Genomic DNA, 57,671 nt, shown 5'->3' with positions numbered 1-57,671 from the left:
TACTTTTTGTTCTTCTGAATCAATAGAACCATCGCCTCTAAGTGGTACACTCAGCATCAAATTACCATTTTTACTTACCACATCAATCAAGGTATGTACAACAGTTTTGGCTGATTTATAACGTTTTTCTTGATAAATACGACGGTCGTAATGCCAACTACCAATGCAAGTATCTGTCTGCCAAGGCAAAGGTTCAATGCTATTGCTTTGTCCTCTTTCAATGTCCCAAACCATCGTTTTACGCTGTGCTTCATCCAAAATTTTACCATTGATTACCGCTTCAAGTTTTCCTTTGGTTTTGATATTTCGATTGTAAAAATGAGCAGCAAATCGCAAGCCTGCATCACTAATTGGCCAAAGCGGTAAAGCAGTGTCATCAAAATACACCAAGTCTGGGTCGTATTGATTGACCAAATCAACCGTGCGGTTATAAAAATTATCACAATAGGCTTTAGTGGGTACTGCTACGCCATTTCCCCAATTCCATTGTTTGTGAATCCCGTTGATGTTATCGCTTCCAGTACTTAATTCATGGTTTTGTGCGTATAATTCTTGTGGGTCGTAGCCTTCCCAAAAAGTACCTTTTCCGTCTTTTTTGGTAAGTTTACCATCATAAGGAACGCCTGCTAAATCACCTGTTTTATCAGCTTGCTGACTTCCTTCGTACCAAGACCAAGCATGAGAGGCGTGAACGCTTACACCAAAACGTAAACCTTGTTTCTTGGTAGCTTTTGCCCAAGCACCTATCAAATCTTTCTTAGGCCCAAGATTTACCGAATTCCAAGCATGATATTTACTGTTGTAATTATCAAAATTATCATGGTGATTCGCCAAAGCCATAAAGTACTTTGCTCCAGCACGCTTATAAAGCTCAAGTAATTGTTCAGGATTAAATTGCTCTGCTTTCCATTCATTAATTACATCTTTAAAACCAAATTTAGAGGGATGTCCGTATTTGGCTACATGATAATTGTAGGTTTTACTTCCCTGATAATACATTTCACGGGCATACCAATCGCCAAATTCGGGCTGACATTGCGGCCCCCAGTGAGCCCAAATACCAAATTTTGCATCTCTGAACCACTCAGGCGTTTGATATTGCTGCAAGGATTCCCAATTGGGTTTAAATGGGCCTTTTGCCATTGGTTCAAGTCCTTCTTTGGATGATAAAGATAAAATCTCTTGTCCGAAAGTTTGGCTCAAAGATAAAGCAGGTACAGCCGTCAAAACCCCCTTGAGTAATGTTCTTCTTTTCATGATTGTCAAGCTTGTTTAAATAGATAAGGTTTACTTTTGTATTGTGTAGATAAAACACAATTTATCTTATTTATACTCTTGTCAATAACAAATAAATAATAATGAATCCAAGTAAATTACAATTATAAAAGAAAGATGAAGTAAAAATCAATAAAAAAAGGCGGTTGAAAAGCTAATTTCAACCGCCTTTATACTTCAAAATCTTTAATTTTCCTTAAATTTTCATGCCTAAACTATCGGCTCTTTTTTGGAACTGGGCTTTAATTTTTCCATACTCCTCAGGAAATCTTTTCTCAATATATTCGGCAACAAAACCATAAAAGATAAAACTTCCTTCTTTCAAATACTGCAATAAAGCCTCTTTACTTTCGTTGCCCTTGCTGGCAGTTTGGTAGCCTTCCCAAGCAATTTCATTCATCGGATTTGGCTTCTCGCTCTGTGCTTCTGCTTTTAATTGGGCTAAAATATCAGCAAACAATTGCTTTTCATTTTGAACTACATCCAGAATAAAATTCTTCTGTACTTCGCTCAATTCATTCAATAATTTATCTTGCTCTTGTCTCAAATAAGCTTGGTCTTTTTTCTTTTGTTTTACTTCTTGCTGATTTTTCTTGGCTAATTGTACTTTGGCTTCTGCTTCAATTTGTTCATTGAGGTTAAACAAATTCACCGTTGTCACCATTTGATTCAAATAACCACCGATATTTTTAATCGTTTTTCCAGATTTCAAAATAGCCAAAACATGGTTTACACCCGACTCAATTTGCTCTTTTGGAATCTCTCTCACCCATTTTTCAACCGTACTTTGTGTGATTTTATAATTTTTTACCTGTTCATAAATTCGCTCAATAAATACTTCATCTGGATTCTTCACTACGGGCAATTCTTCAAAATTAGCATCTTCTATTTCGGCATTAGCATCTTCAATGAGTGTTTTCTCTGTGCCATCGCCAGTTTTCAAAACTCTCTTTGCATTGGCTTTTGTCTTCTGAATTTCCAAGTGCTTTTGCTGTTCTTTGGCTTCTATATGGAAATTTATCATTCCTACGGCTCTTCCTACCTTTATCTCCTCTATCTTGAGTATCGTTAGGTCGGTATGCTTTTCGATGTCGCCAACAGCCTTTAAAATCACTTTTTGTTTAAAGTTTCCATACATCGGATATTCGTCATCTTCAACCGCCAACATTTGTCTCAATCTTTCAACGGTATATTTTACTTTCTGATTGCCCAAATTTTGCTGGTGCTTCAAAATCATGTACAGTTTAATAGAGTAGGGGCTTTGAATGTGAATCAAATTTCTGACATCAATCGTCAAATATTCCCTTTTCAATTGCAAAAGATAGGGCTTTAACTTCGGATTGAACTTCAAACGGATGTGATTTTGGTTATTTTCGTCTGTCGGAACACTGGTTTCATCAATCAAATGTATCGTAGTACGATACTCTTTTCCTCCTTTATCTTCATAAATGACAAACTTTCTGTCCATCATTCTTTGTGAAGCATCCCGAATAATTTCATAATATCGCCCATCTTTGTTCAAGCCAAAAAGTTTAATAATGTCTTGAACTCTGATTTCATATTCTGTAAAGTCCTCATCATCAGGCAATACCATTGTTAGCATCGTGGCAAAAACCCGAAACTCTTGTATATCCATTTTGGAAGTTGCTTCTACAAGTCCTTCTTTGCCACCTTGCAAATGGATTTTGTAGCGGTCAGGATAATCCTGTTTCCTTCGGGTAGTTGCTTTCTGTTTTGCCATGCTCAGGACTAAAAAAATAGATTTTCAACTATTAATAAGTCAAAATATTCATCAATAAATGATAAAATCTAATAATATTTCAATAAAATAGTGTTTCAATACAAAGTTAAAATATAACTTCTGAAAAAAAAATTTATACTTTAAAGCCCATTGTGATATTGGTTATAGTTCGTTGTGAAATCAGTTATAGTTCATTGTGAAATCGGTTATACTAAAGTGTGACTTTAGTTATACTTCGTGTGAAATCGGTTATATTTAGGCTTGTAATTAATTGATTTTTAGATAGTTATGAAGGGTAAAAAGAATAAAAAGAAATAAAAAAATAAAAAACAACAAAAAGAAATTGCTTACGCTGTTGTTGTTTTTTCTATTTTTTTCTATTTTTTTTTAAAAAAGTATTAAAAAAATGCTTTTCAGCTTTATTTTAAAAAAGTGTGAAATTGGTTATAGTTCGATGAATTAAGGCTTTTTATCAAAAAAAAGGTATTTATATAGATTGTGAAATTGGTTATAGTTCGATAAAAGTGTGTGCTGATAGATATTGGCTTTTTAAAAAGTAAATTTCCGAGAGTGTGAAATTGGTTATAGTTCAAGAATAACTTTAGGGTACTTATAAAGAATTACTTGAGATTGATTAAGATATTTTTTCAATATATTTGGATTTATACAATTAATTAATAAACTTTATCCATAGAATTAATAGACTTTATTTATTGAATATATGTCAACACAATTTTTAACCGTTCCGGGTTTGGGGAGTTCAGGCCCAAGTCATTGGCAAACTATTTGGGAACAAGAACATCCTGAGCGTTTTACACGAGTTGAACAAAACAATTGGTATCAACCCATTGCCAAAGAGTGGATTCAAAAATTAGAAGATTCAATTCGTCAATTAAGCGAACCTACGATTGTGGTAGCTCACAGTTTGGGTTGCCTAACACTTGTGCATTGGGCAAAATCTTTTTCTTCCGACAAAATTGTGGGTATTGTATTAGTTGCACCTGCGGATGCCGAAAGAGAAGGTTTTCCAAAAGAAATTGAAGGTTTTTCGCCAATCCCGCTTGATACTCTTCCATACAAAAGTGTTGTAATAGCCAGTACAAACGACGAATATGCTACCATTGAAAGAGCGAAGTTTTGGGCTGAACATTGGGGAAGTGAATTTGTCAACATTGGTGCTTTGGGTCATATCAACGCCAATTCAAATCTTGCTGATTGGAAAGCAGGGAAAGAGATTGTTAATCAAATTTTTGGTACAAATCTTTCAGTTTAGTCATGAATTAATTTATCAATAAACTACTATCATTTATCAAAATGCAAGAAAAAGCCGTCAACAAAGTAGCCAATACTGCTTTGAATAAAGTACGCCCTCAAGCTCTTCAAGCCAGTACTTTTGCTCCAGATTTTACTTTGAGTAAAGCAAATGGACTTTGGAAGACTTTGCCACGGAATTTAGAAAACCAAAATAGTTTTACGCTAAGTCAACTCATGTTGTTTCGTCCTTTAGTGCTTAGTTTTTATTCGCCATCTTGGAACAGCTATGGCGATATTCATCTTGAATTATTACAAAAGGCACACAAGCGTATTAAAAATGTAGGAGGAGAAATCTTTGTTTTGACGGATGTTTTACCCGAAAATTTAGAACAATTAGCCGCTCAGTTCAAGCTCAATTTTAATATTTACTATGATGCTGAAAATACTATTGCTGAACTTTTAGGCGTATTCTCAAAAAATTACCCCATTTGGCAAAGAGTAACAGGAATTTCAAAAGAAGTGGCTCTACCAAGTACTTTTATTATTGTAGCCAATCGGCTTATTATTTACAGTTTTGTTGATGAGGATTTTGAAAGTATTATTTCAATTAAAGAGCTTGAGACGTTTATCAAAATTTATCGTAACAAATAGTGCTTTTTCTTCATTCATAAAAATATTTATTATTAATCTATCAATCTTATAGGATATATAGTTTTTGTATTTTAATTTTGAATCGTCGAACAACAAAAACATCATACTACGTACAAACAAGGATTAGCAGCATGAAGTCATACAGCCACACAAACGCAATTATTTGGGATAGTACTTTTCCTGTAAACATATTCAAAGGCAATTCGCCAAAATTATCACCGCTGAAAGTTGGCTCACGCTTACCTTCATTGTCTATTTCTCAAGCTTCTGGTCATTGGCAAAGTATGAATGAGGCGGCTACAAAATCGCATAAATTGAGTCTTGCAGAAATTCAGCAGAACAAACCTTTAACCTTGAGTTTTCTTTCTGGAGGCTGGAACGAGTACGGTTTTAAGCATCTTCAAGTATTAAAAGCATCTTACCAAGAAATTGTGGCTTTGGGTGGTGATTTATTAGTGATTGTACAAGGAACGCACGCACAAGTACTTGAGATGGTTGAATACTTTGATTTACCTTTCAACGTAGTAGCTGACCCTAATCATCAAATGGCAAAATTGTTTGGCGTTTACTCACAAGAGTTCGCTGTTTGGGACAGAATCGCTGGGATTTCAGAAGACGTTCCTGTGCCTGCTACTTATGTGATTAGTCAGCAGGGAAGAATTGTGTATGATGCTATCGACGAAAATTTTAGTAAGCCTTTTTCTCCTTCTGAAATGTTAGGAGCTGTATTTAGTGCAGTACACAACATTCCATATACGATTAAATACCGTGCAGCGGCATAACCCCAAAACATAAAAAACGATGAGTTTTAATTATTTAGCTTTCGCAGTTCCTTTCTTTTTATTTTTGATTGGTTTGGAATACTGGGTATCTAAAAAGAAAGGTAAACATTTTTATAATTTCAATGATACCATTTCCAACTTGAGTGTCGGGATTGCTGAAAGACTTTTGGATGGGCTTACACTCGGACTTTTTTATTTTGTTTACGATTATTTATACAAGCATTTTGCTTTTTTCCATATTCAGCCAAGTGTACTTTCTTGGATTGGTTTGTTGTTGATTACAGATTTTCTTTGGTACTGGTATCACCGTTTTGGACATGAAGTAAACTTGCTTTGGAGTGTTCACGTAGTGCATCACCAAAGTGAAGAATTTAATTTTACTGTTTCGGCACGTATTACTTTGTTTCAGGCGGTGGCTCGTACTTTCTTTTGGTCATTATTGCCAATTGTTGGCTTTTCGGCTGAGATGATTACAACGATTTTGCTAATTCATGGTCTATATCCATTTTTTACCCATACTCGTACCGTCGGGAAGTTAGGTTTCTTAGAATATATTTTCGTAACGCCTTCGCATCACCGAGTGCATCATGCTAGTAACGAACAGTATTTAGATAAAAATTATAGCGACGTTTTTATTTTTTGGGATAAGATTTTTGGCACTTTCGCTGAAGAAAACGAAGAACCTACTTACGGACTCACTAAACCTTTAGATAGTAACAGTTTTCTATGGCAACATTTTCATTTCATGCTCGAAATGGCTTATGCTTTTAAATACGCAGAAGGTTGGAGGAACAAATTAAAAACGATTTTTGGACGACCAGATAATATCAATCCAACTTATAGAAGAGTATTAGAACAAAAATTTGTAATTCATAAAACCAATAAAGTACCCAGCACAAGATTCAGAAATTATGTGGTAATTCAGATGGTTTTGGTACTGATAGGTCTCTTCGGTTTTTTATTGATAGAAGAGCAAATGGATTTGATTTCACAAATAAGTATAGCCCTGATTATACTCGTAAGCTTGGTAAACTGTGGAGCTATTTTAGAACAGCGTCGTTGGATTTTTTACTTAGAATACAGCCGATGTTTTCTTACCTTTTTTATATCATATTACCATTTCAAAGAATTTTTCAATCCGTATATTATTAGTGCGTTAGCGGTGTTAATCACGGTATATTTCAAAACACTCAACCGACAATATTTACGATTAATTTACGGATTCCAATAAAATACATAGCGATAAAACCCTTTTTACAATCATGGAAAACAATCAATTCTCTAATAAAATTGCTCTAAAACTCAGAGTGAGCCGTCAAGTTGAACAATCTTTAATGTGGTTTATCGCTATTGCTATTTATCTGCTTTGTTTTGTGCTTTTTGTCGGAAAAGCTCCAATAGTGAATTTTGCCAATCAAGCTCAAAATTGGTTAGGACCTAATTTCTTTTCTTATGTTGGCGTTGGTTTGGCTGCCCAGTTGGTTGATGGAACTTTAGGAATGGCTTATGGTATTACTTCTACTTCCTTTTTGTTGGGTATTGGCGTGCCACCAGCTTTGAGTAGTACAAGTGTTCACGTTTCTGAAATGTTTACTACAGGTGCTTCTGCTGTTTCGCATTATCAGTTTAAAAATATCAATAAAAAACTATTCAGAGCTTTGCTTTGGGGCGTAGTTGGTTCGGTAGCTGGAGCTTATTTACTTTCAGAAATTATTGATGGCGACGCTATCAAACCTTATATTTCTTTGTATATGCTTATTTTAGGGGGCGTAATTATCAAAAAAGCATTTCAGAAAAGTATTGCTAAACGCAAAACTAAAAAGGTAGGAATTTTAGCCATTTTTGGCGGATTTATGGATGCCATTGGCGGTGGTGGTTGGGGGCCAATCGTTACTTCCACTTTATTAGGACAAGGCAGAAATCCACGTTATGCCATTGGTTCAGTAAATGCCGCAGAGTTTTTAATTACTCTTTCGAGTGGACTTACTTTCTTGTTTTTTGAAGGTGTAAATTCTTGGCAAATCATTTTAGGTTTGGTTGTAGGGGGAATAATTGCCGCACCATTCGGAGCAATCTTGATTAATAAAGTACCTCGTCGTCCTTTGATGTTTATTGTTGGTTCAGTGGTTATTTTGTTGAGCATTAGAACTTTATGGAAAGTTGCTCCAGAAGTAATTCATAGTATTAGTCAATTATTGCATTTTTAAAAGTTTTTTCAGAAGTTTCAGGATTAATTCAATCATTTGTAGCGACAAGAAGACCTTGTCACTACAAATGATATATAACACTTAGAGATTTTTTTCTAAATCATCCATTTACTCCGAAATTTTTATAAATATTTCTTGTCAAATATTTGGAAAATTTATTTTTAAAATAGAACTTTGCCTATCGAATAAATAGATTTATAAAGAACGAAGGGAGAGATTAGGCTCAATGAACTTCTGGCAACCTGTAAACCACCCACAAGGTGCCCCAACCTTATTCTAATGATAAATCTTTAAAATCCCGTTTTAAAATATATTTTTTTAGTCAATTAATCTATATAGTCTATATAATTAATATTCTAATAGCATGAATTCACCAAGACATATTCTAAAAATTATCTGCCTGTTGGCATAAAATAAATTTTGGTTTGCTAAGTGCCAACCCACACAAGTATTAACAACACAAGCTATAATTTTTAAATTGAAAATTTTATGAAACGTATAAGTTTAGTCGTTTTGCTACTTTTTACATTTACTTGCGTAAAAGCACAGCAAATTGAGCAAATTACTAATTGGAAATTCAATTTTGCTGACCCTAAATTTAAGGTCGGCGATGAAGTAGAACTGGTTTTTACAGCCAATATTGAGAATGGATGGACACTCTATTCATCTGATTTTAAAGCTGATATTGGTCCACAACCAACAACTTTTTGGTTTGCCGAAAATGGTTCTTTTGAAGTGGAAGGAAAAATTACACCGATAGCACCATTGAAAAAAATAGATAAAAACTGGGGATTTGAAGTATCGTATTTTGCTAAAAAAGCCGAATTCAGAACCAAGGTCAGAATTGTAGAACATACCTTAGATATTTTTGGGGCGATAAAAGGGCAAGTTTGCCATGATAAAAAAGGCATTTGTATTCCCTTTGAACAGAAGTTTCAGTTTTAGCCAATCTGATTCAACAGAAATAATTCCTGATAAAAGACATTTCATTTTAGTGATTTCTCACTTGAAAAAAAGAATGATTAAAAGTTAAATGCTTTTAGTGATTACAGTGGAAGGAAGACCTCAATAACCTATTTGACTTTAGAAAATACATTCATTAATAACCTAAAAACTTAAATACAATGGAGATTTATTGTGATAATGCCGCAACAACAGCCTTAGACCTTGAAGTATTGGATGCGATGATTCCATACTTGACAAACCACTTTGGAAATCCTTCTTCAAGCCATCAAGTTGGTAGAAAAGCCCGTGAAGCCGTAGAGGTATCTCGAAAAACGATTGCAAATTTGTTGAACGCCTCTGCAAGTGATATTTTCTTCACTTCAGGAGCAACAGAAGCCAATAACTTGGCTTTGACTGGAGCAATTAAAACTTACGAATTGCGTCAGGTGGTAACGAGTAGGATAGAGCATAAAGCTGTTTTGCAGACATTAGGACAATTTAATCAGCCCAATGAAGTAGAAGTAAATTTTGTAAAATTGGATGCCAAAGGAAATATCAATTATGAGCAATTGGAAAAACGCTTATCGATAAATCCACAAACTTTAGTGAGTTTGATGCACGCCAATAATGAAATTGGAAATTTGAACGACATCGAAAGAATTGGTGAAATTTGTAAAAAGTACGATGCCATTTTCCATAGCGATACTACACAAACAATCGGAAAGTATCAATTTGATTTACAGCAACTTAAAGTAGATTATTTGGTAGGTTCATCACATAAATTTCATGGGCCAAAAGGCGTAGGTTTTATTTATATCAACAAGTACAAAAAGATAAAACCCCATATTTATGGAGGAGCTCAGGAAAAGGGTACTCGTGGGGGTACAGAAAATGTTGCTGGGATTGTAGGAATGGCAAAAGCTTTAGAAATCGCTTACAGAGATTTGAAAGAACATCAAAACTATATTGCTTTTTTGAAATCTAAAATGGTGAGTAATTTAAAAGCATTGTTTCAAGATGAGATTTCGTTTAATGGCGAAAGTGAATCCTCACAAAACAGTATCAGTAATATCTTGAACGTAGCTTTTCCGAGATTGCACAAAGGTGGAGTATTGGTAAATCGCTTAGATGCACTTGGTATTGCTGTTTCGGGCGGAAGTGCTTGTTCAAATTTGACAAATGTTGGCTCGCACGTACTGAAAGTTTTAGATAGAAATTTAGATAAAGATAGTGTGCGTTTTTCCTTTAGTAAATACACTACTCCTCAAGAAATTGACGCTATTTTGAAAGCCACTGTTGAGATTTACGAGCAAGATTTATTTGCTAAAAAAACAGAAAACACAAAACTTCAATCGTTGGTATATGCTTAAAAAAATGATATTATTTGTTGTTTTTTCTTGCTTGAATAAATGAAAATAAGTAACTTTGTCTATCGAATAAATAGATTAAAAATCTAAATTTTAAGCGACAGCTTTGTCAATTCGGAGTTCGTCGGTGGTTGACTTATCTTTCGTTTTGACGGGCTGTCGCTTAAAATGGGGCTTGGACTGAAAAGTTCAAGCCTTTTTTATTGCTAAAAAACAAGATTCAAATTTATCAATTTTCTATTACAATCTACAATATGATTCAAGAAAATGTATCTAAAATTCTTTTTCTTGAAATACCAATCTTTACCCTTCGTAACAAGAGTTATTTCTTTCTAATTGTACTTTTCTCTTTTTTATTTGTTCTGTTAGGATAGTGTTATGCTAAATTCTATATTTGTGTCAAAATAACACATTTTAGAAAATAACTTATTTAACTATTTAGAAAACGCTATACAAAGCACAACAATCCATGTTTTTAAGAACAACACTTTCACTAATATTGCTTTTTGGCACATTTGTCAAAAGCTTTACGCAGGTAGCAAGTACAAAATTGCAAAGTTTTCCACTTCAAGCGGTTCGTTTAAAAGCTGGGCCATTTCTGAATGCCCAACAGGTTGATTTAAAGTACATTCTTGCCTTGAATCCTGACCGATTATTAGCTCCGTACTTGATTGATGCTGGTTTGCCATTGAAAGCTGAACGCTACGGAAACTGGGAAAATTCTGGTTTAGACGGACACATCGGCGGACATTATTTATCGGCATTGGCATTGATGTATGCTTCAACGGATAATGTTGAAGTGAAAAAAAGACTGGATTATATGGTGTCGGAATTGGCAAAATGTCAGCAAAAAAATGGCGATGGTTACGTCGGTGGGATTCCGCAAGGAAAAGTATTTTGGAGTAGAATCGCCAAAGGAGATTTGGATGGAAGTGGCTTTGGCTTGAACAATACTTGGGTGCCTTTGTACAACATTCATAAATTATTTGCGGGTTTAGAAGACGCTTATTTGGTGGCAGGAAACAAGCAAGCTTTGAGTGTTTTGGTAAAATTAGCCGATTGGTTTGCTGTGACCATTCAAAATTTGAATGATGAACAAATCCAAAAAATGCTACGAACCGAACACGGCGGTATGAACGAAGCCTTTGCTAATCTTTATGAAATTACACATGAAAAAAAGTACTTGGCTATTGCTCAAAAAATATCACATCGTGCCATACTTGACCCACTGTTAGCTCAAAAAGATGCTCTCACAGGTTTACACGCCAATACGCAAATTCCAAAAGTAATTGGTTTTCAGAAAATTGCAGATTTGACACAGAATTATGATTGGGCAAATGCTGCTAATTTTTTCTGGGAAAACGTAAGTACCAAACGTAGCGTTTCGTTTGGGGGAAATAGTTTTAGAGAACATTTTAACCCCATCAATGATTTTACACCAATGTTGGAATCGAACCAAGGCCCAGAAACTTGCAACTCCTACAATATGTTGAAACTGACGAAATCATTGTTTTTGTCTGAACCCAAAGCCAATTATATCGACTTTTTTGAACGTACACTTTTCAACCATATTTTGTCTTCACAACACCCGACAAAAGGCGGATTTGTCTATTTTACGCCCATTCGTCCACGTCATTATCGGGTCTATTCTCAGCCACAAGAAGGTTTTTGGTGTTGCGTAGGTTCGGGAATTGAAAATCATGGGAAGTACGGCGAAATGATTTATGCACATACCGACAAAGATTTGTACGTAAATCTATTTATGGCTTCTACGTTGAATTGGAAGGAAAAAGGCTTGACATTGACGCAAAACACACAATTTCCGAATGCTTCAAACTCAGAAATTACCTTAAAACTGACTCAACCACAAACTTTTACGCTTTATGTTCGCTATCCGAAATGGGTAAAAGAAAAGGTTTTTCAAGTAAAAGTAAACGGTAAAACTTTTACGGTAAATGAAAAACCAAGTTCATTCATTGCGATTAACAGAACTTGGAAATCGGGCGATAAAGTATCGCTTAATTTCCCGATGGAAACCACAGCCGAAACACTCCCTGACGGCTCGCCTTGGGTTTCGTTTGTGCATGGCCCAATTGTGCTGGCAGCCAAAACCGACACAACCGACTTAAAAGGACTTTTTGCTGATAATAGTAGAATGGGACACGAAGCCTCTGGGAAATTATATCCTTTAGATGAAGCTCCAATTTTGGTAAGTAATTCCAATGAATTTTTATCAAAAATTCAGCCGATTAAAAACCAGCCATTAGCCTTCTCGATGGGCGATGCCCTTTATCCAGCCAAGTATCAATCACTTACTTTGATACCTTTTTACCAATTGCACGATGCTCGTTATATGCTATATTTTCCAGTGATGAATCAGGAGAAACTGGCGAGTAAAATACAAGAAATGAAGGAGAAAGAACAAGTAAAATTGGCTTTAGAACAACAAACAGTTGACCAAATTGCTTTGGGCGAACAACAACCCGAAGCCGATCATCATTTTCAAGGAAATCAATCGAATGTTGGCGGAGAACTTGGGGCATTTTGGAGAAGTACAACAGATTGGATAAGCTATGATTTGCGAAATAATGAATTAAAAGCCAATACTTTAAGAATAAGTTTTGGAGCAGAAAAACGAACAAGAAGTTTTGACATTTTAATCAATAATCAATTAGTAAAGACCGAAAAATTAGCAGAAAGTAGAGATAAAAAAGCTATCGAAATCGACTATCCATTAGATGCAACACTGAAAAATCAGAAGACACTAAGTCTTAAAATTGTTGCTAAAAATGGGGAAAGTACTGGAGCAATTTATTTTGTGAGATTGTTGAAGTAGAGATTATTATTTCAATTTCACGTTTTATTTTAAAAAGAAGTTATTGTGTTTGATTATTGGTGAATTACTTCTGCTGTTGTTGGAGAAAAAACAACAACAGCAGAGTATCGGCGGCTTCAGTTGTTGTTTGATAGAAAAGTATCTATATATCAGAAAGTTGCTTTTTGATAGAATTAACAAAGTCTGTTGTAACTCCTGCAATCTTTGCAATTTTATCAATAGTAAAGTCGCTTTCTGTCAGAAGATTTCTAACAAACTTTTCTTGTTCTTTTTCCTGTCCTTTATCAAGACCTCTTAAAAATAGAACGTCTCTTTCTTCTTTGATATATTCTGCAATACTGTCCATAGCGTTTTTTTAAATTTAATTCTAAGTTACGAAGTTGAGAAATCAAGGTTTTAAACAAATCGAAAAGCAATTTCCCGTTTATTCTTTTTTAGCGTAGTCCTTGTAGGTTAATATGAATTCTTTTGCTTCTCATAAATTCTTTGGATATGAAACATAATTATTTGTTGTTTTTTTACTTAACTCGCTCGAATCCATTTTATAAATATGTTGAAAATGAAAACCATTTTCAAGGAGGAATTTTACTAATTGCCACCCTTTGTCGTCTGATTTCTTTGGTGGTCTAAACCGATGTGGTAGAAGTATCATTGGTTTTTGACATTCGGGACAAGGATAAGTTAGGTCTGAACCAAAATCAATGTCTCGGTTAAATGTCAATTTGCATTCTAAAAAAACTTTTTTATATCCCATTTGTCTCTCTTTTATAGTTCTTTATGAAGGAATAAGTTGTTGCTAATGTATCCGTTTAAATTGAAAAATCTCACGTTGCTTTTATATTCAATCATTTTTTTGTTTTATGTTTATTAATATGAATGTGAAATATGTTATGATAAATATTATCAAAGGAATTTGAAATGCTAAATAGTTGAACTTTCCTAAAGGTACTTGAATTAACCTGCTTGCTATTGGCGATAACATAAACAGGCAACTTATAATTGTAGTAAGTACGTTGTTTTGCCACTTTGTAAAGTTTAATATAATTCCCACAATTCCTAATATTGCAAACAATTGGTCGATTTTTCCAAAGTCTAAGCTTGCAAGAATTAGCCAAAATATAAAAGGTACTCCAATCATTTGTCCTTTGAGAATGATTAACAAATACGAAATAATTGAGGCTTTTCTAATAGTATTTTTCATCTCAAATGGGCTTTGATTTTCTGCAAAAAATCAAAAAATATAAAATTTACCGATGTTTTTTACCTTATTTTGCTCATACTTTTCAGCCAAGCAAATCTTTTATAACTCTAAACTATCACATTAAATCAAAAACAAAAAAAACATCAACAGCTTTTTACCAATAAAATTTATCTAAGAGTATTTTACTCCACTACCAACCAAGTATAACTTTCTGCCGGGATTTTTACTTTTATTTGTATCTCATAATTTCTATTTAATTGATAAGTCTTCGCTTTGCCTTCTTGCTCTCGAACTTTTGCTTGTTTGGTGAGTCCTGTATAATAAAGGGGCAAGGTAATATTGCGTTCTATGGTTTTGTTAGTGGGATTATAAAGCATTGCCAGTCCTTTTTGTGGTGAATTGGGAGCTACGTGTAGCAGTCCGTCCCAATCTCTGCCATCGGCTCTTCTCAGTTGAATCATGTCGGCATTCAAAATATCCCTGTATTTTTTATACCAACTGATACATTTTTGTACTACTTTTTTTGTTGCGTCGGTATCATAAAGTCGTGGTCCACGATAGCACGCTTGTACGCCCGCTCCGTAGTAAATCATCATTAATTGCTCATAATCAGATAGATGTTCGTTGAGTGGCTCTAAAATGGCACTTTTGTCTCCGCCCTGATACTTAGTAAGTGGAACAAATCCCCAGCTCATAGAACTTGTTTTTTCAATCGTTCCATCATGAATATTCTGACGATTTAAAATGCGTTGCTGAGCCCTACTCAGAGAAAAATTTACTTCACGATAGCCTAAGGCAATTTTATGAGTACCATCTAAAAAGTACCAGTCGGGTGCGTTGATATAGACACCTCGTTCGTTGAGCCAATGATAAAGTTCTTTTTGAATATTCATTTGTTTCCACTGCGAATCTGCCAAACCTTCATGTCCGGGATGTGTGGTAGAGGCACAAACATCACCCGGATATGGGCCATCATTTTCCCAAATATCAAAATGTGTTTGCTCGAAAAAGAGTTTTATTTTATCACGATATTTCAAACCCCACTCACTTCCAAAACAAGGGGCGTTCCCAAAAAAAGCATGACCCGTTTTACCCGTAACAGGGTCAACGACATCATTGGCATCGTCGATACGTCTGCTACTAAACAATGAGTAACCACCCAAAAGTATGCCTTTGCGATGTGCATAGTCTGCCAATTTTTTCCATCTCTCTATATTACTTTCGCTAATATCTTCCATATTTAGGTGACTCCCAAAACTTAAAATCAATGCTTCATAACCCGTTTCAGCACATTGGTTGATACAATTGATTACTTCATCATCGGTTTTACTTACCAAGTGCATGAAAATAGGATTTTGTGTAGTCCACGGAGCGACCGTTCTGTACATTTTACGAATCATCAAACCCCTGCGTTGGCGGTCGTAAGAATCCATTAGTAGCTCATGAGTACGCACAGACTTAAAACTGCTACCCACCATAATTTTGATATTGGCAACTTTATCGGGATAAGCCTCAAATAAACAAGGCGTTTCATAATTGTAATTTACTTGTGATGTATAAGTTGAGTCGGTAAGCCAATGCGAAGTTTGGTCACTGATTTCATAACGCATGGCATTATTGACGGCATAATTGGTTTCGATATAAATTCCGTGCTGTTTTTTCATTTGGTTAGGCGAACCTACTACGGCACTTTCTTCTTCTACCAAGCCCAAAATTTCATTGATTACTCTATCAATCACAATCGTATTGGCAGTATTATTTATAACTTCTATCCATTTTACTACCAGCGGAATGTTATCGTAAAGTTCATAATTCACCTGTACTTTTATGCCCTTTAAATCATCAGTCTGCGGTACAAAATTGAGAATCAACCTTTTGCCTTTGGCTTGTTGAGGATTAGCTGACCAAGTGCTTGACTTCCAATGAATAAATGGTTCTAAAGGCTTTACTTCTGCTGATTGATAGACAAAATCAGTGACTCCTTTTTTTAATCCTTTTAGCCAATCTGTTTTCAGATAGGCATTTTCAGTTTGTCCTTTTAGTCCACCGATAAAATACTTTTTGCCACTGATGACGATGTTTGCCTCTGGCTTAATCGAACGAATTAGCTGTTGTTGGTTGGTTGGATTATAGAAATCATAACAAGCGAGATTTTCACCGATAAAAAAGCTTCTGCGGAGTAGTCCATTGTCTAAAATAATTTCGGAAGAATTTACCAGAATATTAGCTTTATAAGCTTTGGCATCAATCAGCCAGTCTGAAACAGTTGCGGTATTTTGGGCAATCGTTTTCATGGAAAATACCATCAACGACAGGAATGTAAGTACTTTAATTTTCATTGTTAAGAAGAGATTTGAGAAAGAGAATCAGATATGAAGCACAAATTATGCAAAAAATACTCCGCAGGAGAGAGGAATCTTTGGGAAGGACTAAATTAAGATTTTGATTAGCGAAGAGATACTAATTTGAGGGTAATTCTGAATTTTGGTCGAAAGAAGATTCGTTTAAGCAACGACCAGCATTAAGAAGTTCAAGTAAGGTTTCATTTCAAACGAAACCTTACTTGTGAAAGATTCATTTTACTATTAGCCCGTAATTTTCAACGACTCAATCAGTCCGTCTTTTAATTTAAAATGATAGGCTAATACAATGGGGCTACCTGGAAAGTTACCCGAAACTTCGGCTCTCAAGATTTCTTCAGTTTCAGAATATTCCAAGGGTTTCATAAGGGCTTGGTACTCTTCATTTGCCTTTTTAATCCATTGCTGAATTTCCGTTTTTCCATTATGATTTTTTCCTTCGTCAAAAACGATAGCAGTTTCCGAAAAACAATTGGCATAAGCCACACTGTCGAAATTATTTTGTGCATTTGTTAATGCTGCAATTACATTTGGTAAGTTCATTTGCTTGATTTTTAGATGATTAAATTGTTGGAATTGTTCCGCCGTCAATAACAAATTCTGTTCCCGTTAGATAATTGGCTCTTGGCGAAACTAAAAAGCCAATTAATTCAGCTACTTCTTCGGGTTGTGCAGGTCTGCCGAATGGAATGCCGCCTAAAGCGTCCATTACGCTTTGCGTAGCTTGTTCTATGCTAATATTTGAACTTTCGGCAATGCGTTCCATCATTGCTTTTGAAGCAGAAGTATTTATCCAACCTGGCGAAACCGTTAGGACTCGAACCCCTTTTGGTGCTACTTCGTTTGATAAACTTTTACTGTAATTGATTAAGCCAGCTTTTGCCGCCGCATAAGGCAAGGTAGAGTCATACAAAGGCAACTTCGCTTGAATAGAGCCGATGTGGATGATAACCCCACTTTTTTGAGTAATCATTTGAGGTAGAAAAGCCCTATCTAAACGAACGGGTGCTAACAAATTGGTTTGAATGGTTTGTTCCCAATCTTCGTCAGTCAAAACGGCAAAGCCACCGCCTTGTGTTTCAGAGCCGCCTAAGTTGTTTACCAGAATATCTAATCTGCCAAATTTTGCTAAAATTTCTGCCACTACTTTTGCTGTTCCTGCTGGTTTACTTAAATCCGCAGCGATAAAATGTAGTTTTTCGTTTGCTTCCTCGGGGGCATTTCTTGCAGTAATGATAACGTTTGCTCCTGCTTTCAAAAGTCGCTCGGCAATGGCTTTTCCAGCACCTTTTGTTCCGCCTGTTACCAAAGCAATTTTCCCTGATAATTCATTATTGAAATTAAATTCCTGTTCCATTGTTTGTTTTTTTTGAGCAAATTTCAGCCGTACATTGTTCTAAAGCAATTAGGGAAATACGATTCAGATAGGGATAAATTTTTCCCCTATTGCACAGTTTGGAACTGTGGTTTACTTTTGTTTTATGTATGAAAGGAAAATTTTACCGAACCTCAATTGTGGTTTGGATTTGATTGGCGAAGTGCTGTATGGCAAATGGAAAATCCGTTTGTTATGGTTTATCAATGAAGGGCATCAACGCCCAAGCGAGCTTCAACGAAAAATACCTGATGCTTCCAGAAGGGTGTTAAATATTCAATTAAAAGAATTAGAAGAGCATGGCTTGGTTTCTAAAATAATATATCCTGTAGTTCCACCAAAAGTGGAGTACAGCCTTACAGAATTTGGTCAAACTTTAATTCCAATACTTTCAGCTTTGGGGCAATGGGGTGATGAAAATGAAGCATATTTGCGTTCGGTTATCTTAAAACGCTTAGATTCAGGAATTGAGTAGTTTTTTTTAAACCACTATTTTATCTTTTAAAATTAAGCGTGAATACTTCTGATTATCAGCTTCTTTTGTTAAAATCAATATTTATATGCTCAAGAAAAACCTAATTTTTGTACTTCTCTTTTCTCTATTATTGAATAAACTGACAGCACAGTCCATCAAAAGTAATGGAAGTACATTTCCAGAAAATCGTATTTTGAAAGCTCCAGAAAGTGTTTTTAAAATGTTTATTGAAGCTGGGATGAAGCCTTCAAATCATGTATTGACAGCCCTTGAAAAAGAGAAAGTAGAACAAGCTTTTGCCATATTACCTCCATTGTATAAAAAAGTGCTGAGAGAACATTTACAGAGTATTAGTTTCATGGACAATATGCCCAATACGGCTCTGACTTCGCCCATAGAAACGGGGGATTCTACCAAACAATTTAACATTACTTTTCGAGCAGGTATTCTAAACGAAACGATTTCAGAGTGGGCAACTTGGAAGGAAAAATCTGTGTTTGATACTACCAATAATCCAGCATTGTCAGTTCAAATTGAAGCAGGAAAATTAGACGCCATTCAATATGTTTTATTGCATGAAGCCACCCATGTAGTAGATGCTGTTTTAAACTTTTCGCCAAAAGCAGAAAAGGTAGATTCTTTGGTAGTTCATACAGCTTTTACTAAAAATATATGGCGTTTATTTAATATTCCATCAGCAAAATTTACCAATTCTATTTTAGAAAAAACACGTTTCAGAAGTGGTAAAGTGCAACCAGGGGCTACTGCTCCAGCAATTTATAAATCACTCAAGAAAACCCCATTTCCTTCACTTTACGGAATGGCGTCTTGGTATGAAGATATTGCAGAACTTATAACTATTTATCATCTTACCCATCAACTCAAACAACCTTTTGTGATTGCTGTCAAAGAAGAAGGGAAGGTTATCGCCACATTTGAGCCGATGAAGAACAAATTGGTAAAAAAGAGGCTAAAGCAACTTGATTTTTTATACAATTAGGTAATTGACTTTGTAAAAAGTCAATCACTTAATGTTTCCCTTTTATTATTAATATTTTAGTAGGGGCAAAGCCATACATAAAATTGTTCAAGTGACCACCCGAACTTTCAAGAGCTACAATATCCATCAGTTCTTCATAATACAAGCATATTCTTTGTCTATCTTCAGTATCAAGGTCGATATAAATGTCTGCAAAGCGGTCGAGTCCCTTTTTAATAGCGTCTTGATATTCCTCATCCGTCGCTGTTCCCTTGTCTGCTAATACTTTAAAATCGTCTGCGGATAAATTTATCTTTTCTGTTAAAATCGGTTTTAGTTTTGGGTTACTGATTCCCGGAAAAAATTGGGAGTTGTCTTGTAAAAACTTCTCTTTGTTTTTGAATGCTTCAAATTTAGTCATAGTTTTTTGGACTGTTTTTGTTTGTCCACAAGCTGAGAAAAAGAATAAAGTCAGCCCGATTAGTATGTTGCTTATTTGTCTCATTATTATTTTTTGATGATTATTTACTATTGCGAAACATTTTTACCAGCAATTGCAGAAAAAGAAAATTGATGAATAAGCTAATAAACGCAGGTACTATCGACGATTCGCCTTTATATAGGGCATTCCCAAGGTTTGAGTCAGAACTTCTGAAATCCAAATAAGTATAAAATATTGTTATCAGAAACAAAAATACAGTTATCAATTTCTGTTTACCGATATTTTCAACGGAATAACCAATCAAAAGAATAAGAAGCCCTATGACAACCATGTGAATATAGACCCAAAGGATAGCGTCATAATAATGAGGAGAGTCTAACGTAGATTTTGGTACTTGGAATTCAGCCATACTTGGCATTAATCCTTTCATAAATAACCCCATTGGTAATATAATAAATACCAAGCCTACGATAAGATAAGTCAATTTGAAATTAGGAAAAAATCTACCCATTGTGATTTATTATTGAGTTTAAATTTAATTTTCTAATATCAACATCGGCGAAGTCGTTAAAATTGCTGTTTACTTCACCTTAGTTAAGCAAAGTGTTTTGTATCACTTTAAGTTTTTAAATAGCGAGCGAGATGTTCTTTTATGTTTTAGGTCTTAGGAAAGCTTTTTGCTTAACCAACGACCAAAGCGAGTCAAGATAGTACAGAAGCCCCACTTTTGCCTAAGCTATGTTAGAGCAGTTGCCTATTTATCAAGTGGTTTCCATTGTCCTTTTTTGAAATAAACGTTGTTAAATTTTTGTGAGTAAAATACTAAATAAAAGCTCCAAGCACTACGATATGTTGTTGGGTTGTTTGTCATAATGTGGTGAACAGGTTGCTCCATATTTATTATCAGTCGTTCCGAACTATATGCTTTGGTCGTTGTAATTGTTCCTCGATACGTTTTCAATATTTTTTGTCTGTCTGTCACGTAAAAGTAAATAGAGTCGTTCTCTTTTATTTCAAACCTAAAATTGTTGTATTGCCAGTCTGCTTGTTTGCCCGGAAAGTAGTCATGATTAACGATATATTCTCCGTAGTAGTCATTTTTTTCGAGCTTCTTTTTGTCGGTCAATAAGCGAATTATTGTTCCAAGTACAAATAGTCCAAATAAACCAAGCCAAAAGTAGCCAACTATTTTTCCGAATATTTTTTTCCTCGTACCCCACCAAGCCAACAACGGTATTCCAGTAAATGGAACAAGAATGAAAATGAAGACTAAAAATGCCATTTACTGTTTTGTTAATTGTTGGTGATGTTGTCTTTTAAGCCGCCGTATAACTCGCTAATCTACAAGAGATTTGTTGAGCATTTTATATTGTTGAAATATCTACTAAAGTATCATATTGAACTTTTATACCAAAACTTAATGTGGTAATTCTAATGAAAGCTTTTGAATAGCGAGCGATATACTCTTTTATGTTTTAAAAATATTTCGCTTACAGACTGTCAGAATGTGCTAAAGTTAAACAACAGCGAAAGTTAAATACTCCGTAGGAGTACAATATCGGTAGTAAAATTCGCTCAAAATACTCGTAGTTCCGTAGGAACGATATATTTCGTTCCTACGGAACTACGTTTGGGAAAAGGGTCTTATGTTTTTCTACCGAAATCAATGTCCCGATAGGGACATTGATTTCGGTAAAGAAAAATTCATTTACATTTTAGGGCGTAGGTTAATTTTACTTTACTCACTCATGGCATGACAGACAAAAGCCTACTTTTTCTCAAAAATTACTGAAAGTCATGCCATGAGTATTTTTCTATTTCAGCCTAAAAAGACATAATAGTATAATACAAAAAAGGCTGTCAAAAATATCAATAAATCAATTTGATATTTTTGACAGCCTTCAAGAGTTTTTCAGCCTTTTGTGGCTTCAATTCTTATCTACTTTTGAAGCGAGCGTATGGAAATTAGAATGAATATCTCAAAGTTGTGCCATAAGTACGTGGGTCGCCGATAATACCTGCATACTGACCAGCACTACCCGGAGCTGCTAATAATTGTTCATAGTAGTTAGTATTAGCAAGGTTTCTTCCCCATACATAAATCGAAATACCATTTGAAGCTCTGAAACCTAAACGACCGTTCAATAATGAGTAGCCTTCGATGTTTAAGTACTGAGACGGTGATGGACTTGATGAAAACTTAGAGCGGAAGTAAATATCTGCTGCTACAAAATAATTTCCTTTTAATCCGAAAAATGCACCTTTTGTTGTAGCTTCTCCACCAAATGAACCTGACCATTTTGAGATACCTGGCAAGTCACCACCTGATACATCTTTGAATGCCTGAGGACTACCAACTTCTTCTAAAGGTACTGGTGCGTTTGTGAATGATACATATTTTCCATCTGTATAAGCAACTGAAGCATTGAATGTAAAGTTCGTTAATCTTACGTTTCCTTCTACTTCTACACCTCTTACACGTACTTTTTCAGCATTGGCTAAGTATCCTCTGTTTACACCTGGTTCAGGAGTTTGTACTTGTGTTTGGTAATCTTTGATGTCGTCGTTGAATACTACAACGTTCAAGAATGAGTTTGAAGTTGGTCTTGTCTTAACACCTAATTCATAGTGAGTTACGCCTTCTGGTTTTACTTTAGCAAGGTCTATAAGTACTTGTCCGTTGGCTGTTGGAAGACCACCGATGTTGATACCTACTGGCTTGTAGCTGATGGCATAAGTACCATAAGCGTTGATGCTTTTTGAAGCTTTGTACTGTAATGTTACCTGACCAGACACATTACTTTCGCTTACTTCAGTGTCAAATGCTTGGTTGGTGTAAACGGCATTTTTAAGTGCTAAAAGTGCTGGGTCGGTAGTTTGTAAACCGCCATACGTTACTCTACTGTAATTGGCTGTTTTCTTGTCGTAGTTGTAGCGAATACCTGGCAAAATGTGTAACTTTTCATTCACAGCCCAGTCAACTTGAGCAAATGCTGCCAAACTTGTACTTTGGATTCTGTTAGTAGTACGGATACCGAAGTTGTCAAACAAGCCCGGAGTTTTCCATAAAGCACTCGTTGAACTTTGTGCGAAACGCCATTGAGCTGAACCTGCTTCTTCTGTCTGTACTGGGTCTGATTTTAAATCTTGCCATAAACCAAATAAACCAATTACGCCACTCAAATTTGAAGCTACTTTACCAGAATAACGAAGTTCTTGTGACCATTGGTCATGTACTGAGTTTCCTGATGAAATCGTAAAGATTGGTAAGCCCGTATAGTCACGGTCGTTTAGTGGAGTCCATTTCCAAAAACGCCAAGCTGATGTTGAAGTTAAAGTACCATTACCAATTTTGATGTCTGCGTTAGCCGAAACACCGCCTAATGAGTTGTCAGCTTTTGAAGGAGTATCTAAATCCAAAACTCTGTCGAAAGCACTTGTATAAGGAAGTTGGTAGCCCAAATCAGCAATAATTGCATTGAACTGACGGTATGCTGCACGTTTAGTTGGTACAACACCAGCCACTGGCCAACCATAGCCATTTGGTTTTTGTGTTGAATAGTCACCAATGAAAGTTACTTTAACGTTGTCAGAAGGCGTGTAAAGTAATTGTCCTCTCAAGCCCAAGTTGTTGATGTCGTTGGTGCGTTGTTGAGTTTTTACATTGTAAAATAAACCATCTCTTTGTGTTCCTGAGAATGAGATTCTCGCCGCTAATTGTTTATTAATTGGCCCAGAGAACGAAGATTTTGCTTGAATATAGCCATAGTTTCCGTAGCTTACTTCAAAGCTGGCAGTAGGAGTGAAGCTTGCTTCACGAGTAGTAATGTTGAATGCACCAGCTGTTGTGTTTTTACCAAACAAAGTACCTTGTGGCCCACGCAATACTTCTACACGCTCAATATCAACGAAGTCAAGTGCCGTAGCTGCTGGACGAGCATAGTAAACACCATCTACATAAAAACCAACTCCTGGGTCGATACCATCGTTAGTTAAGCCAAAAGTAGAGCCTAAACCTCTGATATTCAAAGTAGTGTTACGAGCATTTGAAGCATAAAGTTGTACTGTTGGTACTAATTCTTTCAAACGGTTTACGTTGAAAGCACCTGCATCTTCTGCAGTTGTACCACGAATTACTGAGATTGGAATAGGAATATCTTGTACTGCTTCCTGACGACGACGAGAAGAAACCACAATGTCAGCCAATTGACTTACATCTTCGTCTAATTTGATAACAGCTTTATCTGAACTAATCACAACCTCTTTTTTTACATAACCCACAAATGAAACGATTACACTAAAAGGAAGTTTTTGGCCAGTAATCAAACCAAAGTCACCATTTACATCTGTAGTTGACCCATTGGTAGTTCCTTTGATTTGTACAGCAGCACCTACAAGAGGTTCGTTTGTTTTTGAATCTATTACTTTACCTGAAATCCTTGCATTGATTGTTGGCTTATCTTGTGCCGATGACAACAAGGGTAAAATTATTGTCAATAAGAGCAAAGTTGATTTGAAAAATTGTTTCATTGAATGATAGATTTTTGTTTTTAAATTTAAGAATTAAAAGGAATTAAATCTATATATTATATAGACTAATGTCTTTAAAAAAAAATCTCGGAACGGTTTTCCAAGACACTGCTTGAATTATATTGCATGCAAGTTAAGTATTTTAATCTATATAGTATATAAAAAAGATATACTATATAGAAAAAACATAGTAAAGTGCAAAAAAATATCAAAATTGTTTTAAGGTATCTATTTATTACTAAAATTTAGATAAGTATTTCAAGCAATTTCAACAGTAAAATATAATTCTATCTTCAAATTCAAAGGCAATAAATGATACCACCTACACCTGTTCCTGTATTGGTGGTATGAATGATTTTTTTCGTATTCATAATAGGTTTACCATTTAGCTGAGTTGAACCTTAGGACTTCTTTAATTAGTCCTAAGGTTCGTTTTTTATTTTTTATTACTGAATTGAATTTTATATCGTTCAGCTGCGTGCTGTACATCAATCAATGGATAAATATTGTATTTGGCTGCGTCTTCATCAAAAAGAGCTTTTAATTCTTTTAGTTTCTCAGGGTACTTCTTAGCCAAATTTACTCGTTCATTGAAATCTTCTTTCAGATTATACAATTCCCATTCTTCCTTATCAGGATTGTTTTCAATGACAGGGAGTTTTTCACCACTAAAACCAAATGTCTCTAAAGTATTTGGGTGGTGTGCTGCTCCTGCTTTCCAACCATCTTTATAAATTGCTCTATTGCCAAAAATGGTAAAGTATTGCTGTGTATGTTGCTCTGGAGCTTTGGCATCGCCAAAAGAATACACCAAACTTTTTCCATGAATGGGGTCTTGTTTGATACCTTTAATTACTTCGGGTTGTTTTACGCCTGTAATTTCTTCGATGGTCGGCAAAAGGTCAGTGACATGTCCGAATTGTGTACGAATTTCTCCTTTTTCTTTAATGCCATTTGGATAATGCACAATCAAAGGGTTATGTGTTGCTCCTTCTGCATTGGCATCACTTTTCCAGAATTTGAAAGGAGTATTGGTAGCCTGAGCCCAACCTAATGGATAATTGGCAATTTGGAGTACATTGGCTGTTCCAATTTTATCGTACTCGCTCAAAATATATTTTTTATATTCTTCACGAGTGATTCCTTCTGCTCCAAAGCGTAAATTTTTATTGGTTACGCCATACTCTGTTCCTTCTTTACTACCGCCATTGTCACCAATAATCAGGAAAATAGCAGTATTATCAAGCTGTTTTGTTTCTTTTAAATGATTCACCAAACGACCAACTTCATAATCGGTGTATTCCAAAAATCCTGCATATACTTCCATGAAACGAGCGTACAAATGTTGCTCTTCGGCAGGTAAATCTTTCCAAGCTTTGATAAAATCATTCCTTTCTGGCAAAACTGCGTTGGCAGGAATTACCCCCAATTTCTTTTGGTTAGCAAATACTTTTTCTCTGAAAGCATCCCATCCTTCATCAAATTTTCCTTTGTACTTATCACTCCATTCTTTTGCAACTTGGTGCGGTGCGTGGGTAGCTCCCGGAGCAAAGTATAAAAAGAATGGTTTGTCAGGAGCGATACTTTTTTGTTTGTTGATATAACTAATGGCTTTATCGGTCAATTGTGCCGTTAGATGTCTGCCGTCTGGTTTAATGTGTTGATTATCTTCTACCAAATCAGGTTTGTACTGGTCGGTAGCTCCGCCCAAGAAACCAAAATTGTGGTCGAATCCTTTACCAGAAGGCCAACGGTCGAATGGCCCTAAGTCAGTAGCTTCTTCATCTGGCGTTAAATGCCATTTACCCAATTGATAAGTACTATAACCATTTTCACGTAAAATTTCAGCAATAGTTCCTTTGTTTGGTTGAATATGACCATTATAACCCGGATAATCTGCTGAAAGATAGAAATGAGGAAAAAGCCCCATGCCCACAGAATGATGGTTTCGACCAGTCAACAAGGCTGAACGAGTAGGCGAACAAATACCTGCTGTATGAAAATTGGTATATCGTAAGCCATTGTTTGCCAAAGCCTCGAAGTTTGGCGTGTTGATTATGCCACCAAAAGCACTTGATGCTCCAAAACCAACATCATCTAATAAAATCACCACAACATTGGGTGAACCAGCTTTGGCTTTTTTAAGATAATCAATTTTATATGGGGTTGAAGTAATGTGCGATTTTGTGATTTTACCTTTCCATTCTTGTTCAGCCTGTGCCAAAACATTAGTACTTGCACTTAATAATACAGTTCCTGCAAGTAAAGGTAGGTAGGGAATTCGTTTGTTCTTTTGCTTCATTTTTTGAGTTGATTTCAATTATCTAATTGTTTTCGATTGACTATTGAGCGAATATTTTTGTGCTTTTAGCCAATTATTTTGTTGTTTTTTCTTGAATAAATCTGGATTACCAAGAGCAGTGATTAATACAATCACTACAATCGGAAATAATCCTATAAATCTTGTTGAAAATGAAGTGATACGTGTTTTCATAGTTATAATATTTAATCTATGGGATAAGTATAATATAAAACATTTGTAAAAACAAATTTTGTCTATCGGTATTCCGTTCAATCAATAAAAAAGCAAACGAAATACCGATATTGTGCTATTCTACTTTTGCAATTCCGCTGTTATAAAGGCTTTTAAAGCATCGGTAATTTCTACTAACAAAGCAGGCGAAGTAGTATTTTCATCATCTGTTTTTACATGATGCAAACGATGTCCATACGCCAAACTGACCAAGTTTTTATAGCCCTTGGCTTGATACAAACTTCCTTCTCCGCCCGGTTTTACAATGCCTTTGTTCGCTGTTGTTCCTTTGCCTTTTCTGGCTTTGATGTTGGCGAAAGACTTTTCAAAGGCATCGGCTACCGATTCATCGTAATAAATGGTACGATTGCCATCTACTTCGTCGGTTAATATCAATTGACCATTTTCTTTTTTCCAAGCTTTGGCGGCAATCGCTGCACCGAGGTGAATCCACAAACGGGTATCTTCTGGCTTGGGAGCAGCTTTTTCGGCAAAAACGTTCGCTCCGTGGTTGTCCAGTTCATGTCCAGAATTTCCTGTAAAAACAAAAGTATAATCTGCAAATTGCGAAGGATTTTTACTTACCCATTCCGCCAAAGCCAACCAAGTAGCCAAGCCCGGCCCACGCTCGCCACCACAAGTAAACCAACCGCTAATGGGCGTTGAAATCACTACATACTTTTTACCATTGCCGATGCGTCCGACAATATCTCTGGCTTCGATGGCTTGACTTTTCCCTTGAATATTTACCGCTATTTCTGAACCAGAAGTAATAGCTGATTGAAATAGGACTGTATCTTTTGATGCTACCTGCCATACTGGAATAGCCCAAGCTTGCGTACTTTCTCTGGTATTGTGGGCTACAATTTCGCCCGTATTGCTTGGCGTAATGGCTAAAATCCCTTTTGCACCCGCTTGAATAAATTTATCTAAATGCTTTTCTATGGCTTCGTTCAATGCTCCGCCTGCTTGTGGGAGTGTCGTTAAAACGAGTTTGCCTTTTACCTCACTGAGGTCTTTTGCTTTGTCGCCATTGACTAAAACTCCATTTTGTGATAGGTTTATTTTTGGACTGACAGGCCAAAGTGGTAACACATCCAATTGCTTTGAACCGATGCTAATATTTCCTTTTTCAAAAAAGAATTGCGTAAGCGGAAACGTAACAAATTCGGTTTTGAAACCCCATTTGTCTAAATCGTTTTTTAGCCATTGCGATGTGGCAAAATCTGTTTTTGTACCTGTGCGATGTTCGCCCAAAGCCACAAATTTTTTGACCGTAGCAAATAAGGCTTCGCCGTCGGTATTCTGAGCAAAAGATATTTGTAAACTGCTCAAAAAGAGTAAGGTACTGAATAGTTTTTTCATAACGTATTGAGTGAATGAGTTGTGAATTGTGAGTTAGTGAATGGGTTGTAGCCTACATTATTTCATAAAACCCATTCACAATTCACTCAGTTACCCATTCGCAATTACTTTCTTTATCGGTGGTTTTTTCCAGTTGCCAGTTTTGAGGTATTCGTCGCTTGCCCAGTAAATTCTTACAGATAAATTAAATGCTTCTTTGGGGGCAGGAAGCCAGTTGTTTTCTTTGTCTTTGCTTGGGGCTTCGTGCTGAATGTAAATATCTAATGAACCATCGGCATTGTATTGGAGGTTGCTTCTATCGCCAATGGCGTAGCGACGAATGGCATTTTCTGCCAAATATCCAGCTTTATCGTACAAGGTAATCGACCAAAAGGCTCGTGCTGGCGGTGTTTTATGTGGCTCGAAATGAATGACATACTTGTTATCTCCGTGCAATGCTTGCCCTTGTTCATCTTGTTGATAGCCTAAATAAACGGCATCTTCTGGCCCTAAAGCTCCCAAACCGAAATAGGCAACGGCGGCTCTTTTCTGGTAATTTGTACCATAATGCCCAATCGTAACGTCTGGTTTACGGTCGTTGTCGTTGGTAAGAATCGTTCTTGCTTTGTCCAAGGCTGCAATGATTTCGGTAGGTAGCTTTTGTAAAGCGGTTTGCGTAGCTGTATCGAAAGTACTCAAACTGAATTTTTCGCCTGCTTTAATACCTATTTTAGCAAATTTCTCTAAAGCTGGTTTATCAGCTTCAAAAGCAGGATTTTTTACTAAAAGCTCATTCAAATACGTAAAATATTCCTCAATGCTTAATTTTTTGAGGGCTTCTACTACGTTTCTTTTCGTTTTTAAAACTTGTGCCGCTTCAGTCGATTCAACCGAATAGGTGACAGAAACAGCAGTAGAAGCAAGGGGTTCTTTTTTCCCTAACTGACTCAAAGGTGTCAATTTCAAACCGTCTTGCAGTTTGCTGACAAAGTTTTTGCCGTCTTCGGGGCTATTCACTTGGATACGTCCGATAATCCAAACCAAGTCGGTTGGGGCTTTTACTTCTTCAATGCCTTTGGGTAATTTTCCTTGCCATTTTGGCCCCGTAATTACGTAGCGTTGGGCTTTTGTACCCGTGGTTCTTTTACCGAAAGAAGCAAAAATGTTTGTCCAAGCATCTTCCAAAGGAAAAACAGCGTAGCGGTCTTGGGTATCTGGAATATCCAAAACGATAGGTTCTGCTCCTAAATCCAAAAATGCCGATGAGTAAAAAGTATCGTTATTGGGACGAACCACCGCCTTGAATGTATGGTCAGGAAAAGCCTTGCTATGGTTAAATTGGTTGGATGTTCTTGTGCCGAATGTTCCTACAAGTCGGGTTAAATCGGTAAGAACCAAGGGCAAACCAAAAATATAAGCCTCTTTTGCTGTGGCAATTACCGAATCGTCGTTGCTGTGCAAACCTTGGGCTTTCAACAAAGAAACCGCCGAGAGGACAAGAGAGCTGGAGATGAATGTTCTTCTATTGATAATGTTCATATTGAATTGTTACTTGTTATTTTATAAATCAACTTGATAAACACGTTTATCAAACGATTAGTAATGTACGAAGCATTGTTTTACTTCATGCGAGTCTTCAAACGATTCTCACGAGCATTGTTTTACTTCATGCGAGTCTTCAAAAGATACTCATGAGCATTGTTTTGATTCATACGAGTCTTCAAATGATGCTTCGGAGTATTCTTTTCATTCATGCGAGTCTTTAAACGATACTCACGAACATTGTTTTACTTCATGCGAGTCTTCAAATGATGCTTCGGAGTATTCTTTTCATTCATGCGAGCATTAAAAAGATACTCCGAAGCATATTTTGATTCAATTGCCTAAAATCGTAAACTCAAGTAATCGTACAAATTTAATTTGTGATTAAAAATCATAAGTTTCTGAAAAATCAAATCACTAATTCACTCAATCACAATTCACTAACTAATTACTTCCAAAGCGTATTTTGCTCCAACTTAGGATTATTGTCGATTTCTGATTGTGGAATCGGATACAAACGGTGCTTGTCGGTAGCGTTTGTTTTTCCTACTTTTTGGAGGTTAGCCACAAATGTACTTTTGCCCGTAGCATCTTTCTGACGAATCAAATCGAACCAACGTTGGTATTCAAATACCAACTCTAAACGACGGTCAAGGTACAAGGCTTCACGGAATTGGTCTTTGGTTAAGCCGGGCTGTAAATCTGGTAATCCTGCTCTACGACGAACACGGTTAAGCGATTTATAAGCCTTGTCGGTTGGACCATTCAATTCGTTTTCAGCTTCGGCATGAATCAACAATACTTCGGCATAGCGAATAATCGCCACATTAGCAGCCGACTCGTTTGTAACAGAAGTAGAGTTCGGGTCCCAAGTTTTGTTGAAAAATGGCGTTGAATCGTTTGGTACGGCTGTATTCACGATTGGTAAACCGTACTTTCTACCATTTGTCGGGCTTGTAAAGCTGGTAACAAAAGTTACTCTTTTTCGCTTGTCAGCAGGTGTATAAAGTTTAAATACACTGAAAAATTTGTCATTTCCAACGGTATAAAAACGTACCATATCGGCATAACCACCCGATAACCCCGGAATACCAGTCAAGATAGAACGAGGGTTTTGGTTATTGCCTTGTAACTGAGCATTCGATTTGAACTGAGCAGAAAAAATATGCTCTTTACCGTTTTTAGTGGCAGGTAAGAACGCATCTGCAAAGTTATCAAACAAGTCATAGCCATAAGTACCCGTTCCGCCATCGGCAGGTGAAAGTACTTCTTCTGCTTTTTTTACGGCATCAGCATAATTTTGGGTAAGATTCAGTGGCTGTGAGGCTTTCGTCAAATACACTTTAGCCAACAACGCTTTGGCTGCTCCTGCCGTAGCACGACCTACATCTGGCGACGAATAGGAGTTAGGTAATGCCGAAGCTGCTTCGGTAAGATCTTTCTCAATTTGAGCATAGACTTCCGTTGAAGGCGATTTGGTAATAGCGTAGTCGCTGGCAGTGACATATTTTTGGTAGCTTGTAATCAAAGGAACATCGCCCCACAAACGAACTACGTTGAAATAATACAAAGCACGCAAGAATTTGGCTTCGGCAATCAAACGAGCTTTTAAAGTGGCATCGAAGTTAATAGTTGGTATTTTTTCGATAGCTACATTGGCTTTTTTGATAGCGGCATAATGCTGTTGCCAAAGCTCATATACACGTAGGTTTGATGACGAGTGAGCCAATACCGCCAATGAACGTACATCGGGGTTGGTTGCTCCTGGTCCTGGGTCTTCGTCATCGCCCGCAAAGTTCATACCCGTGTTAAAGAGCGTATTGTAAGGCGTTTGGATAGATGGTCCACCAGCGTTTAGTAAAAAATAAACAGCATTTACGGCATTAATTGCATCTGTTTGTGTCTTATAATACTGGTCTTCCGAGATAATCGAAGCTGGATTTTCCTTTAAAAACGATTCGCAAGAACTGGCTGTTAGCCCGATACTTGCAAGGGCGATATATTTGAGTACTTTCATGGAATGCTAAATTTAAAATGAGCTTTGAGCCGTTAGCTTTGAGTTATGAGCTTTTTTATTTATTCTTAGAACAATTTCAGCCAAAGCTAAAATCTCATAGCTCATGGCTCATAGCTATGACTAAAATGATACAGATAAACCTACTTGATATGATTTGTTGTTTGGATAAACGCCTTGGTCAACTCCTTTGTTGATAAGCGACTGACCGTTTAAGCTTACTTCTGGGTCAAAGCCTGTATATTTGGTCCAAGTGGCAGCGTTTTGTGCCGAAACATATACTCTTAGGTTTTTCAAATGAGCATTTTTCAAGAATTTAGATGGAAAATTATACCCGAATGAAATGTTCTTCAAACGATAATAAGTGGCATCTTCGATGAATCTATCCGAAATGGTTACGGCTGGGTCTTGGTATGCCGCTTTTACGTCAGTGTTGGTATTGGTTGTTGTCCAACGGTTCAACAAATCACGTGTGGCGTTGGTATAACCTGTACCTAATTCTAAGTTGGCACGGTTGGCATTGTAAATTTTACCGCCTACGTTTGCTTGGAAAAAGATAGACAAATCAAAACCTTTGTAGCTGAAAGTGTTGGTTAAACCTGCTGTAAAGTCTGGTTGGTTTGAAATCACCACACGGTCATAAGCTTGGCTGATTACACCGTCAGGAACGCCGTTTGGTCCACTGATGTCTTTATATTTTTGTCCACCAGCACTTTTGTTAGCTTGTGGTGTTAATGGAGTATCGCCACTTTGAATAACGCCATCGGTTTGATACACAATAAACGAGCCTACTGGATAGCCCACTTTGGCAATAGAAGGCGAAGAAATAGAAGGAATAATTTGCGTTACACCATCGCCCAAGCTTAGGATTTCATTGGTATTTTTTGAGTAAACCAAAGTTGTGTTCCATTTCAAGTCTTTATTGTCGATGGTATGAGAGTTGATGTAAAGTTCATACCCTTTGTTCGATACCGCACCGATATTTTGGTAAATCGTTGAAGCTTGACCGTTATAAAAATCAGACAAACCTGATGTACCCGGTACAGTACGAGTCAACAACAAATCGGTGGTTTTTTTGTAATAATAATCAGCAACTAAAGTAATACGGTTGTTGAATAAACCCACGTCGATACCAGTATCCACTTGGAAGGTTTTTTCCCAGCCTAAGTTCGGATTCGGAACGGTGTTTGGAGCATAGCCTGAAACCGTCGTGTTTGAGAAGTTGTAACGGAAGTAAGCCAATTGCGATAACGATTGATAAGCTGGAATACTTTGGTTTCCTGTCGAACCTGCACTCAAACGTAGTTTTAAATTGGTTACTTTATTTGATTGTTGCCAGAATTTTTCATTACTGATGTTCCAACCAAATGCTGCCGAAGGGAAATAACCCCATTTGTTACCATCACCAAATTTCGATGAACCATCAGCACGCAAGGTAAACGTAAATAAGTAGCGGTCGTCATAAGCATAGTTTACACGACCCAAGTACGATGCCAAAGCCCAGTCGTTGGCATAAGAGCGAGGTGTACGGTTGGTGATACCAGTTCCTAAGTTATTGTATGAAAACGCATCCGTTGCAAAACCTGCTGCCTCAGCAACTGTTCCTTCGGTATTTGATTGCTGTGCCGTAAAACCTAAAATAGCATTTAATTTACCTTTTTGTCCCAATTGTTTCTCATACGCTAACGTATTTTCATTCAACCAGTTAGTTGTGAAAACAGAACCTACGGTAGCCAAACCACTTAGGGATTGTCCTTCTGCTGTGGTACTTGGTAAGTAGCGGTTTTGTTTGTTGTCAACAAGGTCGATACCGAATAAAACTTTCAATTTCAAGCCTTCAATCAATGTCAATTCTCCTGCTACGTTTCCTAAAATACGGCTCGTTTTGGTTTCGTTCAACTGATTGTACAAAGAGTTGATAGGGTTTTGCAAGGCAGATTCAAACGGACTCAATACTACAAAAGAACCGTCAGTTCTATACACTGGCAAGGATGGAGGCGTAAGTAATAAGTTGCCCACAATCGCCGCAGGTGCTACATTCGATTTGGTATAACTTGTAACTAAACTTGAAGTAATTTTGAAGTTTTTGCTGTAATCGTGGTCTAAAGCAAAACGACCTGAGTAACGCACAAAGTCGGTATTTTGTAAAACCCCATCTTGTTTGAGGTAGTTACCCGAAACTGATAAACGAGTTTTGTCGCTACCAGACAAAATCGAAAGACTATGGCTTTGAATACCAGCTTTGCGGAAAGCTGCAGCTTGCCAGTCTGTACCAACGCCCGAAGTATCTAAAGTATAGCCAGAAACGCTTGGTAAAGAAGTAGTTTTTCCTGAATTTTTAGCCGCATCTTTACGCAAAGCCCACCATTCTCCTGCATTCAATAAAGGAATAGTACGAATCACTTCTTGCACACCGTAGTAGGCATCATAATTGATAACCGACTTACCTTTTGTACCATTTTTTGTCGTAATGATTACAACACCATTTGCTCCACGAGAACCATAAATGGCTGTTGCCGAAGCATCTTTTAATACATCAATTGATTCAATATCAGCCGTGTTTAAAGTCGATAAAGGGTTGATTTTAGAACCATCAGTTACACCTGCATCGTTCAACGAGTAGTCGTTGTTGATAGGGAAACCGTCGATTACATACAATGGGTCAGAGCCAGCCGTGATAGAGTTATTACCACGAATTTGTACACTTACACCACCACCGGGTTGTCCAGAAGTTTGTGTAACAATTGCCCCAGCAATAGAGCCTTGCAATAAGCGTTCAACCGAAACTACTGGTTGTGATTTGATTTCTAAAGGCACAGAGGCAATCGAACCTGTAATGTCGCTTCTTTTTTGAGTACCGTAGCCTACAACAATGACTTCATCCAAACGCTGACCTTTCGATTCAAGTAAGGAAATGGTTAGATTTTCAAATTCTACCACTTCAATTTCTTTCTTTTTATAGCCAACAAAAGTAGTGACAATTGTGAAGGGAGGTTTTGTACTTGTTTTTAATACAAACTTTCCGTTTGCATCTGTTGTAACACCTACTGACGTTCCTTTTATAGCAATGGCAGCACCAATAATGGGTTCTTTCGTCCTTGAATCTATCACTTTACCTGATATTTGTTGAGCTTTTGCCCCAACGGCTGTTAGGACTATGGACAACAAAAAGAATAATTTAAGTAATTTGTTTTTCATGTTTACTCTATGGATTATATATACTAAATATTAAATACTTGTAAAGACAGCGTTAAGCCTCAAGCTTTCGCTATCAGTTGAACAATAAAAAGAGGGTTCTATATTGAAATATTGATACTGGAGTAATGACAAAAAAGAATGTTAGCTAAAGAGCGTTGGATTTGAACAATCATCTAAGAAATAGAGCTAATCTTAGATGATTGTCAGAAGAAAATACTACAATGCTTGTGCTAAAGCAGTATCTAAAACACCTTTTAATTCCACAATTCCACTTTTTTTCAAACTGATATTACCTTGTTTGTACAAGATTATATAAGGAAACGAAGTTACTGTTTTGAGGGAAGCTATTAACTGTGGGCTATCTTCCAATTCGATTTCCACAATTTTCAAGGCTTCGCCATGTTCTTTTTTCAAAGACTCTAAAATTGGTTTTACTTTCTTGCATGAACCGCAATATTTTGAACCAATGTCCACTAAAACTACTTTGTTTGAAGCCAGAATCTTGTTGTATTCTGCCAAAGTAAGTCCTTTTTTGGCGGTTGTGAAGACAGGTTTTCCGCTTCCTACCCAAGCTCCAATGCCACCGTCCAACACATATACTTCTTTGAAACCTTTAGTGCCTAAATCTTTTGCTAAAGCTACACTTCTGCCATTGGCAATTGAGTACACAAAAACAGGTTGATTTGGATTTAATTTCTCTACAAACTGACTGTAAGTAGCGTCTTGTAAATTCACGTTTACAGCTCCATTTACATGATTGAGTGCAAATTCTTCTGCACTTCGTGCGTCGATGATTTGGGCTTTTTGTTGTTGCTCAATTTTTGAAGCAAACAAATCTGCCGAAATCCAATTCTTTTTATCATTTTCATTCGTCTGAGCGAATATGCTGGTACTTAGCATCAAGCTAAGTACGATTAATTGTAATTTTCTAAGCATGGTTAGTTTTATTTTTTTGCCTGAGTTTATGCGTACTTCAATGCCAATTCTGGTTCTGGTTCTTCGTCTGCTACTTCTGGGCCATTGGCTGAAAGTTCGCTTCCTTCTTTTTTAGATTTAAAAATTGGCCATAATAATTGTGCGTACCATTCTTCTCCTTTATAATTTTTCACACCGTAGCCTGATGGATATTGTCTGGTAATCAAGGCAGTACCGAAAATTATATCCCACAAAAAGAACATATTGCCGAAGTTTCCTTTGTAATAACCTACTCCATCGTCTGTTGAGTCTGCATGGTGTGCATGGTGTGTTGCTGGGGTAGAAATAGTACGTTCTAAAACCCATGCAATTGGATGTAAGAATTTGTTTGTATAAAATGGCTTATCCCAAGGAATACTCGAATGTGCCGCTAAAGTAATCAGCGATTTTAAACCTTTTACAAATAAGGCTGGATAACCTAAACCCAAATAAACCAATGTAGTGGTTAGGTAAATCTGAGAGAAGAAAATGGTATAAATAATGTTTTGTCTTGATGCCATCGCCATTCCCATGTACGGAGCTGAGTGGTGAGTACGGTGAAAACGCCACATAAAAGGTACTTGGTGGTGAAGGCGGTGATACCAATATTGTGTTAAATCATCATAAATCGCAATGATCAATGCACCGAATGCAAAGGGAATCCAAGCGAATTCATTTTTGGCATTTGGTAGAATGATTGGCAACACTTTCAACCCAAAGTAAGCTACTGTTGGACCAATTACTAATTTGGGCAAAGTATAACAAGCAATGTCTAATAGTTTTTCATTAGTATTCCATCTTTTTCCATAAAGACCTAATGAAAACTCGGCAATGCCTAATACAATTGTGATGGCTACAAAGCCCCAACCATTAAGGTTATTGAATACTGCTTCTAAAAAATGTACCATTTTGTGTTATTTTAAAAGGTAAAATGCGATTTATCTTATTAGCTTTCTTTCGTCAGCTATGAACTTGAGTGACTATAAAAAACAATCTTTTACTACTTTAAGTATATAGTTTTAATAGATTAAAAAGGTGTGAACCATTTATTTTTACAAGAAATAAGGAAAATACCTAAGGTTATGAATGAAAGTATTTTATATCAATGTTTCCATCCATAGCACTTATTTATTTCTTTAAATTTTCAATGGTTTTGGTGGTTTTCAGCCACGGTTTTTCACCTTTATAATGAAACCAACCCAGTAATAAAACAACAGGAAGGGCATAAATAAAGATACTAATACTTGCGTCTCGAAGGATTCTTCGAGTAAGCGTTTTGTCAATTGCCATGATTTTAAGCGAATGTTTTTGGGAGAGATAAAGATTTATTTTAGAATGTATTCCAGTAATAAAATACCGCCTCGAAGTACTGTAAGAGGAATAGTGAATACAAGTATGCTGATAAAAATCTTTTTACCAAGAATACCAAAGTCTTTGAATGTCATTTTGTATATGTTTTGATATAATACTATTTAGGTTTTGGGTACTCACTATCCGCTGTGGTTAGTACTTTACGAAAGCTTGTAAATGTAGATTTTGGAAAAGAGTAAATCATTTTTCTCAGATTCCGAAATCCCAATCACATCAGTATTTAAACCTTCGTAGCAGCTAACCTTGCTTGGATAGTGAGCCAGATGGAAAAGGGTTATTTGTTTACTTTGTAAGTACTGTTTGAATCCAAATAGGCACTTTTATTATCGTTGTCAGCACCTAATCCAATGAAACCAAATTCTTTTACAAAAGCTTGTCCTTCGTGTTGAGTCCAATTCACAAAGCGTTTCAATTCTGTATTTTCAGTACTTTTATTCGTGATAAAATACACGTTTTCTGTTGGAATCGCCTGAGTATTTGGATTTTTCTCAATATATGAAATCAACCGGTCGAGATTGCTATAAATTTGTTCTTCTTTGTCTAATTTCCCGTTGCTGTTAAGGTCAATAGGGAAGATGGCAAAGTCCTTCAAAGGCTCACGAGTTTGTAAATTGTACAAGTAACCTAAGTTGTTATACGTAATGCCATTTGGGTCTTTTTTGATGGCTTCTAATAAATTCTTGTCATCGCCAGTGATTCCCTTTCCTACAATATTTTCAGCATCGTCGCCAAGGTATTTAGCAAATGAAATTGAAGAACAAACTTTGCTGGCACGAGTATAAACTTGATATTTTGGTGCGTCTTTGTCTTGTTCTAAAGCATCTTCAGGGTCTTCCAAAAAGTACTTTTTCAATTCTTCTTTTTTAACGCCTTTTTTCAAAGCTTTTTCAGCCAATGGCGTACTCGGATTACCAACTGGCAAAAGAGCAAATCGGCTTACGGGAGTAATAATTTTTTCATCTCCAAAAGCAGAAGGCTCAGCACGGTAGGCAATAATCTGAATGGTAACAGGGTCGCCTGTTTTGCTGGCTAATTGTACATCCGCTTTTGGATATGTTTTTTTATACTCAGTAATCCATTTTTCAATAAGTGGGTAAGTAAAGCGTGTTCCGCCGATATTTACTTTAGCGTTTTCTTGTGCTTGGGTCGCAAAAGTACCCAATAAGAGGATGAGGCCTGTTAATTGTGCTTTCATTTTTGGTCGTCTTTTTACGGTAAACTAAAATTAAAATAGTAGTTCAACTGATTAAACATACAAGTACTCAGAGCCATGAAATCAAAGCTATTGAAATCTTGTAAGGATTAAAAAAATAGTAATATTTGTGAATTTTGGCTATCGACAACAACAGCAAAGAAGGGAAGCAAGAGATTGAACCACCTTGTTTGACAAGTTGTTACCATTATTTTTTGAGCAATTCATATAGTTTTTGCTAAATTATGTATGGAAAATTTCATCATCATAACCTGTTGGTGGCTAACAAGTAGGATGATTATTATCAATTATAAGTCTATAATTTCGATAGACAAAGATGGTTATTTAATTTTAAAATACCAAATGTTTTCAGCAAATTATTCAATGATTTTTTTACAATTTGCTGAAAATCAATCTTGTAGTAAATAAATTGTTGGAAAAACACAATTTCGTCTGCAATCAGTAATAATGAATACCTTAGTTTTTATCTTTCACACATCTAAAACCTAAATTATTACTGGCACTACTGGTTTCTCCTTTTCCTCTACTTCCAGCTACATATCGCACACAGTATTGGTCGCTACACAAAAATGAACCGCCTCTTTGTACGTGTTTTACCACATTGGGTTCTTCGGGGTCATAACTTGTACTTGGGCCTTTGGGGTTGAGTTTCGGACTATTTCTGTAATAATCTGGGCGATACAAATCGCTACACCATTCCCAAACATTTCCGTCCATATCGTATAATTGATAAGGGTTTTTCGGGAAAGTTTTTACTGGCGATACCTCTTTGTATCCGTCTTCTACGGTATTACCAGCAGGGAAATTTCCCTGAAAAATATTAGCAATCCATTTGTTATTGGGTTTCAGAACATTCCCCCAATAATATCTGCTGTTGGCTCTGCCACCTCTTGCGGCAAATTCCCATTCGGCTTCTGTGGGTAAACGTTTGCCTGCCCACTTGGCATAAGCGACGGCATCTTCATAACAAACTTGTACGACAGGTTCGTTCTCGTGTCCTTTGATAGTACTTTTCGGCCCTTTGGGATGTTTCCAATTAGCACCTGCTACGTATTTCCACCATTGTAAATGGTTATCCAAACCTACATTTTCAGTCGGTGGGGTAAAAACCGCTGAACCCGGTACTAAATTTTCGATAGGTACGCCCGGATAATCTACTGGATTGAGCGGACGCTCGGCTACGGTTTTGTAACCTGTTGCTTTTACAAATTTCTCGAATTCGGCATTGGTTACTTCGTGTTCATCCATCAAAAATGCCTTTACCGTTACGGTATGTTTGGGTTGGGCATCTGGATATTCGTCTGTTCCCATCACAAAAGTGCCTCCCGGTATTTCTACCATGTGTTGAAGGTCAGCTACTTTAGTTGAAGCCGTAGTTGTTTTATCGTTGGCGAATTTATTTCTTACAAAAGTCGGACTCTTTACTTTACAAACGGTAACTTTCTCGCCAACGCTTGGGTTTTGTTGAACCGCTTGGGCATTTCCATTTGAAATCATCCAAACGAATCCACCGATTCCTAAAATGCTATAAATTACTTTTTTCATATTGTAATAGCTTTGAGCAATGAGCTTTGAGATTTAATTATGAATTTTGAATTAAAACTATAATTCAAAAAATCATTCATTTTTAAGATTCTACATCTGAGTTTTTCGGTAAAAATACGTTTAAATTTTACTTCAAAGCTCCTTGCTATTTTTATTTACTTTTTCTTACTGGCAAAAGTGGTGTGGCTGGCTTGATATTGTCATAATCAACTACGCCATTTTGGGCTGCCCATTTGAAATAGTCGTTTGAAAGAGCATCTACGACCAAAGGAAATATCGATGCTACATTTTGGGTTTCGCTTCTATCTTTCTCAATATCAAATAATTGCCATTGATAAGAGGGATAAATTGAAACCAATTTCCACTTACCTTTTCTTACAGCTCTGTTGCCAGCTCTTTCCCAGAAAATCCCTTCTTCTCTTTGTAATTCTTTGTTTTCAAAGAGTAAATTGGTTAAACTTTTTCCGGGTAATGGGTTGGTTTTTACGCCATTGAATGTTTCTGGATACTTTGCTTCTGCCAATTCGTAAAAAGTAGGAGCTAAGTCAATTAAGTGAGCCGTTCCTTTATTGATACTTCCCGCTTTGATTTTTTTAGGAAACCAAGCAATAAATGGCGAGCTAATGCCACCTTCAAAAGCAAAAGATTTGAATGAACGAAAAGGTGAATTGGATAAGAATGACCAGTTTTTGCCTTGCGATTCAAAAGAGCCAGAAGTACCTACTGGACCAGAATTTTTCCCAACTTTATCGCCCCAATGTGCTACGTCTTCGGCGGGAGCTCCGTTGTCCGAAATAAAAACAATCAGCGTGTTTTCGTCTTGTTTTAGTTCCTTCAAAGTAGCTAATAACTTACCAATTCCTTGGTCAACTCTGTCCAACATGGCGGCATATACTTCCATTTTGGCTTTCCAAAGTTGTTTTTCGTCATAAGTCAAATTATCCCAATCTGGAATCTCAGCATCTTTTTCGGCAATACTTTGTTTTTCGTCCAAAAGTCCCAAAGCCTTTAATTTTTCTAAACGCTTTTTTCTGAGAGCGTCCCAACCTGCATCGTATTTTCCTTTGTACTTAGCAATATCTTCGGGCAAAGCTTGTAAAGGCCAATGCGGAGCAGTATAAGCTAAGTACAAAAAGAATGGTTTTTCACTTTTGTTTTGTTCGCTAATAAATTTGATAGCATGATTGGTTACTTCATCCGTGAAATAATAAGAGTTCGGTTTTGGGTGAATTTGTTGATTATTTTCAATCAATGCTACTGGATAGGGTTTTCCGAGTGGAATGTCTTCTGCATCAAAATAGTTAGCTCCGCCACCCAAAATTCCATAGAATTGGTCGAAACCTCTTTGGGTTGGCCACACAGATTTGTCTTTGCCCACGTGCCATTTCCCTGAAAGAAAAGTATTGTATCCTGCGGTTTTCAGTACTTCGCCAAAGGTTAAAGATTCTTTGTTTAAAAATCCTTGATAAGGCGGTAAGCCCAAATCAATATCGAAATAACCGACACCTGCTTTGTGCGGATATTGTCCCGTAATCAAAGAGGCACGAGTAGGAGCACAGATAGAATTATTATAAAATTCTTTCAGTCTGATTCCCTCAAAAGCTAATTTATCAATATTAGGCGTGTTGATTTCTGAACCATACGCACCGAGGTCTGAGTAACCCATGTCGTCCACCATTACTAAAATGATGTTGGGCTTTTGGGTTTGGGCAAAAGTATTGGGAATGGATAAACTTAGTCCAAGTAAAAGGCTTATCCAAGTAAATGATTTATTTTTCATAAGAATGATTATTCTAAATTATAGTCTTAAAAATTTGTAATTAAATGTGGAAATTTTGACACTTTAAATCCTTACAAATATTAATAGTTGTTCTCATGTTACAGTTCTTACTTTTCTTGTCTTGACACAAGAAAAGTAACCGAAGCGTCGGTCGCAAAAGAAAGTCAAGAAATTCCGAATCGCATCGGCGAACCGACTCGCTTCGCTCAAACAGCGGAATTTCAAAAATGCTTACGCTAACAAGATTCGTGAATTTTTCAAAAACAAGTAATAAAAAGCTAAAGGCTCAAAGCTCAGAGCTTAAAACTCCCTAAAATCTCGTACCGTTGCCAATTTGAACGGCTGGTTTGATTTTCTCGTAATTTTCTACATTATTTTTCTTTGCCCAAGCTTCATATTCGGCAATGAGTGCTTTTACGATTTCTGGATTTTTAGCAGATACATCTGTGGTTTCGCCTCTGTCGGCATCTAAATCGTAGAGTTCCCATCTTTTTTCTGGATAAGTAGAAACTAATTTCCATTGACCTTTTCTTACAGCTCTGTTGCCACCACGTTCCCAGAAAATGGGCTGTTCACGGTTTAATGCTGAACCTTCTAATAAAACATTTTTCAAACTTACACCTGCTAATGAATTGGTTTTTAGTCCATTATAATTTTCTGGATATTTTGCACCTGCAAAATCATAAAAAGTTGGAGCTAAGTCGATTAAATGTCCAGTTCCACGAGCGATACTTCCTGCTTTGATTTTTTTAGGAAACCAAGCAATGAATGGCGAGCTGATTCCACCTTCATGGAAATTATTTTTGTACGAACGGAATGGCGTATTCGACAACGAAGCCCAGCTTTGGTCTTGATACTCATACGAACCTGCTGAACCAATTGGTCCAGAATTTCTCGGACGTTTTCTGCCTAAAGGTGCATAACCGCCCTGAGCTCCATTGTCTGAAATAAATACGATTAAAGTATTTTCATCTTTTTTCAATTCCTTCAATTTGGCGACTACTCTACCAATATTTTGGTCAACTCTGTCGAGCATGGCAGCGTAAACTTCCATTTTTCTCTGCCATAATTGTTGTTCGTCATAAGTAAAAGCGTCCCAGTGCGGTACGTCTTCATCACGAGTAGCGATGGGATGTTTTGGGTCAACCAAGCCCAAAGCGATTTGTTTTTGGTGGCGAATCGTTCTTAGCGAATCCCAACCTAAAGCATATTTTCCTCGATACTTGGCAATGTCTTCGGGCAAAGCTTGCAAAGGCCAGTGCGGAGCGTTGTAGGCTAAGTACAAGAAAAACGGTTTCTGCGTTTTTTGTTGCTCGTCAATAAATGAAAGTGCTTTATCCGTAATGGTATTTGTCAAATACTCGCCTTCCTTTAAAGTAATTCTTTTGTTGTTTTCAACCAATTCAACAGGAACATCTTTAGGGTCTGCGTAAAAATTACTTGCTCCACCGATAAAACCGTAGAATTTATCAAAACCTCTTTGGTTTGGCCAATACAAACTATCGTTTCCCACGTGCCATTTTCCCGAAAGAAAAGTATTGTAACCTGCCGTTTTGAGTACTTCGCCAAAGGTCAAAGATTCTTTATTTAAAAAACCTTGATAAGCGGGCAAACCTAAATTTACATTGAAATAACCAACTCCTGCTTTGTGCGGATATTGACCTGTAATTAAAGAGGCACGAGTAGGAGCACAAATGGAATTATTGTAAAACTCTTTCAATCGGATGCCTTCAAAGGCTAATTTATCAATGTTTGGCGTACTGATTTCTGAACCATAAGCACCGATGTCTGAATAGCCCATGTCGTCCACCATGATTAAAATGATATTAGGCGGATTGTTACTTTTTTTCTTTTGTCCGAAGGAAGAAAAACCTACCGAAAAAAGACTTAATAAAAGGATTAATTTGATTTTCATGTAATATAATTCTATTTAAACTATGGATTAAATTCCATTAAATGATTTCAATTTTAAGAAAATCGTTTAAGGAAAATTTAAAAAAATAGACAGAGTTTTTGCCATCGTTTTTAGCAACAACAGCAAGCATGAAGCATTGAAAAATTGGAGAGTTCCACCATAAAAAATCCATTACGACATTTCTGAAAAATGCGTAGTTCAGCTAAGTTCATCATAAAAAAATACTAATTTTTATTTTACTTATGTTGGTGGCTAACAGAAGTAAAGGATTGAAATTATATAAGTCTATAATTTCGATAGGCAAAGATGGTTTATTGCTTTTGATTAAGCAAATTTTTTCTAATTTTTTCACCTAACTTCCACTTTCATAGCAGTAAAGTGAAGTATTTGATTGGATGAATATCACAATTCAAGTTGGTTAAGTACTGAGCCGATAGAATCTTTAAGACAATATTATTATATAGATTTAACGATTAATTACTAAATTAGAGGAATTCTTCAATTCAATATATATAAACTATGGACTTGCTCTCCAAGGGTAAACCTTCATTTAACATCAAAATTACGGTTATAAATGTATATTACATCCTTTGTAGTATTTTTGGCGTAAACCTCATTTTTTTGGGAGGTACGTGGCTGAGTAAAAGTGGGATTCTTGCAAATGCTTCATTTTCAACTCAATTTATAGTCGTTCAATTCAATCTTTTAGAAGAGAACGTCACCGCATCGTGGTACTCGTCGATGCTCTATTTTATTACGGGAATCATTGCTTTTTTTTGTTACTTAATAGATAGCCAAAAGGCTAAAAATTGGAGTGACAAAAGCTTGAATGCGTTTTGGCTTGTAGTGGCAAGTATTTTTTTTCTATTGTCTTTTGATGAAATGGGTACTTTCCATGAAGTAATCGGGGCTGCAAGTTTTATGAAAAAGTTAGGAGAAGGCGATAATACAGGTTGGTTTGTTTTTCATACTTCGAGTACTGTGGTTGGTGTCCTTTTAAGTATTTTTATTTTCTTAAAATTCAAACAATATCCTTTTCTTTTAGCCATCAACCTTTTGGCGGTATTGCTACTTTTAAGCAGTCCTTTACAAGAACAATTTGAATTGAACTTGTGGCGAAGTTCGCTAAACCAAGAAACTTGGAAAAGACCTTTGATACTCATCATTATTGAGAAAGGTACTGAAACTTTTGCGTCTTTCTTTTTTTTGTACACATTTGTCATGTACCTAAAAAAGAAAACCAAAATTATGTACATGGGAAAAGCGATGTTGAGTATGGATTTTACTTTTATCAAATATTTCCCCATATACTTAATTGCCTTACTGATAGCACTTGGTGTATTGATGTTGCTTACTTTTTACTTTCCTTGGAACGTATCAGGAAGAAGTTACTTTGGTTTGCCACAAAACTGGTTTCCTGCCATTGTAAGTATTTATTGTAGTTTTATAAGTCTCTATTTTGAAATTTCCTTTAAAAAGAAATTGGGTTTTCTTCGTAGCATTTACCTCGTATTGGCAGTGTTAAGTATCTTGTCGTCTGCATATTTTGGGTCAAATCTCTATTATTACAGAGCTACTCAATTAGATCAAATTCGTTTACTTATTTTAGGAGCAAACTTAGTTTTGGGTATTATCTTAATCATTGAATTCAACGGAAGTACTATCAAAAAATTCCTTTCTGCTTGGTTGATTATTTTTATAATTTCGCTTTTGTTTCCTCCCGGATTTTATACAACTTTCTTGGCATACATCGCTTATGCTTGTTTGTTGATTGCCCTGTACTTACATTTCCAACGACTTCTTTATTTAAGAGATAATTACGAATAACTATTGATTTTCTGAAATCAGCACAAGCATATTTTTATTAAAAGAACTTGTTTCAAGATTCAGTGCTGAGAAAAACTCAATATCTACTTGTTCAACCAAAACTAAAGCTTTTTGAAGCACGATAGCTCCCTTTTCGCTGAGGCTGATGGCTTTTGCACGAGTATCAGTTTCATGTTCTTTACGTGTAATTAGTCCTTTTTCTTGTAAAGTTCTCAGCACTTTCGAGACCATCATTCGGTCGGTTTTGCTATGATTGGCAATTTCAATTTGTGTAACTATACTTTGACTTTTAGAAAGCCAAGCCAAAGAAGCCAACAGCACAAACTGCGTATGCGTAAGGTCGATTGTATCTAATTGACGCTTGATTTTGCGTTGCCAAAGTGTCGTTACTTGCCAAAGTAAATAGCCAGAACTCTCTTCGGCTGTATCGAAATGGAAGTGTATAGAATCAGACATATTCTTTTGTGTGAAGCATTTTAGATGAAATAACTTGAAAATCATGCTCATTGATTTCAAAGAAACCAAAACGGAAGGGATAACCCCAACTTTTTTTGTTTTGAATAAAGTCCAAATCGTTGATTAATGGTAAAATTGAAAGGTCTTGATGTTCAAAAAAAGTAATGTTTCTTCTACTCGGACAAAAGTCTGGCGACATTTGAAATTGATATACTTCATCGTCCTTTACTTGACCGATAGCCGTAAATTCTTGGCATTTTTCTTCTTTACCCAAAACCAATTTTCCAGAATAATAAAGAATAAAATCTCCCTTTTTCATTCTTCTCAAAGGCGAAGCTTTTCCGTGACAAGCCTGTGCAAAACCTTCGGCAATGCCATTTTTAACATGGTCTTTCGAGGCAACAATTACCCAATATTTTGTTTTGTTCATGGTTTTGATATTTAGTTGTCACAAATATAGTAGTTATGACTACAATTGTGAAATATCATTAATTTTATTTTCAGTAAGATTTTTTTTAAGTGTCATTAATTTTCAAACAGAATTAAAAATGTTACAGATGTCGATAAACTAATGCCTTTGGTCGAATAAAGTCATGCTTTGTGGACTTTTATTTACTATTTTTAGATTGTGCTGATTTAACAAATAGATAATGTGTCAGAAATAATGTTATTTTTGTTAAAGTCATTTACCTCCATTTATTTTAACTTCAATCAACAAACCCCAATATGAATAGAAGGGATTTTATCCAATTGTCTGGTATGGGCTTGGGAGCTGTCATGGGTTCGTCCATTCCTGTCTTGGGAAATGTAGTCACCGCAGAACGCTTACTTGAACCTGCCGCAGATGTTGCTTTCAAAAAAAGAATGGCCGACATCGCCCTCAATGCCACAAAATCTCGTGGAGCTACTTATACAGATGTACGTATCGGTAGATATTTACAACAATTTTTATTTACTCGTGAAAACAAGGTTCAAAACATTGTCAATGCCGAATCTTATGGTGTAGGTATTCGTGTAATTGCCAATGGAACTTGGGGCTTTTCGGCTACGAGCGATGTTACGCCAGAGGGAATTGCCAAATGTGCAGAAACAGCAGTAGCCATTGCCAAAGCGAACGCCAAAATTCAGAAAGAGCCTGTAATTCTTGCTCCGCAAAAAGGCGTAGGCGAAGTTGCTTGGAAAACGCCTATCAAGAAAAATGCTTTTGAAGTACCTGTGCAAGAGAAAATAGATTTACTAATGAAAGTAAACAGCGAAGCAATGAAAAATGGTGCTGGCTTTGTTACTTCCAATCTATTTTTTGTGAATGAACAAAAGTATTTTGCTTCTTCGGATGGTTCATACATCGACCAAGATGTTCACCGTATTTGGCCAACTTTTACGGTCACAGCGGTTGATAAAGCGGCTGGAAAGTTTAAAACTCGTGATGCCATCAGTTCGCCAATGGGTATGGGCTATGAGTATTTGGATGGTTTGGCAAGTGAAAAAATTGCCGCTCCGAATGGTTTGATTGGTTACAGAAATTCTTATGACATGGTTGAAGATGCCATCATGGCGTCTAAGCAGGCTAAAGAAAAACTTACGGCAAAATCGGTATTGGCAGGAAAGTACGACTTGGTACTTGACCCCAACCACTTGGGCTTAACTATTCACGAATCGGTAGGTCACCCGACTGAACTCGACCGTGTTTTGGGTTATGAAGCCAATTATGCAGGTACAAGTTTTGCCACTTTGGATAAATGGAAAACCAAAGCTTTCAATTATGGAAGTAAAGAAGTAAACATTGTAGCCGACAAAACACAGCCTTATACTTTAGGAACGGTTGGTTATGACGACGAAGGCGTGCCTTGTAAAGAATGGGATTTAATCAAGGATGGAATTTTGGTGAATTACCAAGCCATTCGTGACCAAGTGAATATTTTAGGTGAAAATGCTTCACATGGCTGTTGTTATGCCGACAACTGGAATTCGGTTCAATTCCAAAGAATGCCAAACGTGTCTTTGCGTCCCGGAAAAGAAAAGCTAAGTGTTTTTGACATGATTAAAGGTGTTGAAAAAGGCATTTATATTATTGGGCGTGGTTCGTATTCGATTGACCAACAGCGTTATAATTTCCAATTCGGCGGTCAGTTGTTTTATGAAATCAAAAACGGACAAATCGTTGGAATGCTCGACGACGTAGCTTATCAATCAAATACACAAGAATTCTGGAATTCATGTGTACAGATTTGTGATAAAGACGATTACCGTACTTTTGGTTCGTTCTTCGATGGTAAAGGACAGCCTTCACAAGTAAGTGCTGTTTCGCATGGAAGTGCTACCACACGTTTCAATGGCGTAAATGTGATTAACACAGGACGTAAAATATAGCTCAGAGCTGTAAGCTTTGAGCCATGAGTTTTACTCGTTGCTCAAAACTTAAAAAAAGCTAAAAATAAAAGCTCAATGCTTACAGCTCACAGCTTTCAACTTTAATCTCGCAAAAAAGAAAATGTCAAATATATTATCAAAAGAAGAAGCTAAAAAGATAATCGACAAGGTTTTAGCCTTCTCGAAAGCAGATGAAATGAGTGTGGCTTTGAACGGAAGTCGCACAGGAAATATTCGTTATGCCCGAAATTCTGTTTCTACCAGTGGCGAGTCGCTTGACCTCTCTTTGGCAGTGACAGCAGTATTTGGCAAACGCTCTGGCACAGCCACCATCAATGAATTTGATGATAAATCTTTAGAAAAAACCGTTAGAAGAGCCGAGGAAATAGCAGGTTTAGCTCCCGAAAACCCTGAGTATGTGCCAATGCTTGGCCCACAAAAGTATTTAGATACCAACACTTTTGCCCAAAGTACTGCCAATATCGACCCAGATTATCGTGCTAAAGCCGCTTTTGAAAGTATCGACCCTTGTTCAAAAAAGGGACTTACTGCCGCTGGATACTTAGAAGATTCTTCGGGTTTTACAGCCATTGGCAATAGCAAAGGACTTTTTGCGTACAACAAATCTACTTCGGTAGATTTCTCAATCACCGTTCGTACTGCCGACGGCTTGGGGTCTGGCTATGCCATTCGTGATTTTAATGATGTTTCAAAATTAAATACTAAATCCGCTACCGAAGTAGCCATGCAAAAAGCTTTGGCTTCAAGTTCGGCAAAGGCTTTAGAACCCGGAAAATATACTGTAATTCTTGAACCTGCCGCTTCGATTGATTTATTACAAAATATGATGCGAAGCATGGATGCCAGAAATGCCGATGAGGGTAGAAGTTTCTTGAGCAAAAAAGGTGGCGGCACTCGTTTGGGTGAAAAATTATTTGACGAAAGAGTAAACATTTTCTCAGACCCTACCAACCTCGAAATTCCTAAAGCTGGTTTTTCAGGTGATGGTCGTCCGCAAGAAAAAATTTATTGGATTGAGAACGGGGTAGTAAAAAACCTTACTTATTCAAGATTTTGGGCAGAGAAAAAAGGCGTAAAAGCTACGCCACCGCCATCAGGTTTTATCATGGCAGGCGGTACAGAATCTTTGGCGGATTTAATCAAAGGAACTGAAAAAGGAATTTTGGTTACTCGTTTTTGGTACATTCGTGCGGTTGACCCACAAACATTACTATACACAGGACTTACCCGTGACGGTACTTTTTATATCGAAAAAGGACAAATTAAATACCCAATCAAAAACTTTAGATTCAACGAAAGTCCAGTGATTATGTTGAATAATTTAGAGGCAATGGGCGTTCCGATGAGAGTAGGAGGTTGCTTAGTACCACCATTAAAAATAAGAGATTTTACTTTCAGTAGCTTATCTGATGCTGTTTAATTAAAAAAGGTGAATGGTGTTTTACTATAACCATTCACCTTCTTTTTTTGACCATTCATCAAAATCATCTTTGTCATTAATCGTTTATCTTCATCAATAGAATATATTTAGGTATTTGGGAAAAACTTACTCAAGGAAGAAAAATTCTTTAAGTATAAAAGCTCATGGAGTTTTCAACCAAATTTTTCCTAAATCTATTCAACTAAAAAACTAAAGAAACCTTGAAAAGAAGAGATTTTATTCAATTGTCAGGTCTGGGAATGGGCGGCATGATGCTGTCTAATATTCCAATGATGGGAAGACCTGTTTCGGCAGAAGCTCTTTTAGATGGGGCAGTAGATGTTGCCACTAAAAAGCGTTTAGCTGATGCGGCACTCAATGCTGCCAAAGCAAAAGGAGCAACTTACACGGATGTTCGGATTGGGCGTTACTTGAACCAATTTGTGGTGACTCGTGAAAACAAAGTCCAGAACATCGTCAATACTGAATCTTATGGTGTTGGTGTGCGTGTAATTGCGAATGGTTGTTGGGGCTTTGCCGCTGTGGTAGATGCCAAGTCGGAAGCAGATACCGCCAGAGCAGCCGAACAAGCAGTGGCTATTGCGAAAGCAAATGCCAAATTAATGACAAACCCCGTTGTACTTGCTCCCCAAAAAGGCTACGGTGAAGTAAGCTGGAAAGCTCCAATCCAGAAAAATGCTTTTGAAGTACCTATCAAAGAAAAAGTTGATTTACTCCTCAATGTCAACGATGCGGCGATGAAAAACGGAGCAAATTACGTGAATTCGGTTATGTTTTTGGTGAACGAACAAAAGTATTTTGCTTCTTCTGATGGTTCGTACATCGACCAAGACATTCACAGAATTTGGCCTACTTTCAACGTTACGGCTATCGACCCAAAATCAGGGAAATTTGAAACCCGCCAAACCCTAAGTGCTCCAATGGGAATGGGCTACGAATACCTTCAAGCAAATCCTGCCGATAAAGTAACGGGTATCACTACTCGTTATAATAAAGGTTATGATATGTTGGAAGATATTATTTCAGCATCAAAACAAGCCAAAGAAAAACTAACTGCAAAATCGGTTGAAGCGGGCAAATACGATTTAATTCTTGACCCATCTCACCTTTGGTTGACTATCCACGAATCAGTTGGTCACCCCTTAGAACTTGACCGTGTTTTAGGTTACGAAGCCAATTTCGCAGGTACTTCTTTTGCGACTTTGGATAAATGGCAAAGTAAAAACTTCAATTATGGTAGTAAAGAAGTAAACCTTTTTGCTGATAAAACGCAAGTAGGCTCGCTTGGTGCTGTGGGTTGGGATGACGAAGGCGTAAAAACAAAACGTTGGGATTTAGTAAAAGAGGGTACCTTGGTAAATTACCAAGCCATTCGTGACCAAGTACATATTCTTGGCGAAAATGAATCTCATGGTTGTTGTTATGCAGATAGCTGGTCGTCGGTACAGTTCCAACGTATGGCGAACGTTTCACTTGCCGCAGGAAAAACACCTTTGTCGGTAGAAGAAATGATTAAAGATGTTAAAAAAGGAATTTATATTATCGGTGATGGTTCGTTCTCGATTGACCAACAGCGTTATAATTTCCAATTTGGCGGACAGTTGTTTTATGAAATTAAAGATGGAAAAATTGTAGGTATGCTAAAAGACGTGGCTTATCAATCTAATACACAAGAATTCTGGAATTCATGTGTAAAGGTATGTGATGAGCGTGATTATCGTTTAGGCGGTTCATTCTTTGACGGAAAAGGTCAACCAATGCAATCGAGTGCGGTGTCACACGGAAGTTCAACAGCACGCTTCAATGGCGTAAATGTGATTAATACAGCACGGAAAATTTAGGATAGCCATGAGCTACGAGCCTTTAGCTTTGAGCTTTCATTTAATACTAAAAGCAAATTAGGGTAGTGAATTTTTATTGTTTTAACTTATTTGTAATAAATAACTTACGAGTATTAGAAATTTCAAAGCTCAATCTTTTTAGTATAAAAAGTAATAATTGATAAAAACTCATAGCTCATTTCTCACAGCTTAAAGCTGAAAAAAACTCTTTAATCTCAAAACAAACCATGTCAATTATATTAACTGAAAGTGAAGCTAAAGCCTTATTGACTAAGGTATTAAGCTTTTCAAAGGCAGATGAATGCGAAGTAAACCTCTTGGGAGAAGAAAGAGGAAACTTACGCTATGCCCGTAATGAAGTATCAACCAGTGGTGCTTTAACTAACCAAAACCTTACAGTACAGTCGGCTTTTGGGAAAAAAGTTGGCGTTGCAACGATTGATGAATTTGATGACGCTTCTTTAGAAAAAGTAGTTCGTCGTTCGGAAGAATTAGCTCGTCTTGCTCCCGAAAATCCAGAATATGTAGGCGTACTTGGCCCACAAACTTATATTCCTTCAAATGGTTATGTAGAAGCTACGGCAAATGTAAGCCCCGATACTCGTGCCGAAGTAGTGAATAAAAGTCTTCAATTATCCAGAGAACAAAAATTAGTTGCCGCAGGATTTCTTGAAGACCAAAAAGGCTACAATGCCATGATGAATTCAAAGGGACTTTTTGCGTATTACAAAAGTACCAATGTGAATTTTTCATTGACTGTTCGTACCGAAGACGGAACAGGTTCGGGCTATGTAGTAAAAGGCTATAATGATGTTTCAAAATTAGATTCAGTAGCCATTACCAAAACAGCTATTCAAAAATCTTTAGGTTCAAAAGGAGCAAGAGCTTTAGAACCCGGTAAATATACTGTGATTTTAGAACCAACTGCAGCGGCTGTTTTATTAGAAAATATCTATTTTGATATGGATGCCAGAAGTGCTGATGAAGGGCGTTCTTTTTTCAGCAAACCGGGTGGAAAAACCAAATTAGGGGAAAAAATTGTAGATGAAAGAGTAAACTTCTTTTCAGACCCTACTTATCCAGAATTACCTGCAGCTTCGTGGTCTGGCGATGGTCAGCCACAAGGCAAAATGATGTGGATTGAAAGAGGAGTAGTGAAAAATTTGGCTTATTCGAGATATTGGGCAAAAGAGAAAGGCGTAAAACCTGTGCCATATCCAAATAATATGATTATGGCTGGCGGAACGGCTACTTTGGAAGAAATGATCAAGAGTACACAAAGAGGTATTTTGGTAACAAAACTTTGGTACATTCGCCCCGTTGACCCTCAAACGCTTTTATTAACAGGACTTACTCGTGACGGTACTTTTTATATTGAAGATGGAAAAATCAAGTATCCGATTAAAAATTTCCGTTTTAACGAAAGTCCAATTATTATGCTCAATAACCTTGAAATGTTAGGAAAAGCAGAACGAGTAGTAAGTACGGAATCGAATCAAAATTACATAGTACCACCGATGAAAATCAGAGAATTTACATTCTCTTCACTTTCGGATGCGGTTTAAAAGCTGTGAGCTATAAGCCTTGAGCGATGAGCTTTTTTGTAGCATTTTGCGAACAGAATTGAGCTAAAAACTATAAGTTGAAAGCTCAATTCTCAAAGCTTATAGCTCATCGCTTAAAGCATTAAAAAATTATGAAACCATTTACCTTTACAAGAATTCAATATACTTCTGGAGATTGGGATACTGACCAACGAATGCCTTCCAATATTCTCAATTCTTTGGTAGAATATACAACCATTCCCATTGATGAAAAGGAAAAAGTGGTGCTTTTGAGTAGCAATGAAATCTTCAAAAGTCCTTTTTGCTATTTGAGTGGGCATAAATTGGTAGAATTTTCCAGTAAAGAAAGAGACATTTTTCATAAGTATGTCCAAAATGGTGGTTTTGTCTTTGTGGATGATTGTAATCACGACATCGACGGACTTTTTGCCAAATCTTTTGAACAAGAAATGGCAAGAACTTTTGGAGAAAAGGCTCTTCAAAAAATCCCCAATACGCATCCAATCTATAATTGCTTTTTTCATTTTGAAGGGCCGCCAACAACCAGTTTTGAACTCAACGGTTGGGGCGACGACCTTGTGCATGACTACCTAAAAGCCATCATCATCAACGGACGAATCGGCGTTTTATACAGCAATAAAGATTACGGTTGCGAGTGGGACTACGACTTCAGAAACAAACGTTGGTTAGCTGAAGACAATACAAAGTTTGGAGTAAACATCATCAACTACGCATTGAGCGTCTAATAATTTGGAAACTAAAGACCTTACTTATTTTAAAACATTAGTGGCAAAACTGCCTTTGCTAAAAAAAGAAATTGCCAAAGTAATCGTCGGACAGCAAGAAGCGATTGACGAAATATTGATTTCACTCTTGGCTGGTGGACATTGTTTGCTTGAAGGCGTACCCGGTTTAGCAAAAACTTTGATGGTAAAAACCATTTCAGAAGCCTTAGAAATGTCTTTCAAAAGAGTACAATTCACGCCAGATTTAATGCCGGGCGATATTGTAGGAACTGAAATTTTGGAAGAAGACCACGAAACAGGAAAGAAATTCTTCAAATTCAACAAAGGGCCAATCTTCGCCAATATCGTTTTGGCAGATGAAATCAACCGAACACCACCCAAAACACAAGCCGCTTTGTTGGAAGCCATGCAAGAGTACAAAGTAACTTATGCAGGTACAAACTACGATTTACCCAAGCCTTTTTTGATTATTGCTACGCAAAATCCCATCGAACAAGCGGGTACTTATCCATTGCCAGAAGCACAACTCGACCGTTTTTTATTGTATATCAAATTGGGTTATCCATCAGAAACCGAAGAATTACAAGTATTGAAAAGTACAACGGGTGTCGGCAAAAAGGATTTGAAAAATATCATGTCGGATGAAGAAATCCTTGCACTTCAACAATTGACTCGTCAGGTACATATTAGCGAAGAATTGATTGTGAAAATCAATCAAATTGTTCGTTCAACTCGCCCAGCCAGTACTACTGCTGCTTTTGTAAAACAATGGTGCGATTGGGGAGCAGGCCCACGAGCAGGACAAGCCTTAGTACTTTGTGCCAAAGCCAGAGCCGTTTTGAACGAACGTTTTTCTGTATTGCCCGAAGACATTCACACACTCGCTTTCCCGATTTTAAGACACCGAATCGCCCTCAATTTCAGAGCCGATGCCGAAGGAATTACGACGGATGATGTGATAAAGGAGATTTTGAAATAGTCAAAATTTACATTAAAATCTACATAAATACCTGTATGGCAAATACTTATAGTCAAATACACTTGCACATTATTTTTGCTGTAAAATACAGACAAAGTATCATTCACAATTCATGGAAAGATGAACTTTACCGTTATATTTCTGGAATTGTGCAGCATAATAAACATAAGATGATTGCCATAAATGGTATGCCAGACCACATTCATTTATTGATTGGTATGAGACCAACTCAATCTATTTCTGAGTTGTTGCAGGATATAAAAGGAAGCTCTTCAAAATGGATAAATGAAAAGAAATTTATCAAAAGTAGGTTTGAATGGCAAGAAGGCTATGGAGTATTTTCTTATGGAAAATCTCAAATTAAGAATGTAATTACCTACATTGAAAACCAAGAGGAACACCATAAGAAAAAGACCTTTAGGGAAGAGTATCTTGAATTTTTGAAAATTTTTGAAATTGATTTCGATGAGAAATACATTTTTAAAGAACTTCAATAGATAATGTCATCCCTACGGGATTTTTAGGTGTGCGAACATCTTCTTTTCTACCGATATGTAGTCTCTACGAGACTGATTTGGTAGATTGAAAAAGTCCCGTTAGGGATTAAATATCGGTAAAACGGGGAAAGCATTTTCAACAAATAAATCCCGTTAGGGATTAAATATCGGTAGCAAAAGCGAACAAGACACAAGTTAAAAGTCCCGTTAGGGACGATATAAAAACATTCATGCACGAATTAATCAAACTCAACAACCTTCAACTCGCTGGAAGATTAGTCAGTGAGCAATTGATGTTGGGAATTCATCAAAGTAAACGCTTTGGCTATGGAATCGAATTTGAACAATACAAACATTATCAGGCTGGCGACGACCCGAAAAGAATCGACTGGAAACTGTACGCAAGAACGCAAAAGCATTTAGTCCGAGAATCTTCTACCGAAAGTAATTTTCATATCCGTTTTATTCTCGATTTATCCGCTTCGATGAATTACAGCGAAAACGGTATCAGTCGTTTAGAATATTGCAAAATACTTTTGGCTTCATTGGCGTATTTGGGTTATCGACAAGGCGATTTGATGAGTTTATATACTTTACAAAATGGCGAAATTCAGACTTTGGTAAGTGCAGGAAAACAATCTTTTCAACGCATTTTATACGAACTTGAAAAGGCACAAGCGAGTGGAGATTGGCAAAATGACAATCCAAAATTTCCCGTTTTTCAACAAAAGCAAAAGGAAATCGTCATTTTTGCCTCAGATTTCTTACAAATCAATGATGAATGGCTCAATTTTATTCAAAATATTGCTAATCCACATCGTGAAGTAATGGTTTTTCAGGTACTCGGAAAACAAGAAATGAACTTCGATTTAAAGGGTTTTTATCGTTTTAAAGATTTGGAAACGGGCAAAGAAATTGAGTTACAAGCCGAAAGTATCAAAGAAGAAGTACTCGAAAACGCAAAAAAATATCTTAAAAATTTAGATACAGCCTTACAAATTCCTTTTGTCTATTTGTTGAGAACAGATTTTGAAGAAGCCATCGCCAACGTAATCAGCGAATCTTTGAAGAAAAGGAGGTAGGTTTGGTGCTTTAGGCAGTAGACTTTAGGCTATATGCTTTGTTTGAGTTTGATTACTTGCCTAAAGCTTACTGCTTATAGCATAAAGCATAAAACAAAATAAAAAATGGAATTATTAAATCCTTTGATGTTGTGGGGAAGCTTGGCGATTTCAATTCCAATTGTGATTCATTTTTGGCATCAAAAAAAGGGAAAAATTATCGCTTGGGCAGCTACCAATTGGTTGATAGAAAAGAATCTCCAACAGTCAAGAGGCATTCGATTGGATAATTGGTTTCTCTTGATTTTGAGGTGTTTACTTTTGCTGATTCTGTGTTTTAAAATGGCTAAACCCATTTTAAAAGCCATTACTCATCAAAAAAATGAGCATAAAATTCACTTAGTACAGCCAAATGCTTTATTGGTTCAGAATTACCAATTTGAATTAGAAAATGCCTTGAAAAAAGGTGAAAAATGTTATTGGATTAATGCCAAAATTGAACCCATTACAGATTTAAAAGCCTTGCCTAATGCTGAAAAATTAGAGGTAAAAACGCTTCAAAATGCTTTGAATGAAGTAGAAAAAACAATGGATGAGGAAAGTCTGGAATTGTACTTTACCAACCAACAAAGCTTGGCTAATTTGTCCCAGATTTTTGTACCAAGTCAGTTTAATATTCATGTTTTTGCAGATTCAACGACTGATAAATCTAAGGCTTTTTTAGCTTTTTCACCGACGAACAAAGTCTTTGTTGGCGAAGATAATCAACTTAAAAGTGGCAGTTCAACGATTAATGGCGTAGAGAAACATCAAGGAAAATTAAAAGTATTGATTGCCAACAAAAACGCACAAGAAAAGCAAAGTATTAAGGCGGCTTTAAAAGCACTTTCTGAGGTGTATCATTTTGATTTTCAGATAGAAGAACAAGAAAGAGCAAATACTTTTTATGACTTAATTTTTGATAATCAGCCAAGAAATACCCATACCGCAACGAATACTTTGTTCATTTTCTCAGGCGTATCAGCTTTTGAAAAACCG

General features: G+C 36.6%; 46 protein-coding genes and 1 riboswitch (2 of these 47 running past the window's edge). Of the genes, 21 read left to right on the top strand and 25 right to left on the bottom strand.

Translation table 11 applies throughout. The features are described 5' to 3' along the window. Nucleotides 1-1,257 carry the 5' portion of an alpha-L-fucosidase gene (locus tag VB248_RS06175; protein ID WP_323295874.1) on the bottom strand. 405 nt of this gene lie to the left of the window's left edge, so 1,257 of the gene's 1,662 nt are visible here — the first part of the coding sequence; the start codon lies at nucleotides 1,255-1,257; the stop codon falls past the left edge of the window. Nucleotides 1,258-1,471: 214 nt separating this feature from the next. Beyond that, nucleotides 1,472-3,016 carry a replication initiation protein gene (locus tag VB248_RS06170; protein ID WP_323295873.1) on the bottom strand — a complete coding sequence of 515 codons (1,545 nt, stop codon included), beginning with the start codon at nucleotides 3,014-3,016 and terminating at the stop codon, nucleotides 1,472-1,474. 721 nt (nucleotides 3,017-3,737) lie between these two features. On the opposite strand from VB248_RS06170, the gene VB248_RS06165 reads away from it, so the two are divergent. The 8 genes from VB248_RS06165 (at nucleotide 3,738) to VB248_RS06130 (ending at nucleotide 13,058) form a co-directional block, all read left to right on the top strand. Further along, entirely contained in the window at nucleotides 3,738-4,289 is a 552-nt protein-coding gene (locus VB248_RS06165) for an RBBP9/YdeN family alpha/beta hydrolase (RefSeq protein WP_323295872.1), read from the top strand. A 41-nt stretch (nucleotides 4,290-4,330) separates the two neighbouring features. Next, on the top strand, nucleotides 4,331-4,921 hold the full coding sequence (locus VB248_RS06160; protein WP_323295871.1) for a peroxiredoxin family protein: 591 nt from the start codon (nucleotides 4,331-4,333) through the stop codon (nucleotides 4,919-4,921). Nucleotides 4,922-5,052: 131 nt separating this feature from the next. Beyond that, a complete protein-coding gene (locus VB248_RS06155; RefSeq protein ID WP_323295870.1) occupies nucleotides 5,053-5,703 on the top strand; it encodes a redoxin domain-containing protein in 651 nt (216 codons plus the stop codon). Nucleotides 5,704-5,722: 19 nt separating this feature from the next. Further along, entirely contained in the window at nucleotides 5,723-6,934 is a 1,212-nt protein-coding gene (locus VB248_RS06150; protein WP_323295869.1) for a sterol desaturase family protein, read from the top strand. A gap of 31 nt (nucleotides 6,935-6,965) precedes the next feature. Further along, nucleotides 6,966-7,910: a sulfite exporter TauE/SafE family protein gene (locus VB248_RS06145; protein ID WP_323295868.1), complete on the top strand. Its 945-nt coding sequence runs from the start codon at nucleotides 6,966-6,968 to the stop codon at nucleotides 7,908-7,910. A gap of 192 nt (nucleotides 7,911-8,102) precedes the next feature. Then, nucleotides 8,103-8,199, top strand: a riboswitch (SAM riboswitch). 200 nt (nucleotides 8,200-8,399) lie between these two features. Next, entirely contained in the window at nucleotides 8,400-8,855 is a 456-nt protein-coding gene (locus VB248_RS06140; protein WP_323295867.1) for a protein-disulfide reductase DsbD domain-containing protein, read from the top strand. Nucleotides 8,856-9,034: 179 nt separating this feature from the next. Further along, a complete protein-coding gene (locus tag VB248_RS06135; protein ID WP_323295866.1) occupies nucleotides 9,035-10,225 on the top strand; it encodes a cysteine desulfurase family protein in 1,191 nt (396 codons plus the stop codon). A 466-nt stretch (nucleotides 10,226-10,691) separates the two neighbouring features. Next, nucleotides 10,692-13,058 (top strand): glycoside hydrolase family 127 protein, encoded by a 2,367-nt coding sequence (locus VB248_RS06130; protein WP_323295865.1) that lies wholly within the window; start codon nucleotides 10,692-10,694, stop codon nucleotides 13,056-13,058. A gap of 142 nt (nucleotides 13,059-13,200) precedes the next feature. Here the strand turns inward: VB248_RS06130 and VB248_RS06125 are convergent, their stop codons facing one another. Next, a complete protein-coding gene (locus VB248_RS06125; protein ID WP_323295864.1) occupies nucleotides 13,201-13,404 on the bottom strand; it encodes a hypothetical protein in 204 nt (67 codons plus the stop codon). A gap of 146 nt (nucleotides 13,405-13,550) precedes the next feature. Between VB248_RS06125 and VB248_RS06120 the strand changes: the two genes are divergently transcribed. Then, nucleotides 13,551-13,688: a hypothetical protein gene (locus VB248_RS06120; RefSeq protein WP_323295863.1), complete on the top strand. Its 138-nt coding sequence runs from the start codon at nucleotides 13,551-13,553 to the stop codon at nucleotides 13,686-13,688. 753 nt (nucleotides 13,689-14,441) lie between these two features. Here the strand turns inward: VB248_RS06120 and VB248_RS06115 are convergent. The 3 genes from VB248_RS06115 to VB248_RS06105 form a co-directional block, all read right to left on the bottom strand. After that, entirely contained in the window at nucleotides 14,442-16,598 is a 2,157-nt protein-coding gene (locus VB248_RS06115) for an alpha-galactosidase (RefSeq protein ID WP_323295862.1), read from the bottom strand. Between the two features lie 246 nt (nucleotides 16,599-16,844). Next, the gene (locus VB248_RS06110) at nucleotides 16,845-17,162 is read right to left on the bottom strand and encodes a nuclear transport factor 2 family protein (protein WP_323295861.1); all 318 of its coding nucleotides are present in this window, start codon (nucleotides 17,160-17,162) and stop codon (nucleotides 16,845-16,847) included. 19 nt (nucleotides 17,163-17,181) lie between these two features. Next, nucleotides 17,182-17,976: an SDR family oxidoreductase gene (locus VB248_RS06105; RefSeq protein ID WP_323295860.1), complete on the bottom strand. Its 795-nt coding sequence runs from the start codon at nucleotides 17,974-17,976 to the stop codon at nucleotides 17,182-17,184. Nucleotides 17,977-18,100: 124 nt separating this feature from the next. Between VB248_RS06105 and VB248_RS06100 the strand changes: the two genes are divergently transcribed. After that, nucleotides 18,101-18,469, top strand: a complete 369-nt coding sequence (locus tag VB248_RS06100) for a winged helix-turn-helix transcriptional regulator (protein ID WP_323295859.1) — start codon at nucleotides 18,101-18,103, stop codon at nucleotides 18,467-18,469. An 85-nt stretch (nucleotides 18,470-18,554) separates the two neighbouring features. Then, a complete protein-coding gene (locus VB248_RS06095) occupies nucleotides 18,555-19,469 on the top strand; it encodes a hypothetical protein (protein ID WP_323295858.1) in 915 nt (304 codons plus the stop codon). Between the two features lie 28 nt (nucleotides 19,470-19,497). Here VB248_RS06095 and VB248_RS06090 read toward each other — a convergent pair whose 3' ends face one another. From VB248_RS06090 to VB248_RS06010, 17 genes are all read right to left on the bottom strand, one after another. Beyond that, the gene (locus VB248_RS06090; protein ID WP_323295857.1) at nucleotides 19,498-19,869 is read right to left on the bottom strand and encodes a DUF4844 domain-containing protein; all 372 of its coding nucleotides are present in this window, start codon (nucleotides 19,867-19,869) and stop codon (nucleotides 19,498-19,500) included. 100 nt (nucleotides 19,870-19,969) lie between these two features. Then, nucleotides 19,970-20,401 (bottom strand): hypothetical protein, encoded by a 432-nt coding sequence (locus tag VB248_RS06085; RefSeq protein WP_323295856.1) that lies wholly within the window; start codon nucleotides 20,399-20,401, stop codon nucleotides 19,970-19,972. 243 nt (nucleotides 20,402-20,644) lie between these two features. After that, nucleotides 20,645-21,172, bottom strand: coding sequence for a hypothetical protein (locus VB248_RS06080; RefSeq protein WP_323295855.1), 528 nt, complete (start codon nucleotides 21,170-21,172; stop codon nucleotides 20,645-20,647). Nucleotides 21,173-21,855: 683 nt separating this feature from the next. Further along, a complete protein-coding gene (locus tag VB248_RS06075; protein ID WP_323295854.1) occupies nucleotides 21,856-24,420 on the bottom strand; it encodes a TonB-dependent receptor in 2,565 nt (854 codons plus the stop codon). A 436-nt stretch (nucleotides 24,421-24,856) separates the two neighbouring features. Then, nucleotides 24,857-26,722 carry an arylsulfatase gene (locus VB248_RS06070; RefSeq protein WP_323295853.1) on the bottom strand — a complete coding sequence of 622 codons (1,866 nt, stop codon included), beginning with the start codon at nucleotides 26,720-26,722 and terminating at the stop codon, nucleotides 24,857-24,859. Between the two features lie 18 nt (nucleotides 26,723-26,740). Continuing rightward, nucleotides 26,741-26,914, bottom strand: coding sequence for a hypothetical protein (locus VB248_RS06065; RefSeq protein ID WP_323295852.1), 174 nt, complete (start codon nucleotides 26,912-26,914; stop codon nucleotides 26,741-26,743). Nucleotides 26,915-27,034: 120 nt separating this feature from the next. Further along, complete coding sequence (locus tag VB248_RS06060; protein WP_323295851.1) at nucleotides 27,035-28,318, bottom strand: hypothetical protein; 1,284 nt, start codon at nucleotides 28,316-28,318, stop codon at nucleotides 27,035-27,037. Nucleotides 28,319-28,408: 90 nt separating this feature from the next. Further along, nucleotides 28,409-29,836: a DUF1254 domain-containing protein gene (locus VB248_RS06055; RefSeq protein WP_323295850.1), complete on the bottom strand. Its 1,428-nt coding sequence runs from the start codon at nucleotides 29,834-29,836 to the stop codon at nucleotides 28,409-28,411. 451 nt (nucleotides 29,837-30,287) lie between these two features. Then, the gene (locus tag VB248_RS06050) at nucleotides 30,288-31,856 is read right to left on the bottom strand and encodes a RagB/SusD family nutrient uptake outer membrane protein (RefSeq protein ID WP_323295849.1); all 1,569 of its coding nucleotides are present in this window, start codon (nucleotides 31,854-31,856) and stop codon (nucleotides 30,288-30,290) included. A 120-nt stretch (nucleotides 31,857-31,976) separates the two neighbouring features. Next, nucleotides 31,977-35,051 (bottom strand): SusC/RagA family TonB-linked outer membrane protein, encoded by a 3,075-nt coding sequence (locus VB248_RS06045; RefSeq protein ID WP_323295848.1) that lies wholly within the window; start codon nucleotides 35,049-35,051, stop codon nucleotides 31,977-31,979. Nucleotides 35,052-35,267: 216 nt separating this feature from the next. Then, nucleotides 35,268-35,987, bottom strand: coding sequence for a rhodanese-like domain-containing protein (locus VB248_RS06040; protein ID WP_323295847.1), 720 nt, complete (start codon nucleotides 35,985-35,987; stop codon nucleotides 35,268-35,270). 26 nt (nucleotides 35,988-36,013) lie between these two features. Next, nucleotides 36,014-36,913: a sterol desaturase family protein gene (locus VB248_RS06035; protein WP_323295846.1), complete on the bottom strand. Its 900-nt coding sequence runs from the start codon at nucleotides 36,911-36,913 to the stop codon at nucleotides 36,014-36,016. Between the two features lie 220 nt (nucleotides 36,914-37,133). After that, entirely contained in the window at nucleotides 37,134-37,295 is a 162-nt protein-coding gene (locus tag VB248_RS06030; RefSeq protein ID WP_323295845.1) for a hypothetical protein, read from the bottom strand. A gap of 355 nt (nucleotides 37,296-37,650) precedes the next feature. Continuing rightward, nucleotides 37,651-38,571, bottom strand: a complete 921-nt coding sequence (locus VB248_RS06025; RefSeq protein WP_323295844.1) for a hypothetical protein — start codon at nucleotides 38,569-38,571, stop codon at nucleotides 37,651-37,653. A gap of 474 nt (nucleotides 38,572-39,045) precedes the next feature. Continuing rightward, on the bottom strand, nucleotides 39,046-39,930 hold the full coding sequence (locus tag VB248_RS06020) for a formylglycine-generating enzyme family protein (RefSeq protein ID WP_407652875.1): 885 nt from the start codon (nucleotides 39,928-39,930) through the stop codon (nucleotides 39,046-39,048). Between the two features lie 355 nt (nucleotides 39,931-40,285). Next, on the bottom strand, nucleotides 40,286-41,914 hold the full coding sequence (locus tag VB248_RS06015) for an arylsulfatase (protein WP_323295842.1): 1,629 nt from the start codon (nucleotides 41,912-41,914) through the stop codon (nucleotides 40,286-40,288). A gap of 310 nt (nucleotides 41,915-42,224) precedes the next feature. Then, entirely contained in the window at nucleotides 42,225-43,829 is a 1,605-nt protein-coding gene (locus VB248_RS06010) for an arylsulfatase (protein WP_323295841.1), read from the bottom strand. Between the two features lie 519 nt (nucleotides 43,830-44,348). Here VB248_RS06010 and VB248_RS06005 point away from each other — a divergent pair. After that, nucleotides 44,349-45,656: a hypothetical protein gene (locus tag VB248_RS06005; protein WP_323295840.1), complete on the top strand. Its 1,308-nt coding sequence runs from the start codon at nucleotides 44,349-44,351 to the stop codon at nucleotides 45,654-45,656. Here VB248_RS06005 and VB248_RS06000 read toward each other — a convergent pair whose 3' ends face one another. Both VB248_RS06000 and VB248_RS05995 read right to left on the bottom strand, forming a co-directional pair. Next, nucleotides 45,657-46,112, bottom strand: coding sequence for a MarR family winged helix-turn-helix transcriptional regulator (locus VB248_RS06000; protein ID WP_323295839.1), 456 nt, complete (start codon nucleotides 46,110-46,112; stop codon nucleotides 45,657-45,659). Further along, nucleotides 46,105-46,542, bottom strand: a complete 438-nt coding sequence (locus VB248_RS05995) for an EVE domain-containing protein (RefSeq protein WP_323295838.1) — start codon at nucleotides 46,540-46,542, stop codon at nucleotides 46,105-46,107. The genes VB248_RS06000 and VB248_RS05995 overlap by 8 nt, the downstream gene beginning before the upstream one ends. 296 nt (nucleotides 46,543-46,838) lie before the next feature. On the opposite strand from VB248_RS05995, the gene VB248_RS05990 reads away from it, so the two are divergent. The 9 genes from VB248_RS05990 to VB248_RS05950 form a co-directional block, all read left to right on the top strand. Further along, nucleotides 46,839-48,482: a TldD/PmbA family protein gene (locus VB248_RS05990; RefSeq protein WP_323295837.1), complete on the top strand. Its 1,644-nt coding sequence runs from the start codon at nucleotides 46,839-46,841 to the stop codon at nucleotides 48,480-48,482. A 121-nt stretch (nucleotides 48,483-48,603) separates the two neighbouring features. Next, a complete protein-coding gene (locus VB248_RS05985) occupies nucleotides 48,604-49,923 on the top strand; it encodes a TldD/PmbA family protein (RefSeq protein ID WP_323295836.1) in 1,320 nt (439 codons plus the stop codon). A gap of 221 nt (nucleotides 49,924-50,144) precedes the next feature. After that, complete coding sequence (locus tag VB248_RS05980; RefSeq protein ID WP_323295835.1) at nucleotides 50,145-51,785, top strand: TldD/PmbA family protein; 1,641 nt, start codon at nucleotides 50,145-50,147, stop codon at nucleotides 51,783-51,785. Between the two features lie 227 nt (nucleotides 51,786-52,012). Further along, complete coding sequence (locus VB248_RS05975; RefSeq protein ID WP_323295834.1) at nucleotides 52,013-53,350, top strand: TldD/PmbA family protein; 1,338 nt, start codon at nucleotides 52,013-52,015, stop codon at nucleotides 53,348-53,350. Between the two features lie 131 nt (nucleotides 53,351-53,481). Then, complete coding sequence (locus VB248_RS05970) at nucleotides 53,482-54,096, top strand: DUF4159 domain-containing protein (protein ID WP_323295833.1); 615 nt, start codon at nucleotides 53,482-53,484, stop codon at nucleotides 54,094-54,096. Nucleotides 54,097-54,100: 4 nt separating this feature from the next. Beyond that, a complete protein-coding gene (locus tag VB248_RS05965) occupies nucleotides 54,101-55,075 on the top strand; it encodes an AAA family ATPase (protein ID WP_323295832.1) in 975 nt (324 codons plus the stop codon). A gap of 35 nt (nucleotides 55,076-55,110) precedes the next feature. Further along, the gene (gene tnpA / locus VB248_RS05960; RefSeq protein ID WP_323295831.1) at nucleotides 55,111-55,572 is read left to right on the top strand and encodes an IS200/IS605 family transposase; all 462 of its coding nucleotides are present in this window, start codon (nucleotides 55,111-55,113) and stop codon (nucleotides 55,570-55,572) included. A gap of 230 nt (nucleotides 55,573-55,802) precedes the next feature. Continuing rightward, entirely contained in the window at nucleotides 55,803-56,654 is an 852-nt protein-coding gene (locus VB248_RS05955) for a DUF58 domain-containing protein (RefSeq protein ID WP_323295830.1), read from the top strand. Between the two features lie 105 nt (nucleotides 56,655-56,759). After that, on the top strand, nucleotides 56,760-57,671 hold the 5' portion of the coding sequence (locus VB248_RS05950) for a BatA domain-containing protein (protein ID WP_323295829.1). 291 nt of this gene lie beyond the right edge of the window; 912 of the gene's 1,203 nt are visible here — the first part of the coding sequence; it begins with the start codon at nucleotides 56,760-56,762; its stop codon lies beyond the right edge, outside the window.

Source organism: Arcicella rigui (assembly GCF_034929435.1).
Taxonomy (GTDB): domain Bacteria; phylum Bacteroidota; class Bacteroidia; order Cytophagales; family Spirosomataceae; genus Arcicella; species Arcicella rigui.
This window is presented reverse-complemented; position numbering and strand designations above follow the sequence as displayed.

Bases quoted from the DNA above. Each gene is read 5' to 3' on its own strand.
- VB248_RS06170 (WP_323295873.1), bottom strand. From the start codon at position 3,016: ATGGCAAAACAGAAAGCAACTACCCGAAGGAAACAGGATTATCCTGAC.
- VB248_RS06165 (WP_323295872.1), top strand. From the start codon at position 3,738: ATGTCAACACAATTTTTAACCGTTCCGGGTTTGGGGAGTTCAGGCCCA.
- VB248_RS06160 (WP_323295871.1), top strand. From the start codon at position 4,331: ATGCAAGAAAAAGCCGTCAACAAAGTAGCCAATACTGCTTTGAATAAA.
- VB248_RS06155 (WP_323295870.1), top strand. From the start codon at position 5,053: ATGAAGTCATACAGCCACACAAACGCAATTATTTGGGATAGTACTTTT.
- VB248_RS06150 (WP_323295869.1), top strand. From the start codon at position 5,723: ATGAGTTTTAATTATTTAGCTTTCGCAGTTCCTTTCTTTTTATTTTTG.
- VB248_RS06145 (WP_323295868.1), top strand. From the start codon at position 6,966: ATGGAAAACAATCAATTCTCTAATAAAATTGCTCTAAAACTCAGAGTG.
- VB248_RS06140 (WP_323295867.1), top strand. From the start codon at position 8,400: ATGAAACGTATAAGTTTAGTCGTTTTGCTACTTTTTACATTTACTTGC.
- VB248_RS06135 (WP_323295866.1), top strand. From the start codon at position 9,035: ATGGAGATTTATTGTGATAATGCCGCAACAACAGCCTTAGACCTTGAA.
- VB248_RS06130 (WP_323295865.1), top strand. From the start codon at position 10,692: ATGTTTTTAAGAACAACACTTTCACTAATATTGCTTTTTGGCACATTT.
- VB248_RS06125 (WP_323295864.1), bottom strand. From the start codon at position 13,404: ATGGACAGTATTGCAGAATATATCAAAGAAGAAAGAGACGTTCTATTT.
- VB248_RS06120 (WP_323295863.1), top strand. From the start codon at position 13,551: ATGAAACATAATTATTTGTTGTTTTTTTACTTAACTCGCTCGAATCCA.
- VB248_RS06115 (WP_323295862.1), bottom strand. From the start codon at position 16,598: ATGAAAATTAAAGTACTTACATTCCTGTCGTTGATGGTATTTTCCATG.
- VB248_RS06110 (WP_323295861.1), bottom strand. From the start codon at position 17,162: ATGAACTTACCAAATGTAATTGCAGCATTAACAAATGCACAAAATAAT.
- VB248_RS06105 (WP_323295860.1), bottom strand. From the start codon at position 17,976: ATGGAACAGGAATTTAATTTCAATAATGAATTATCAGGGAAAATTGCT.
- VB248_RS06100 (WP_323295859.1), top strand. From the start codon at position 18,101: ATGTATGAAAGGAAAATTTTACCGAACCTCAATTGTGGTTTGGATTTG.
- VB248_RS06095 (WP_323295858.1), top strand. From the start codon at position 18,555: ATGCTCAAGAAAAACCTAATTTTTGTACTTCTCTTTTCTCTATTATTG.
- VB248_RS06090 (WP_323295857.1), bottom strand. From the start codon at position 19,869: ATGACTAAATTTGAAGCATTCAAAAACAAAGAGAAGTTTTTACAAGAC.
- VB248_RS06085 (WP_323295856.1), bottom strand. From the start codon at position 20,401: ATGGGTAGATTTTTTCCTAATTTCAAATTGACTTATCTTATCGTAGGC.
- VB248_RS06080 (WP_323295855.1), bottom strand. From the start codon at position 21,172: ATGGCATTTTTAGTCTTCATTTTCATTCTTGTTCCATTTACTGGAATA.
- VB248_RS06075 (WP_323295854.1), bottom strand. From the start codon at position 24,420: ATGAAACAATTTTTCAAATCAACTTTGCTCTTATTGACAATAATTTTA.
- VB248_RS06070 (WP_323295853.1), bottom strand. From the start codon at position 26,722: ATGAAGCAAAAGAACAAACGAATTCCCTACCTACCTTTACTTGCAGGA.
- VB248_RS06065 (WP_323295852.1), bottom strand. From the start codon at position 26,914: ATGAAAACACGTATCACTTCATTTTCAACAAGATTTATAGGATTATTT.
- VB248_RS06060 (WP_323295851.1), bottom strand. From the start codon at position 28,318: ATGAAAAAACTATTCAGTACCTTACTCTTTTTGAGCAGTTTACAAATA.
- VB248_RS06055 (WP_323295850.1), bottom strand. From the start codon at position 29,836: ATGAACATTATCAATAGAAGAACATTCATCTCCAGCTCTCTTGTCCTC.
- VB248_RS06050 (WP_323295849.1), bottom strand. From the start codon at position 31,856: ATGAAAGTACTCAAATATATCGCCCTTGCAAGTATCGGGCTAACAGCC.
- VB248_RS06045 (WP_323295848.1), bottom strand. From the start codon at position 35,051: ATGAAAAACAAATTACTTAAATTATTCTTTTTGTTGTCCATAGTCCTA.
- VB248_RS06040 (WP_323295847.1), bottom strand. From the start codon at position 35,987: ATGCTTAGAAAATTACAATTAATCGTACTTAGCTTGATGCTAAGTACC.
- VB248_RS06035 (WP_323295846.1), bottom strand. From the start codon at position 36,913: ATGGTACATTTTTTAGAAGCAGTATTCAATAACCTTAATGGTTGGGGC.
- VB248_RS06030 (WP_323295845.1), bottom strand. From the start codon at position 37,295: ATGGCAATTGACAAAACGCTTACTCGAAGAATCCTTCGAGACGCAAGT.
- VB248_RS06025 (WP_323295844.1), bottom strand. From the start codon at position 38,571: ATGAAAGCACAATTAACAGGCCTCATCCTCTTATTGGGTACTTTTGCG.
- VB248_RS06020 (WP_407652875.1), bottom strand. From the start codon at position 39,930: ATGGTAGAAATACCGGGAGGCACTTTTGTGATGGGAACAGACGAATAT.
- VB248_RS06015 (WP_323295842.1), bottom strand. From the start codon at position 41,914: ATGAAAAATAAATCATTTACTTGGATAAGCCTTTTACTTGGACTAAGT.
- VB248_RS06010 (WP_323295841.1), bottom strand. From the start codon at position 43,829: ATGAAAATCAAATTAATCCTTTTATTAAGTCTTTTTTCGGTAGGTTTT.
- VB248_RS06005 (WP_323295840.1), top strand. From the start codon at position 44,349: ATGGACTTGCTCTCCAAGGGTAAACCTTCATTTAACATCAAAATTACG.
- VB248_RS06000 (WP_323295839.1), bottom strand. From the start codon at position 46,112: ATGTCTGATTCTATACACTTCCATTTCGATACAGCCGAAGAGAGTTCT.
- VB248_RS05995 (WP_323295838.1), bottom strand. From the start codon at position 46,542: ATGAACAAAACAAAATATTGGGTAATTGTTGCCTCGAAAGACCATGTT.
- VB248_RS05990 (WP_323295837.1), top strand. From the start codon at position 46,839: ATGAATAGAAGGGATTTTATCCAATTGTCTGGTATGGGCTTGGGAGCT.
- VB248_RS05985 (WP_323295836.1), top strand. From the start codon at position 48,604: ATGTCAAATATATTATCAAAAGAAGAAGCTAAAAAGATAATCGACAAG.
- VB248_RS05975 (WP_323295834.1), top strand. From the start codon at position 52,013: ATGTCAATTATATTAACTGAAAGTGAAGCTAAAGCCTTATTGACTAAG.
- VB248_RS05970 (WP_323295833.1), top strand. From the start codon at position 53,482: ATGAAACCATTTACCTTTACAAGAATTCAATATACTTCTGGAGATTGG.
- tnpA (WP_323295831.1), top strand. From the start codon at position 55,111: ATGGCAAATACTTATAGTCAAATACACTTGCACATTATTTTTGCTGTA.
- VB248_RS05955 (WP_323295830.1), top strand. From the start codon at position 55,803: ATGCACGAATTAATCAAACTCAACAACCTTCAACTCGCTGGAAGATTA.